Annotated in this window: 58 protein-coding genes and 1 pseudogene (2 of these 59 running past the window's edge); 25 read left to right on the top strand and 34 right to left on the bottom strand. The window is 44.3% G+C overall.

Features of this window, described 5'->3' with window-relative positions; translation table 11 throughout:
- On the bottom strand, positions 1-393 hold the start of the coding sequence (locus tag KXZ66_RS05290; RefSeq protein WP_046160226.1) for a DUF445 domain-containing protein. 741 nt of this gene lie to the left of the window's left edge; only the first 393 of its 1134 coding nucleotides appear in the window; it begins with the start codon at positions 391-393; the stop codon falls past the left edge of the window.
- A gap of 266 nt (positions 394-659) precedes the next feature.
- On the opposite strand from KXZ66_RS05290, the gene spaC reads away from it, so the two are divergent.
- From spaC to KXZ66_RS05260, 6 genes are all read left to right on the top strand, one after another.
- On the top strand, positions 660-1751 hold the full coding sequence (spaC, locus tag KXZ66_RS05285; RefSeq protein WP_070548756.1) for a spore coat associated protein SpaC: 1092 nt from the start codon (positions 660-662) through the stop codon (positions 1749-1751).
- The gene (gene yheD / locus KXZ66_RS05280; protein ID WP_077670572.1) at positions 1741-3102 is read left to right on the top strand and encodes a spore coat associated protein YheD; all 1362 of its coding nucleotides are present in this window, start codon (positions 1741-1743) and stop codon (positions 3100-3102) included. The genes spaC and yheD overlap by 11 nt, the downstream gene beginning before the upstream one ends.
- A 149-nt stretch (positions 3103-3251) precedes the next feature.
- Positions 3252-3470 (top strand): YheE family protein, encoded by a 219-nt coding sequence (locus tag KXZ66_RS05275; RefSeq protein ID WP_010886462.1) that lies wholly within the window; start codon positions 3252-3254, stop codon positions 3468-3470.
- A gap of 209 nt (positions 3471-3679) precedes the next feature.
- The gene (gene sspB, locus KXZ66_RS05270; protein ID WP_003233287.1) at positions 3680-3883 is read left to right on the top strand and encodes a beta type acid-soluble spore protein SspB; all 204 of its coding nucleotides are present in this window, start codon (positions 3680-3682) and stop codon (positions 3881-3883) included.
- Between the two features lie 104 nt (positions 3884-3987).
- Positions 3988-4113 (top strand): hypothetical protein, encoded by a 126-nt coding sequence (locus KXZ66_RS05265; RefSeq protein WP_003245136.1) that lies wholly within the window; start codon positions 3988-3990, stop codon positions 4111-4113.
- Positions 4114-4151: 38 nt separating this feature from the next.
- Positions 4152-4772, top strand: a complete 621-nt coding sequence (locus KXZ66_RS05260) for an SDR family oxidoreductase (RefSeq protein WP_046380894.1) — start codon at positions 4152-4154, stop codon at positions 4770-4772.
- Positions 4773-4820: 48 nt separating this feature from the next.
- On the opposite strand, the gene bmrD is transcribed toward KXZ66_RS05260, so the two are convergent.
- From bmrD to KXZ66_RS05245, 3 genes are all read right to left on the bottom strand, one after another.
- The gene (gene bmrD / locus KXZ66_RS05255) at positions 4821-6842 is read right to left on the bottom strand and encodes a multidrug resistance ABC transporter ATP-binding protein/permease BmrD (protein ID WP_151870311.1); all 2022 of its coding nucleotides are present in this window, start codon (positions 6840-6842) and stop codon (positions 4821-4823) included.
- Positions 6839-8596 (bottom strand): multidrug ABC transporter ATP-binding protein BmrC, encoded by a 1758-nt coding sequence (bmrC, locus tag KXZ66_RS05250; RefSeq protein ID WP_131227266.1) that lies wholly within the window; start codon positions 8594-8596, stop codon positions 6839-6841. Before bmrC ends, bmrD begins: the two co-directional genes overlap by 4 nt.
- A gap of 119 nt (positions 8597-8715) precedes the next feature.
- Positions 8716-8877 (bottom strand): hypothetical protein, encoded by a 162-nt coding sequence (locus KXZ66_RS05245; RefSeq protein ID WP_010886461.1) that lies wholly within the window; start codon positions 8875-8877, stop codon positions 8716-8718.
- A 163-nt stretch (positions 8878-9040) separates the two neighbouring features.
- On the opposite strand from KXZ66_RS05245, the gene KXZ66_RS05240 reads away from it, so the two are divergent.
- Both KXZ66_RS05240 and nhaC read left to right on the top strand, forming a co-directional pair.
- Positions 9041-9541, top strand: a complete 501-nt coding sequence (locus KXZ66_RS05240; RefSeq protein ID WP_015252456.1) for a universal stress protein — start codon at positions 9041-9043, stop codon at positions 9539-9541.
- Between the two features lie 126 nt (positions 9542-9667).
- Positions 9668-11029, top strand: coding sequence for a Na+/H+ antiporter NhaC (gene nhaC / locus KXZ66_RS05235; RefSeq protein ID WP_049140665.1), 1362 nt, complete (start codon positions 9668-9670; stop codon positions 11027-11029).
- Positions 11030-11071: 42 nt separating this feature from the next.
- Here nhaC and dat read toward each other — a convergent pair whose 3' ends face one another.
- On the bottom strand, positions 11072-11920 hold the full coding sequence (gene dat / locus KXZ66_RS05230) for a D-amino-acid transaminase (RefSeq protein WP_017695386.1): 849 nt from the start codon (positions 11918-11920) through the stop codon (positions 11072-11074).
- Between the two features lie 284 nt (positions 11921-12204).
- Between dat and KXZ66_RS05225 the strand changes: the two genes are divergently transcribed.
- A complete protein-coding gene (locus KXZ66_RS05225) occupies positions 12205-13053 on the top strand; it encodes a polysaccharide deacetylase family protein (RefSeq protein ID WP_041851028.1) in 849 nt (282 codons plus the stop codon).
- Between the two features lie 23 nt (positions 13054-13076).
- Here the strand turns inward: KXZ66_RS05225 and srtN are convergent, their stop codons facing one another.
- The 3 genes from srtN to KXZ66_RS05210 all read right to left on the bottom strand — a co-directional run bounded on the left by srtN (position 13077) and on the right by KXZ66_RS05210 (position 15261).
- Entirely contained in the window at positions 13077-13820 is a 744-nt protein-coding gene (srtN, locus tag KXZ66_RS05220) for a sirtuin NAD-dependent deacetylase (RefSeq protein ID WP_014476294.1), read from the bottom strand.
- A 69-nt stretch (positions 13821-13889) separates the two neighbouring features.
- The gene (mscY, locus tag KXZ66_RS05215) at positions 13890-15005 is read right to left on the bottom strand and encodes a small-conductance mechanosensitive channel protein MscY (protein WP_151870312.1); all 1116 of its coding nucleotides are present in this window, start codon (positions 15003-15005) and stop codon (positions 13890-13892) included.
- Positions 15006-15153: 148 nt separating this feature from the next.
- Positions 15154-15261 carry a YhdX family protein gene (locus tag KXZ66_RS05210; protein ID WP_009966908.1) on the bottom strand — a complete coding sequence of 36 codons (108 nt, stop codon included), beginning with the start codon at positions 15259-15261 and terminating at the stop codon, positions 15154-15156.
- A 233-nt stretch (positions 15262-15494) separates the two neighbouring features.
- On the opposite strand from KXZ66_RS05210, the gene KXZ66_RS05205 reads away from it, so the two are divergent.
- Genes KXZ66_RS05205 through crcB form a run of 3 tightly spaced genes read left to right on the top strand, consistent with a single transcriptional unit; the run spans position 15495 to position 16961 of the window.
- Complete coding sequence (locus tag KXZ66_RS05205) at positions 15495-16226, top strand: glycerophosphodiester phosphodiesterase (RefSeq protein ID WP_014479309.1); 732 nt, start codon at positions 15495-15497, stop codon at positions 16224-16226.
- A complete protein-coding gene (locus tag KXZ66_RS05200; protein WP_015715584.1) occupies positions 16213-16608 on the top strand; it encodes a fluoride efflux transporter FluC in 396 nt (131 codons plus the stop codon). Before KXZ66_RS05205 ends, KXZ66_RS05200 begins: the two co-directional genes overlap by 14 nt.
- A complete protein-coding gene (gene crcB / locus KXZ66_RS05195) occupies positions 16605-16961 on the top strand; it encodes a fluoride efflux transporter CrcB (RefSeq protein ID WP_151870313.1) in 357 nt (118 codons plus the stop codon). Before KXZ66_RS05200 ends, crcB begins: the two co-directional genes overlap by 4 nt.
- A gap of 13 nt (positions 16962-16974) precedes the next feature.
- Here crcB and KXZ66_RS05190 read toward each other — a convergent pair whose 3' ends face one another.
- Positions 16975-18360 (bottom strand): hemolysin family protein, encoded by a 1386-nt coding sequence (locus KXZ66_RS05190; RefSeq protein WP_003233322.1) that lies wholly within the window; start codon positions 18358-18360, stop codon positions 16975-16977.
- 326 nt (positions 18361-18686) lie between these two features.
- Positions 18687-19868, bottom strand: coding sequence for a pyridoxal phosphate-dependent aminotransferase (locus KXZ66_RS05185; RefSeq protein ID WP_015383213.1), 1182 nt, complete (start codon positions 19866-19868; stop codon positions 18687-18689).
- A gap of 156 nt (positions 19869-20024) precedes the next feature.
- Between KXZ66_RS05185 and cueR the strand changes: the two genes are divergently transcribed.
- Both cueR and KXZ66_RS05175 read left to right on the top strand, forming a co-directional pair.
- Positions 20025-20456 carry a Cu(I)-responsive transcriptional regulator gene (gene cueR / locus KXZ66_RS05180; RefSeq protein WP_010886460.1) on the top strand — a complete coding sequence of 144 codons (432 nt, stop codon included), beginning with the start codon at positions 20025-20027 and terminating at the stop codon, positions 20454-20456.
- 60 nt (positions 20457-20516) lie between these two features.
- The gene (locus KXZ66_RS05175; protein WP_009966903.1) at positions 20517-21851 is read left to right on the top strand and encodes a hemolysin family protein; all 1335 of its coding nucleotides are present in this window, start codon (positions 20517-20519) and stop codon (positions 21849-21851) included.
- Between the two features lie 67 nt (positions 21852-21918).
- Here KXZ66_RS05175 and KXZ66_RS05170 read toward each other — a convergent pair whose 3' ends face one another.
- Entirely contained in the window at positions 21919-22518 is a 600-nt protein-coding gene (locus KXZ66_RS05170) for a 1-acylglycerol-3-phosphate O-acyltransferase (RefSeq protein WP_003233335.1), read from the bottom strand.
- 134 nt (positions 22519-22652) lie between these two features.
- Complete coding sequence (akrN, locus tag KXZ66_RS05165; RefSeq protein ID WP_151870314.1) at positions 22653-23648, bottom strand: aldo/keto reductase AkrN; 996 nt, start codon at positions 23646-23648, stop codon at positions 22653-22655.
- A 196-nt stretch (positions 23649-23844) separates the two neighbouring features.
- Between akrN and sigM the strand changes: the two genes are divergently transcribed.
- Genes sigM through KXZ66_RS05150 form a run of 3 tightly spaced genes read left to right on the top strand, consistent with a single transcriptional unit; the run spans position 23845 to position 25680 of the window.
- Positions 23845-24336, top strand: a complete 492-nt coding sequence (gene sigM, locus KXZ66_RS05160; RefSeq protein ID WP_003224177.1) for an RNA polymerase sigma factor SigM — start codon at positions 23845-23847, stop codon at positions 24334-24336.
- Positions 24326-25402: an anti-sigma factor gene (locus tag KXZ66_RS05155; protein WP_010886459.1), complete on the top strand. Its 1077-nt coding sequence runs from the start codon at positions 24326-24328 to the stop codon at positions 25400-25402. Before sigM ends, KXZ66_RS05155 begins: the two co-directional genes overlap by 11 nt.
- On the top strand, positions 25390-25680 hold the full coding sequence (locus KXZ66_RS05150; protein WP_003233341.1) for an anti-sigma-M factor: 291 nt from the start codon (positions 25390-25392) through the stop codon (positions 25678-25680). The genes KXZ66_RS05155 and KXZ66_RS05150 overlap by 13 nt, the downstream gene beginning before the upstream one ends.
- A gap of 31 nt (positions 25681-25711) precedes the next feature.
- Here KXZ66_RS05150 and KXZ66_RS05145 read toward each other — a convergent pair whose 3' ends face one another.
- Entirely contained in the window at positions 25712-26140 is a 429-nt protein-coding gene (locus KXZ66_RS05145; protein WP_009966899.1) for a GNAT family N-acetyltransferase, read from the bottom strand.
- Between the two features lie 109 nt (positions 26141-26249).
- Between KXZ66_RS05145 and KXZ66_RS05140 the strand changes: the two genes are divergently transcribed.
- Positions 26250-27659, top strand: coding sequence for a MocR-like pyridoxine biosynthesis transcription factor PdxR (locus KXZ66_RS05140; RefSeq protein WP_151870315.1), 1410 nt, complete (start codon positions 26250-26252; stop codon positions 27657-27659).
- A 34-nt stretch (positions 27660-27693) separates the two neighbouring features.
- On the opposite strand, the gene KXZ66_RS05135 is transcribed toward KXZ66_RS05140, so the two are convergent.
- From KXZ66_RS05135 to citA, 4 genes are all read right to left on the bottom strand, one after another.
- Positions 27694-29049 (bottom strand): sodium-dependent transporter, encoded by a 1356-nt coding sequence (locus tag KXZ66_RS05135; RefSeq protein ID WP_151870316.1) that lies wholly within the window; start codon positions 29047-29049, stop codon positions 27694-27696.
- Positions 29050-29167: 118 nt separating this feature from the next.
- Positions 29168-30565 carry a branched-chain amino acid transporter BcaP gene (bcaP, locus tag KXZ66_RS05130; RefSeq protein WP_003245791.1) on the bottom strand — a complete coding sequence of 466 codons (1398 nt, stop codon included), beginning with the start codon at positions 30563-30565 and terminating at the stop codon, positions 29168-29170.
- A gap of 249 nt (positions 30566-30814) precedes the next feature.
- The gene (locus KXZ66_RS05125) at positions 30815-31684 is read right to left on the bottom strand and encodes an SDR family oxidoreductase (protein ID WP_003244867.1); all 870 of its coding nucleotides are present in this window, start codon (positions 31682-31684) and stop codon (positions 30815-30817) included.
- A gap of 73 nt (positions 31685-31757) precedes the next feature.
- On the bottom strand, positions 31758-32858 hold the full coding sequence (gene citA / locus KXZ66_RS05120; protein WP_015715577.1) for a citrate synthase CitA: 1101 nt from the start codon (positions 32856-32858) through the stop codon (positions 31758-31760).
- 108 nt (positions 32859-32966) lie between these two features.
- On the opposite strand from citA, the gene citR reads away from it, so the two are divergent.
- Positions 32967-33842, top strand: a complete 876-nt coding sequence (gene citR / locus KXZ66_RS05115; RefSeq protein WP_003233357.1) for a transcriptional regulator CitR — start codon at positions 32967-32969, stop codon at positions 33840-33842.
- Positions 33843-33911: 69 nt separating this feature from the next.
- Here the strand turns inward: citR and lytE are convergent, their stop codons facing one another.
- Entirely contained in the window at positions 33912-34916 is a 1005-nt protein-coding gene (gene lytE / locus KXZ66_RS05110) for a peptidoglycan endopeptidase LytE (protein WP_003244816.1), read from the bottom strand.
- 537 nt (positions 34917-35453) lie between these two features.
- On the opposite strand from lytE, the gene phoA reads away from it, so the two are divergent.
- Positions 35454-36830 carry an alkaline phosphatase PhoA gene (gene phoA / locus KXZ66_RS05105; protein WP_167568692.1) on the top strand — a complete coding sequence of 459 codons (1377 nt, stop codon included), beginning with the start codon at positions 35454-35456 and terminating at the stop codon, positions 36828-36830.
- Positions 36831-36859: 29 nt separating this feature from the next.
- On the opposite strand, the gene spoVR is transcribed toward phoA, so the two are convergent.
- Positions 36860-38266: a stage V sporulation protein SpoVR gene (gene spoVR, locus KXZ66_RS05100; protein WP_014479295.1), complete on the bottom strand. Its 1407-nt coding sequence runs from the start codon at positions 38264-38266 to the stop codon at positions 36860-36862.
- Positions 38267-38296: 30 nt separating this feature from the next.
- Here spoVR and KXZ66_RS05095 point away from each other — a divergent pair, with 30 nt between their 5' ends.
- The 3 genes from KXZ66_RS05095 (at position 38297) to lytF (ending at position 42122) form a co-directional block, all read left to right on the top strand.
- Positions 38297-39955, top strand: a complete 1659-nt coding sequence (locus KXZ66_RS05095; protein WP_080332598.1) for a mechanosensitive ion channel — start codon at positions 38297-38299, stop codon at positions 39953-39955.
- A 106-nt stretch (positions 39956-40061) separates the two neighbouring features.
- On the top strand, positions 40062-40502 hold the full coding sequence (nsrR, locus tag KXZ66_RS05090; RefSeq protein ID WP_101501936.1) for a nitric oxide-sensing transcriptional repressor NsrR: 441 nt from the start codon (positions 40062-40064) through the stop codon (positions 40500-40502).
- A 153-nt stretch (positions 40503-40655) separates the two neighbouring features.
- Entirely contained in the window at positions 40656-42122 is a 1467-nt protein-coding gene (gene lytF, locus KXZ66_RS05085) for a peptidoglycan endopeptidase LytF (protein ID WP_219144836.1), read from the top strand.
- Between the two features lie 41 nt (positions 42123-42163).
- Here the strand turns inward: lytF and KXZ66_RS05080 are convergent, their stop codons facing one another.
- A complete protein-coding gene (locus tag KXZ66_RS05080; protein WP_003233371.1) occupies positions 42164-42487 on the bottom strand; it encodes a YqzG/YhdC family protein in 324 nt (107 codons plus the stop codon).
- Between the two features lie 200 nt (positions 42488-42687).
- Between KXZ66_RS05080 and KXZ66_RS05075 the strand changes: the two genes are divergently transcribed.
- Positions 42688-42930: a YhdB family protein gene (locus KXZ66_RS05075; RefSeq protein WP_003233373.1), complete on the top strand. Its 243-nt coding sequence runs from the start codon at positions 42688-42690 to the stop codon at positions 42928-42930.
- A gap of 14 nt (positions 42931-42944) precedes the next feature.
- Here the strand turns inward: KXZ66_RS05075 and yhdA are convergent, their stop codons facing one another.
- The 14 genes and pseudogenes from yhdA to KXZ66_RS05010 form a co-directional block, all read right to left on the bottom strand.
- On the bottom strand, positions 42945-43469 hold the full coding sequence (gene yhdA / locus KXZ66_RS05070; protein ID WP_032677419.1) for an FMN-dependent NADPH-azoreductase: 525 nt from the start codon (positions 43467-43469) through the stop codon (positions 42945-42947).
- Complete coding sequence (gene yhcZ, locus KXZ66_RS05065; RefSeq protein ID WP_038428674.1) at positions 43466-44113, bottom strand: two-component system response regulator YhcZ; 648 nt, start codon at positions 44111-44113, stop codon at positions 43466-43468. The genes yhdA and yhcZ overlap by 4 nt, the downstream gene beginning before the upstream one ends.
- The gene (gene yhcY / locus KXZ66_RS05060; RefSeq protein WP_069322475.1) at positions 44110-45249 is read right to left on the bottom strand and encodes a two-component system sensor histidine kinase YhcY; all 1140 of its coding nucleotides are present in this window, start codon (positions 45247-45249) and stop codon (positions 44110-44112) included. The genes yhcZ and yhcY overlap by 4 nt, the downstream gene beginning before the upstream one ends.
- 148 nt (positions 45250-45397) lie before the next feature.
- Positions 45398-47143 (bottom strand): phospho-sugar mutase, encoded by a 1746-nt coding sequence (gene pgcA, locus KXZ66_RS05055; protein ID WP_219144835.1) that lies wholly within the window; start codon positions 47141-47143, stop codon positions 45398-45400.
- A 131-nt stretch (positions 47144-47274) separates the two neighbouring features.
- Positions 47275-48942, bottom strand: a complete 1668-nt coding sequence (gene glpD, locus KXZ66_RS05050) for a glycerol-3-phosphate dehydrogenase (RefSeq protein ID WP_015715569.1) — start codon at positions 48940-48942, stop codon at positions 47275-47277.
- A gap of 140 nt (positions 48943-49082) precedes the next feature.
- Complete coding sequence (glpK, locus tag KXZ66_RS05045) at positions 49083-50573, bottom strand: glycerol kinase GlpK (protein WP_003233384.1); 1491 nt, start codon at positions 50571-50573, stop codon at positions 49083-49085.
- Between the two features lie 18 nt (positions 50574-50591).
- Positions 50592-51416 carry a glycerol uptake facilitator protein GlpF gene (gene glpF, locus KXZ66_RS05040; protein ID WP_003233386.1) on the bottom strand — a complete coding sequence of 275 codons (825 nt, stop codon included), beginning with the start codon at positions 51414-51416 and terminating at the stop codon, positions 50592-50594.
- Positions 51417-51594: 178 nt separating this feature from the next.
- Positions 51595-52173 (bottom strand): glycerol uptake operon antiterminator GlpP, encoded by a 579-nt coding sequence (gene glpP / locus KXZ66_RS05035; RefSeq protein WP_003233388.1) that lies wholly within the window; start codon positions 52171-52173, stop codon positions 51595-51597.
- Positions 52174-52200: 27 nt separating this feature from the next.
- Entirely contained in the window at positions 52201-53553 is a 1353-nt protein-coding gene (locus tag KXZ66_RS05030; protein WP_003233390.1) for an aspartate aminotransferase family protein, read from the bottom strand.
- A gap of 145 nt (positions 53554-53698) precedes the next feature.
- Positions 53699-53800: pseudogene (locus KXZ66_RS22805) on the bottom strand (AEC family transporter); the annotation flags it as partial.
- A 170-nt stretch (positions 53801-53970) separates the two neighbouring features.
- On the bottom strand, positions 53971-55512 hold the full coding sequence (locus tag KXZ66_RS05025; RefSeq protein ID WP_032725279.1) for a bifunctional GNAT family N-acetyltransferase/carbon-nitrogen hydrolase family protein: 1542 nt from the start codon (positions 55510-55512) through the stop codon (positions 53971-53973).
- Positions 55513-55527: 15 nt separating this feature from the next.
- Entirely contained in the window at positions 55528-56190 is a 663-nt protein-coding gene (locus KXZ66_RS05020; RefSeq protein ID WP_003233396.1) for an HAD family hydrolase, read from the bottom strand.
- Between the two features lie 127 nt (positions 56191-56317).
- On the bottom strand, positions 56318-56740 hold the full coding sequence (locus tag KXZ66_RS05015; RefSeq protein WP_003245462.1) for a CBS domain-containing protein: 423 nt from the start codon (positions 56738-56740) through the stop codon (positions 56318-56320).
- 136 nt (positions 56741-56876) lie between these two features.
- The gene (locus tag KXZ66_RS05010; protein WP_003233401.1) at positions 56877-57272 is read right to left on the bottom strand and encodes a YhcU family protein; all 396 of its coding nucleotides are present in this window, start codon (positions 57270-57272) and stop codon (positions 56877-56879) included.
- A gap of 110 nt (positions 57273-57382) precedes the next feature.
- Between KXZ66_RS05010 and KXZ66_RS05005 the strand changes: the two genes are divergently transcribed.
- Positions 57383-57462, top strand: the 5' end (the start) of a protein-coding gene (locus KXZ66_RS05005) for an RluA family pseudouridine synthase (RefSeq protein WP_124048251.1). 829 nt of this gene lie beyond the right edge of the window; only the first 80 of its 909 coding nucleotides appear in the window; it begins with the start codon at positions 57383-57385; the stop codon falls past the right edge of the window.

The raw sequence follows: 57462 nt of genomic DNA, 5'->3' as shown, positions 1-57462 counted from the left end.
ATCGGTCCAGCTGCTGATCCATGCATCAGCAGCTTTTTCGGGGCGCTTCATCCCGGCTTTTTCAAGCGCTTCTTTTACTGTCACTTCAGAAAGTGACAGCTTTTGAATCAGCTGTTCCCCCACTCGAAGAGCCTGCGTTTTGGCTGCATCAGAGACGAGCCGCTTTTTAATGCCTTCAGGGGTTAAGAGATGATTGACTACCATCAGTCCCATTTGTTTTGCAAGTTCATCTCGCCGTCTTGGAATCAGCCCGGGCGTAAAAGGAACTCGCTTCCCAAACAAATAGTACGCTTTATACGGCCTAAACAGCATTTGAATTGCTAAATGATTGGTCACCGCTCCAATGGCAGCGCCGATCACGATCATAAAAATAAAGGTTCCTGCAATACCCATTCCTATTCATCTTCCTCCATCTGTGCTTCAGCTTTTTTCATATAGATTATGTACCTATACGTATTATAGAGGCTCATGCAATCACTTAGCAAACGAGGAGACAAATTCCTGTTCTTAGAAAATCAGCTTGTTCTTTTGGAATAGGGCAAGGTGAAGAATCGTATTCTGTAAAGTAGAATACCGTCAGCTGCGTTCGTCTTACATGTATTTAGTGTAAAGCTGCGGACACCCGCCGGCAGCTTTTGAATAAAAGGGGGAGTCTCACCATGATAACACTCGGTTTTATGTCCTTATCCCGCCAGCATGAAGCGGATTATTCCGCAGAACTGGCCAAAAGAGCACCCGAATTCGGCATACGTTTCATCCGGTTTACACCATTTGATATTTTACCTGACACTTTGCGTGTCAAAGCATCGGTCTATCATTCGGCCAGCAGCACATGGAACGAAACTGAAATGGCGATTCCAGATTATATTTATGATCGCTGTTTTTACGGCAAGGATTCACATTCCCAAAAAGCAAAACCAATCGTTGAGTGGCTCAAAAAATATCCGAAAACGGAATTTATCGGGCGGGGTCTTCCTGATAAGTGGACCGTCCTTCACGATTTGCAGCAGCACTCTGTAATCAATCCCTATATTCCCGAAACGATAAAGGTGAACCGCTACGAACAAATTCAATCCTTTTTATCCAAAGAAAAAGCCTGCATCCTTAAACCGGCATTCGGCGCGGGAGGCAGAGGCGTGATTCTTTTGAAGCTGGGCAAGAAAAACATCACTGCTACTTATCACATCGGAAAGGATAAGCAGACAAAAACGTTTTCCAACCAGACTTCTTTTAAAACATGGTGCAAAAAAGTGCTTCAGCATCAATATTTGCTTCAGCCTTACTTAAACATTCAAGATAAGGAACAATACCCTTGTGATATTCGTCTGTTTATGGAAAAAAACGAAGCAGGTGAATGGAATACAGTCGGAAAGGCAGTAAGACGCGGATACAAACACGGGCTGCTGGCCAATTTGTCAGGCGGATCTGATGCGCTGACATTTGACTCCTGGTTTGAAGATATACCGAAAAAACAGCAAGTGGTTTTACTAGATGATGTGTTTTCGATTACCCAATCGGTTCCGTATTATCTTGACGAGCGCTACGGGCCGTTGTTTGAACTCGGTCTTGATATATGTCTTGCTAAGGACGGGAGAATTTGGATTTTAGATATCAATTCCAAACCAGGCAGGAAGTCAATCCTGCGTGTCTCTCCCGAGCAAAAAGAACATCTGTACACTTGTCCCCTAAAGCGCTGCCAATATCTGTTTTCTGAGCAAAGCCAGAAAGGAGTTCTTCCGCGTGAATCCTAAACGGTTTTTGATCGGCATAGACAAAACCAGTGAAAACACCCTGTTTCTGCCCTCTTCGCTGAAGCGAGACGGACTTTTGCATGCCGCATTCGGAACGAAGGTTGTCAGATGCCACGTTGCTTACAGACGGCATCTGGAACAAACCGTGCTGCTCTCTGAAAATCTGTTTCATGAGCTTTTGCTCCCCCACCGAAGCAGGGCTGATATACTGATTCATGATCATACAGTGCATATCGGGCCGTTAGTCGGCATCTTTACGGCAGGGTTTACTGTATCTCTTGAACGTCCATTTAAGGATCGTTCCCTCTTTTTTTCAAAGCTAGTCACGTTACACGAGCAAGCCGGAGGCTACTGCTTCGTTTTTGGCGCGCACCAAATCAATTGGGAGGAAGGAACGATTGAAGGGCTCCTTTACAGGGAAAACGGCTGGGAGAAAAAAATCGTTCCATTGCCGAACGTCGTTTATGACCGTTTGCCGAACCGAAAAATTGAAGATTCACTCCTCTTGCAACATACAAAAAAGAGGCTGATCGATGAATATCAGATCCCATGGTTTAATAAAACGTTTTTCAATAAATGGAACGTTCATCAATTGCTCGAAAAAGATCCAAGAACGGCACCCTTTTTGCCTAGATCCGAGCTGACACCGTCTGTGGAGCTGATTGATGAGCTCTGTGGCGCATACAAAAAAATCTATATCAAACCAGCAAATGGAGCACTCGGCACCGGCATTTATCAGCTGACAAGAACAGATGATGGCCTGACGGTAAAGCATACGAATGACGCCAAAACATTTACTTCGATTGATTATTCCGATGCCGCCTCATTCCTTGCAGAATTTCAAAAACAGCACAACCCGTCCGACTTTCTCATTCAGCAAGGTGTTGATCTAATCGAATTTCAAGGCAAACCAGCGGATTTCCGTGTCCATACCAATAAAAATAGAAAAGGAAAATGGACAGTGACAGCAATCGCCGTAAAAATTTCCGGAAAGAACAGCATTACAACACATCTTTCTAACGGCGGCACTGTAAAGACACTTGCGGAAGTATACGATGATCCCGCTGAAAGAGTTGAGGTCATAAAAAAGCTTTCTGCAGCGGCACTGACGGCAAGCCATGTCCTTCATGATCATATCGAGGGGTTTATCGGGGAGATTGGTTTCGATTTTGGCATTGATCAGAACGGTAAAGTATGGATGTTTGAAGCGAATTCGCGCCCAGGCCGAAGCATTTTTTCTCATCCAAATTTGCATCATGTTGATTCTCTTACAAAACGAAGAAGCTTTGAATACGCGTCATATTTATCTGAGAAGGCAATCACATCTCCTGAAGCATTGTGGCCTTCGTAACCTGTCCGCTTTTTTAATAAAGCGGGCTTATCTTTATCCAAAGCTGGGACAATCTGCATATTAAGGCCTCTTCAATGATGTTCTGAAACAATGATACAATGAACATAAGCCGTTTTTATTTAGGTCAATTGATACCAAATGTAAGGAGCGTGGCCGTAATGATTTCTCATTTCAGCTGGAAACCTTTGTTCCCAAAAGAAAAGCTGCCCGGATGGAAAATTTCATTTTATTATAAAGGGACCCATTATGAAGGCATCTATCATAAGAGCGGTGAGATTGAATGGGGAGACTTGTTTCCCGCCCGCGCTGACGAGCCTGCTCTTACAAACGAGATACATGAACTGATGCTTTTTCATATTTATGACTAGCTTAGCCTAAACGGCTAAGCTTTTTTTGCTTTCTCAAGATTTACCACACAATTCTCCGCATGAGTTTCCGGCCATTTTAACATAATACGTAGTAACAAGCCGGCAAAGCATTGGGTTACGCCGAGGCGGCAGTGACACCCGAGAAGGGTTCACAGATTGGTGCAACTCCAGTTAACCCAACCATACTAAATAAAAAGGAGATTTTACACATGGCTAACCAAAACTCTTCAAATGACTTACTAGTTCCTGGCGCAGCTCAGGCTATCGATCAAATGAAACTTGAAATCGCTTCTGAATTCGGCGTTAACCTTGGAGCGGACACAACTTCTCGCGCTAACGGTTCTGTTGGAGGAGAAATCACAAAACGTTTAGTATCTTTCGCTCAGCAGCAAATGGGCGGCAGAGTTCAATAACAATTCAATATATGGCTATAGAGGGCGCGGTTTCCGCGCTCTCTTTATTTTGTCACCCTTTTTTCCTGCTCCACATATCCTAGAAAAAAAGGGAGGGAATCGGGGTGTCATTCATCACCATTGTGAATTGGGAGCTGGTTCAATTCGTAAGTGTATCCATGATTCATGAATATGTTTCCCATCGTTCTGTTTATTTGTACAGGTATTCTTTCCCGCGCTGTTCAAACTGAGAACATCCTTTTATAATGAAAGGCGAGGAGGTTTTTTGATGAAAATCGCTTTATTAGGAGCCAGCGGCCGCGTCGGACAAGCCTTTTTAACACAAGCTGCAGCAGATGAAAGATTTGATATTTTCGCTCTGATCAGATCTCAACATGCTGATCTTCCCCTTTCAAAAGACAGAACCGTCATGGGGAACGCCCGCCGCTTAGAAGATGTGAAAAAAATAATGGAGAATGCTGAAATCGTGATCAGCTGTCTAGGCACAGATGGTGATGATACCTTGTCAACTGCTATGGCACACATTCTCTCCGCTATGGAGGAACAGCATATCAAACGGCTTATTACGATCGGCACCGCAGGGATCCTAGATTCCCGATATGAACCGGGAAAATACCGGTTTGAAACAAATGAATCGAAACGAAAGCAGACCCGCGCAGCCAAGGAGCATGCAAAAGTATACGAAATGCTTAAACAATCATCATTAGACTGGACAATCATCTGCCCCACTTACCTCCCGGACGGAACAGCAACCGGCGTTTATCGTACGGAGCGTAACGTTTTGCCTGAGGGCGGCACAAGCATTTCGGTCGGCGATACTGCGGACTTTTTATATCGTGAGCTTGTTACAGGTAAGTATGTCGGATACCGTGTCGGACTGGCTTATTGACTACATAAACCAAAAACCCAAAACACGATTGTTTTGGGTTTTTGAGCGTTATGCAATGGAATGTTTCTGTCCCTTTTGCAGTTCATACATTTGATAATATTGGCCTTCTAATGCCATCAGTTCCTCGTGGTTCCCTCTCTCAACAATTTCTCCTTTATCAAGAACCAAAATCTGATCAGCATTTCTGATTGTTGAAAGCCGGTGAGCGATGACGAAGGTGGTGCGTCCTTGTTTGACGACATCAAGCGCCTTCTGGATCACGGCCTCTGTCTCTGTATCAATATGCGCCGTTGCCTCATCTAAAATCAAGATCGCGGGATCAAACGCCAAAGCTCTTGCGAAAGAAATTAACTGCCGCTCTCCAGAGGATAGCGTGCTGCCTTTTTCAATCACGGGCTCATTAATGCCTTTAGGAAGCTTCTTAAGAAGAGGCTCAGCACCGACTTGCCGCAGTGCATTTTTTATTTCTTCTTCAGTCATTCTTTCGTCATCCAGGCTTACGTTAGATCCGATTGTACCCGAGAATAAGTACGGGTCCTGAAGCACAATGCCCATATGGGATCTGAGTTCCTGTCTTGACATGTTGTAAATGCTTTTTCCATCAATTAAGACATCACCTTTTTGCGCATCATAAAAACGAAACAGAAGATTCAAAATCGAGCTTTTTCCTGATCCGGTATGGCCGACGAGCGCTACGGTTTCGCCTTTTTGCGCAGTAAAGGAAATATGCTTTAATACCTCTTCACCTTCTTGATACGCAAATGACACATCACGAAATTCAACCCGCCCCAGCGCGCGCTCCTTCACCGGTTCACCCGCTTCTTCCGTATTCTTTTCTTCAAGCAGTTCAAAAACACGCCCGGCGGAGACCCTTGCAAGCTCCAGCTTTGAAAACTGATTGACGATGCCTGTGATCGGCTGAAATAACCGGTTCAAATAATCGACAAACGCGTACAGCACACCGATAGAAACAATCCCGGCCGCATTCAGGCTCGCACCGCCAAAATGCCAGATCAGACAGACGAACGCAAGATTGCGGATGACATTGACCAAATTATGGGACATTAAGGAGTTTAAATTCAGCATCCTGTTTTGGAAATAAAAATGTGATTCATTTAATTCCTCAAATTCTCTCATTGTTTCCTTTTGATGGCGGAAAGCCTGAATAATGGTCATGCCTTGAATTGACTCATTCATTTTTGCGTTAATGTCACTGTTGATCGAGCGGATTTTTTGGTTGTAATATGACGCATATCTCCGGTATATGACAGACCACAGCCAGATAATCGGCACAATTGCCAGACATACAAACGCAAGCTTCACATCAAGCAGAAACAAAGCCGTGAATATCCCGAACATATAGATTCCGCTTGTCACAAATGTTGAAAGCACTGTGACATATAAATCCCTGATAGCCTCCGTATCATTGGTAATCCGCGCAACGACTTTTCCGGCCGGAAGGTTGTCAAAATAGCGAATCGGCATACTCTGTATGTGCGAAAACACGTCCTGCCTCATCTTTTGAATAATCCGATTGGCGCTCATCTGCAGCAGATAATGCTGTCCGTATTGAAAGAATACCGAAAACACAAGCAAGCCCCCATACAGGCAGATCAGTAACACCATTCCCTTTATTTCCGGCTGATAGAACTGGAAAAGTTCCTGCTTAGTCAGCTTTTCGGCAGCATATGCCCGGCTCTTGTCTCCGTTTGTGATCGTCAGCTTCCCGTCAGAAACCGTTCTATTCCCGTCGAAGCTGACAGCCTGATCAACAAAATAGAACGCCATTCCCACTTGATAAATATGCGCTTCTTTTGCTTTTGAAACAGGCTCCTGCAATCGGTCCTCTCTGATATATGAGACGCCGTGAAACTGAACGGCATTTTTATCTTTTTCCGCAGCTTCATACCATGTTTTCTCAATGCCGAGGATATGGTCGTCTATCATTTTTTTGCCAATAAAGGGCCCAGTCAGTTCTGCACCGACGGCAACAGCTAGCAAAAGGACGGCTGTGATCAGCAATTTTCGATAAAGAAGTGCGTATCTCCATAACGTTTTTCCTATTTTCATGCCCCTGCTCCCCCTTCTTCCGCAGTGAACAGCTGCTGTCTTTCATATTGTTCCCGGTACCACCCATTATTGGCCAGCAGTTCTTGATGCGTGCCTCTCTCAGCAATGACGCCGCCGTCCATCACAAGGATCAGGTCAGCGTGCTCTACCGCGGATAATCGGTGTGTCAAAATAAATGTCGTTTTTCCTTTGCGGTTTTCTCTGATGTTCTTGATAATTGCAGCCTCTGTTTTGGCATCTACAGCGGAAAGTGAATCATCCAGAATCAAGATTTCCGGATTCGCCATGAGTGCTCTCGCGATCGAAATTCTTTGTTTCTGCCCGCCTGACAGTGCCACGCCTTTTTCACCGACCATTGTCTCCAGACCGGACGGAAGCATGTGCAAATCTTTTTCAAAATGTGCTTCGGCAATGGCTTGCTGAACCTCTTTATCAGTTGCATCCTGTTTTCCGTATAAAATATTTTCTTTTACAGTCCGTGAAAACAGTAAATGATCCTGAGGCACATATCCGATCCATCCGCGGAGACGGTCAAGAGGGATTTGCTGAATCGGTACACCTGAAAATGTAATGCTCCCTTCACCTGGAGGATACTGGCGCAAAAGCTGCTTAATAATTGTCGTTTTTCCGCTCCCGGTTTTACCTGCAACCCCGACAGTCTGCCCTTTTCGCACCGTAAATGAAATATCCTGAAGATTGTCACTTGTTGAGCTTGGATATGTAAAGCTGACATGACTGAAAACGATATCTCCAGGCTCTTTAAGATCAGCGGGCTGTTTTGGATCTGTCACATCCGTTTCATAAGAAAGAGTTTCATTTACCCGGTCTAATGACGCATTGCCGCGCTGCATCACGTTAATGAGTTCACCGATTGCAAACATCGGCCAAATCATCATGCCGAGATAAACGTTAAAGGACACTAACTCTCCAAGCGTCAGCTCGTTCCGGAATACAAGAAACGCTCCGTAGCCGAGCCCAATCAGATAGCTTGCGCCGACAAGCAGTTTCACCGTCGGCTCAAACAGTGAATCAATAAAAGCCACTTTCATATTTTTCTGATAAACATCAGCGGTCATTTCATTAAACCGGCGAACATCGTTTGTTTCCTGAACATACGCGCGAATCACCCGCACGCCTGAAACAGATTCCAGCACTCTGTCATTCAGCGCCCCGAACGCGTTTTGGGCCTCAGTAAACCGCTCATGAATTTTACTTCCATATAGACTGATTGCAATCGCCATGACTGGAAGCGGGATAATGGCGGCAAAGGTCAGCTTCCAGCTGATCAAAAACCCCATTGTCAAAAAGATCGTCATCATAAACATCGTAGAATCAACTAACGTCAAGATGCCAAACCCTGTGGTTAAACTGACGGCCTGAAGATCATTTGTCCCTCGTGCCATTAAATCGCCTGTTCGGTTTTTTTCATAAAACGGCGGCGACATAGTCAGCAAATGCCCCATCAGCTTCGTACGAAGAATTTTCTCCATCAGATTCGCTCCGCCAAACAGCTGATGCATCCAAAAATAAGACATGATATACACGGCCGCCGTCAGCACAAAAAAGATACCGATATAAAACAGCAGCCCTTCCGCAGTAAATGCCCCTGCTTTCATATCATCTATGGCGTTCCCCAAGAGCTTAGGCGGAAACATTTCAATGACATTGACTGCTAATAAAAGGACAATCGCAATCGTATAGCGCAGCCAGTACGCCTTAAAAAACCAGCCAAGCTTTTTCAAAACTGAAAACATCTATCCCCATCTCCTCATCAGCCGCCTTCTATTTTTTCCTTGCAGCTTTTTTCATCCAATTTGGCACGAACAGCCCTCGCCTCTGTATTGGTCTTCACATCCCATACACCTGTCTTTCCTTAGATTTTGTATATAAAAAAGGCATGAAGCGTCAGCTCCATGCCTTTTTTAACCGATATGTTACGCACAGCGCTTTTCAGCGCGCGGTCCGACCTAAAAAACCGTTCACGAAAACAGAACAAAAGGTTTGCCGCGCCAATATGAAACTGTTTGATAAACACGCAAATTCCTTGGCATAGCAAACCCTCCTTCCATTCTGATTTCATCTTTTTATCATCATATAAACAAAACCTTTTATTGTCAATAATTACTTGAATAGGAAAAGGTTAATGGTGCTCAAATTCGGGTAGTAGTGTTGTAAGACGCTTTGAAAGGGTGAGAAGGATGTTCCATGCTGACCGTATCATTGTTGCGTTTGACGGAAGTGAAAATAGTAAGAAAGCGCTTCAGACAGCCATTGATCTTGCTAAAACCGTAAATGCCGCTATTACCGTCGCCCATTCACATGATATGAAAGACAATCAGACCGTCATCGACCCGCCCAGACCCGCAGCTGAGGCAAGCTATATCAGCGGAGGCATGACAAGTGTTCCTGATCCGCTGATATCGGATGTAACATCACCTGAGCCAATGATCTATGAAGACCGTACGGAAGAAGTCATCGCCGAAGCAAGAATGATGCTGAATGAACAGCAGGCAGATGGAGATATCGATATATTAGAAGGCGATCCGGCTGAATCAATTATCGAGCATGCAAACCGCATTTCTGCCGATATGATCGTAACCGGAAGCAGAGACCAAAACAGGCTGAAAAAGCTAATATTCGGAAGTGTAAGTGAAAAGCTTTCAGCGAAATCGGATATACCCGTCCTGATTGTAAAGTGAGCACGCCCTGTGCTCACTTCTTTTATATTCATAATTGTGAAAAAACATAGATTTTCGTTTTTTTCTGTTATAATGCTTTCGTGCCCAAAAGCACAAAAGCATTAAAGATAAATATGGGGTGTTATTTTGGATTCTCAAAAAAAGCTGACGTTTCCGTTAGCCGTCGGTTTATTTATATTGATGTTATGCATTATTATTTCTTGCTTATTCTTGCTTCATGTAGAACCTCATATCCCGCTGTTTTTAAGTGTTGTCATGCTTTCAGCAGCAGCTTTATGGTTTGGATTTTCCTGGAAGAGTATTGAAAAAGGGATTGTAGACGGGATCAAAAACGGCGTACAGCCGATTATTGTTCTAGCGCTGATCGGCATCTTAATCGGCGCCTGGATGTACAGCGGCGCAATACCGACTGTGACAGTTTATGCCCTATCCTTTATTGAACCAAGCCACCTTCTGTTGACTGCTTTGTTTTCATGTATGATCATCAGCACACTTGTTGGCTCAAGCCTGACAACTGTAAGCACAATCGGAGTAGCGCTGATCGGCGTGGCGAGCGCGGCTAGCGTTCCGCTTGAATGGACAGCAGGCGCAGTCATATGCGGCGCTTGTTTTGGGGATAAAATGTCGCCGATGTCGGACACAACCAACTTTGCAGCCGGAATAGGCGAAATACCGATCTTTGAACACATTCGCCATATGATGGGCACAACCATTCCAGCTTTGCTCATCACTGTCGTTCTGTTTTACTTTCTCGGTTCATCAGTGTCAGCGGACGCTGCTTCAACCGAGAATATTCAGCAGGTCATAACCGGAATAAAAGATGCCGCAAACGTGACACCGTGGGCCCTTCTTTCTCCGCTCTTAGTCGTTTTGCTGGCAATAAAACGGGTATCAGTAATCCCCGTTCTGACTGCCGGAATTATTTCCTCGGGAATTTTGACTGCTATTTTTGTACCCGACAGCAGCCTGCAGGCGTTTATGACAGCTTTGCAAAATGGCACAACTTTCGAAACTGACAATGAGGCAGCCGCTAAAATTATTAACAGAGGCGGACTGCAATCCATGATGGGCTCTGTCTCTCTCATTATGATTGCTTTTGCACTCGGCGGATTGATGGAGAAAATCGGATTGATTTCTGCACTATTGGAAGGCGTCATGAAAGGCATCCGCTCAAAAGGCCGTCTTGTTGCAGCAACTGTCTGCTCAAGCATCGGCGTCAACTTGGCAACGGGCGAACAGTATTTATCGATATTAATACCGGGACAATCATTTAAATCTTTATATGACAAACGAAACATCCAGCGAAAATTTCTGACAAGATCATTAGAGGACGGCGGAACATTAATTAACCCATTGATTCCTTGGGGCGTCAGCGGCGCATTTATGGCGAGCGCACTTGGTGTTCCAGTCATAGACTACATCCCGTTTACGTTCTTCCTCTATATATCGCCAATGATCTCCATTTTGATTGGATTTGTTAAAAAATAAAAAGAGCCCCGCTGTAAAAAGCGGGCTCTTTTCTTCGTTCATTTATGAAATGCTAGCAGCCTGTTGAATGCTTTCTTGAAAAGCAGCCTGAAGCTGTTTGGTCACCGGTCCGGGTTTCCCGCTTCCGACCGATTGTCCATCGAGCGTCACGACCGGAATAATTTCTGCCGTCGTTGACGAAATAAAGATCTCTTCCGCCTGTTTCAACTCTTCTTCACTGACAGGAGTCTCATCCAGTTTGATCCCATTCTTCTCAATCAGTCCTAAAATATTCATCCGTGTAATTCCATTGAGAATGAGCCGATTAGCCGGATGTGTTCGCACTGTGCCGTTGATAACGGCATAAACGTTAGAGGATGTACCCTCCGTAACAACGCCGTCCCTAAGTAAAATGGCTTCAAATGCTCCGGCTTCATAGGCCCTTTGCTTCGTCATGACATTATACAGTAAATTCAGACTTTTGATATCACATCTTAACCAGCGAAGATCCTCATCTGTAATGGCCGCCACTCCGTATGCCTGCTCTTGCTCCGGTTTTTTCACCGTAAACGTATAAGCAGTAGTCTGCGGCTCGAGGCCGGCTTCATACTGGTGTTTTCGCGGGGCCACACCTCTTGTTGTCTGAATGTATACCGCTCCCTCACTGACCGCATTTTCCTGTACAAGCTTTTGCAGGTCCCACTCGAGATCTTCTATACTGAATGGCAGTGAAATTCCGATTTCAGCAGCACTTCTGAAAAAACGCTCTGCATGCTCACGTAAGCCGAACAATACTCCTTTGTACACCCTGATCACTTCATAGATGCCGTCACCAAACTGATAACCGCGATCTTCCAAATCGATTGATGCTTCACTGCGCCCAATCAGCCGGCCATTGACTAAAACCTTCATAAAAGCCCTCCCTTTTCGAGATGTCCCTGATGTCATTCAAGCTGTCATTATCACTAATTCTACCATATTGGACAAGCTGAAAAACAGAAAGATCAAGAGATCTATAGCGGAAAGGAGTTTATTTTTTCCTTAAAATCTGACATTTCGACAAATTTTCTATGTGCTTTCCAGTTTTATTCCTGTATACTTGACTGGTAATACATAGGTTGTAAACATAAGGCATCTTCATAAGCTGCCTGCTGTACAGCATTATGTAGAGATTTTATGCCAATGGAGAGATTGTTATGCGACAAACGAGAGGAGAGGCTTCTCCTTCTGCAGTTTCGCTTGCTTTTAAATTTGCAAGTTTAGCAGTTTTATGTGTGCTGCTTTTGCTTATGGTGATTTTGGGTTATTCTAACAGTTCAACGAAAGCAAAGGAAGTCACTGTCACAACTAACGGACAGCTTCGAGATGAGAAGGAAAGCCTTAAGCTGAAAAACGATTCCCCCGATCTGCTGATAAAACATCTGCAGACAAAGCAGGACATGGGAGATAAAACGGTTTACTTAACCTTCGATGACGGCCCGTCAGCCTTTACAAACCGCTTGCTCGATGTGCTGAAAAGCGCTGATGTAAAAGCGACGTTTTTTATGCTGTCACCGCGGATGAACGAATTCAAACAAGCTGTGAAAAGAGCAGAAAAGGAAGGCCACGCACTCGGTTTACATGGCGTTACCCACAATAACAGATTGTTCTATCAAACACCGACATCTCCGCTAAAAGAAATGCAGCAGGCGCGTGACACGCTGCAGGACATTACAGGATATAAAACCGCTCTTGTCAGAACGCCCTACGGAAGCAAACCGTCACTAACCCCCTCACAAATCCGCAATCTTGAGAAAGACGGTTTTGTATACTGGGATTGGACGATTGACAGCATGGACTGGAAATACCGAAATTCAAAGTATGTGACGGCCGTGTTAGAGCAGCTTGAAAATATGGAACACAGCTCTTCAGGCCTCCCGAATGTGATTCTCATGCATGATCTTCCCGCTACCGTAAACGCGCTGCCGGTACTAATCAATAAATTAAAAGAAAAAGGCTATTCCTTCGGAGTGTTAGAGGACACAATGGTTCCTGTTCATGAATAAAAAAGTGAGGCGCATAAGGCGGCTCACTTTTTTATGCCCAAACTTCGGGCAAACTCGCCGATTTTTTGATGGATGACCATGTCAAACAAGCTGTCACAATACGTTGGTTCAAGGTTTATGATGACTTTCTTCATGCCGGGAATCAGACTTGCATCCTCAGGCACAAATCTAGCCGGAGCCACTTCGAGAGACGTGCCGATAACCAATAAAAGATCTGCTTGATCCAGCTTTTCATAAAGGGTGTCAAAGTGCATGACGGCGTCGCCAAAGAGAACAACATCGGTTTTTAATACCGTTCCGCAAATGTCCCCATTGTTTCCGGCCGCCGTGCACTCCGGCACCTCCCGCTCCAGCAAATGGGGAAGATCATATCGGGCGCCGCATGCCGGACAAGCTGCTGTCTGGATAGAACCATGCAGTTCGTATACATGCCTGCTCCCCGCTTTTTTATGAAGACCGTCAATGTTTTGCGTGAAAATATCGACCTGCTTCCCTTGCTTCTCCAGCTCAGCTAAAAGCAAGTGTCCTTCATTCGGTTCAAAGCTGCCGCTCATTTTCATCTGGAACAATTCTTTGAATTTGGGCCAAAACAGACGCGGATGACTTAAAAAATAATCAAGGCTCATCGCTTCCATTCTTGAGGCATCTTCCGTCCAAATGCCCCCTGCTGAACGAAAGTCGGGAATCCCTGATTCTGTGCTCATTCCCGCTCCGGTCAGCACAACAATTCGCTGTGCTTCATGTAGAATACTTTTGAATGCTTCCAACTCAACACCGCCTTTTTCTCTTATTTTACCATGAAAAAGACTCCGCCTCTGTCAGACGAAGTCTCTCTTTTAAGCCCGTTCCTTTTCCTCTTTATTTAGATTCACCTGGAATGGGTCGCTTTCGTGCTTTTGCTTGACAACAACCATTTGGCCGGGATATGCAAACTGGACACCTTCTGCACCTAAAATCTCAATAATTTTATAGTTGATATCCTCTCTAATATTAAGGTTTTCAGCCCAAACTGTCGTTTTTGTATAGAAGTTAAAAAATAAATTGTAGTAGCTGTCGGCAAACGTATCGAAGTTGACCATGATTGTTTCATTATCAACGCCCTCATGCTCTAAGAGCATTGTTCTGAGAGAATGAATGGAGCGTTCAAGATTCTCAATCGGCGTAGCGTAGGACACATGGATGGAAAACGTAATCTGGCGTTTGGTCATTCTTGTCCAGTTCGTGATCGCTTCCATCGACAGCGTAGAGTTCGGCACCGTTACAAGCGCCCCCTGTGCTGTTCTGAATCTCGTGCTCCTAAAGGTAATATCCTCGACTGATCCTGTTACTGTCGACGTCTCCACCCAGTCACCAATTGTAAACGGCTTTTCAGTAATAATAATAATACCGCCGAAGAAGTTGCTGATGGTATCCTTCGCGGCAAGCGCAAAAGCCAGTCCGCCAAGACCAAGGCCCGCTACAAATCCGTTGACATCATAATTGAATTCCTGAGCGATCACACTGACACTGAGCGCAATGATCACAAAACGGAGCAATTTGGATAAAAACGGGGCCAGAATGTCATCCATGTCAAGCTCAAAGCGCTGATTCACCTTATGGAAGATAAACGACGATGTTGCGGTCAAATTACAAAGACCCCAGCACAAGAGCGCCACAATCAGTGAGCGGTATATTTTGCTGATGACCGGCATTTGCGCATCTAAAAACGGTGAATACCGGATCGCTAAAAACAGCCCAAGGGCAACAAAAAAACATCTGGCCGGTTTATCAAACGCCAGAACCACCTGTTTAAAAATTTCTGTTTTCGGCCGGTTTGTCAAATTAAAAAGCAGGTTAAAGAAATATCTTGTGAATAATTTTCTAAGTATAAGAAACACCAGCAAAATCGCCAAGCTGATGCCGATTTGAATGATGATATCAAGCGTAAAATACTGCTGCAGATAATCCGGCATGACTGTCTCCCCTCTATCCCAATCAATTGTTTATTATACTAAAATATTCGTAAGGATGTTCATTTAAATGTCTTTTGCAGCACAAAACCCCGGCGAAACGCCGGGGTCATTTCTCAATTCATCTATCAGCCAGATTCAATAGGGACAGTCACTTACCTTTTTTCGTTTGTGTCTGATCAAGGAGAGTTGCTTTTTGCATTTCAGCATCCGTTTCGGCTTTAATTCTTTCCTCCACTCTGATTCTCCCTTTTCCCATGATCTCGCCTCCTTTTTTGCTATTATAAAGGATCATATTTTGTTGTGAACATGTCGAAAGACCTAATTTTCTGACGAAATGTGTTCTGATACGCTGAGTGTCTTTTTTTAGTTATACGCATTCCTCAGCCCGGACCATTCCGATATGGCAGAAAAAATTCACCAGTTTGTATCGCGGTGCATATATGGATTTGATACAATAACAGAAATGCCCATACGAGGAGCTGACTTAGCTTGTACATCATTGCCCATCGCGGAGCATCCGGCTACGCTCCGGAAAATACGATTGCCGCATTTGACCTTGCGGTGAAAATGAATGCAGATATGATCGAACTGGATGTCCAGCTTACAAAAGACAGGCAGATTGTTGTGATACACGATGACAGGGTTGACCGAACAACAAACGGATCGGGCTTTGTTAAGGATTTTACCTTGGAGGAATTGCAAAAACTCGATGCAGGAAGCTGGTACGGTCCCGCTTTTCAAGGAGAGCGTATTCCGACCCTGGAAGCGGTGCTCAAGCGCTACCACAAAAAAATCGGCCTTTTAATTGAACTAAAAGGCCATCCGTCTCAAGTCGGAATTGAAGAAGAGGTGGGACAGCTATTAGGGCAATTTTCTTTTTCTATCAATAATATTGTTCAATCCTTTCAGTTCCGCTCCGTCCAAAGGTTCCGCGAGCTTTATCCTTCGATTCCGACAGCGGTCATTACAAGGCCCAACTTTGGCATGCTGTCCAGAAATCAGATGAAGGCCTTCCGCTCTTTTGCAAACTATGTCAATATAAAATACACACGGCTCAACCGTCTGATGATCGGCTCCGTCCATAAAAATGGCTTAAACATATTTGCATGGACTGTCAACAATCAAAAGACAGCGGCAAAATTACAAGCCATGGGCGTGGACGGCATCGTTACAGATTACCCGGATTTCATCATAAAGGATGGCAAACATGAAAATATATAGCACGGTTTTTATCGGAGGCGCGCTTGGCGCCTGCCTCCGATACGGATTAAACTTATGGATACACACCGGTCAGTTCCCGGCGGCAACCTGGCTGGAAAATGCGGCAGGCAGCCTTCTATTAGGCATTTTGACCGGATTTTTTATGATCGGGGCAAAACGGCCTCTGCTGTCGGCTTTTTTAGGCACCGGCTTTTGCGGAGGCTTCACAACAATGTCCACGTTTTCTAAGGAAACGGTGATGCTTTTGCAAGGACAACCCTCATTGGCTCTTTTATATGTGGCAGCCTCATTGATATCAGGGATCATATTTGCACTGATTGGTGTTTTTGCGGGACGGCGCATAGCAGGCATTCAGCAAAGAAAGGGGCTGCAGGAAAGATGACACTAGCGGGTATTTTCATAGGGGGCGGACTTGGCGCAATGCTTCGGTTCTGGCTTGGCAATGTCATAACCGCCAAAACCAAAGGTCTGAGCCTGCCCATTGGCATACTGACAGTCAATATTCTCGGAGCTCTCGGGCTCGGAATATTTACAGGACTTCACGTTGCAAATACTTCGGTCTCGCTTATCATCGGCACGGGGTTTTTTGGCGCCTTTACGACCTTTTCCACCTTCAGCGTTGAAAGTATTCAACTCCTTATGGCCAAACGTGTAATAGAAAGCATCTTGTACATCGCCCTGACACTTTGCGGATCGCTTTTGACATTTTGGTGCGGCTGGACAATCACAATGTAAAAAAACCTTGAGCTTATTTCTCGCTCAAGGTTGCACTGTTCAGCATCACAGGCTCAGGCAGCGGCAGCTTGTGGTGCGCCGTAATCCCGGTTGTGTTGCCGGCTTCTTCTTTTATATCGATTTGCTTGATTAATCGGCCGTCCATCTTCAGCACCTTTATCGTATATGAACCGATGCGAATGGATTCACCAGCCTCAATATCGATGTTTTCTTTTAATATCAGCCCGCCGATCGTATCGACGTCTTCTTGAATCGATGCGCCAAGAAGGCTGTTCACCTGATCGATCCGAACCTTTCCATCCATCACATAATGGCCGTCGCCAAGCTTTTGGATCAGCGGCTGTTCATCTTCATCAAATTCATCTCTGATCTCTCCGACAATTTCCTCAAGAATATCCTCTGTCGTCACAAGTCCCGAGGTTCCTCCGTATTCATCCGACAATATAGCCATATGAATGCGCTCGCGCTGCATTTTAATCAGCAAGTCATGAACCGGGATCGTTTCAATCACTTCGATGACCGGCCTCACATACGGATGGATCGTCATCTTCATTCGTTCTTCTTCTGTCATAAACAGCAAATCAGAAAACAAATGCTTCGTATTGACCAAACCGATCACACTGTCTTTGTCTCCATCTGTGACTGGCCAGCGCGTGTATTTTTCCTTCAGCATGACTTCAAGCATCTCGGCCATCGTCATCTCAGTTGACACAGCAGCCATTTCCTTCCGCGGTATCATAATTTCTTTGGCGATCCGATTATCAAATTCAAAAATCTTATTCACATATTTATATTCAGACGGATTAATCTCTCCGTTTTTTAAACTCTCAGATAACAGCATCCTGAGTTCTTCCTCAGAATGGGAACCATCATGTTCTGACGCAGGCTTCAAACCGAACATCCCGCATAAAAGCCGCGCCGATCCATTGAGGATCCAAATAAACGGAAACAGGAGCAAATAGAATAAACGCAAAGGGCCCGCTATCAGTAAAGTCAGCTGTTCTGCCTTTTGAATCGCGACCGTTTTCGGGGCCAGTTCACCTACAACAACGTGCAGGAACGTGATCAAGCCGTACGCGACTGCAAAAGAGGCTGCATGTGAAACCGAGTCCGGCAAGCCGAGCGGTTCAAACAGTGGATGCAGCAGCCGTTCAAAGGCCGGCTCACCCAGTACGCCAAGCCCGATTGATGTCAATGTAATGCCCAGCTGGGATGCGGATAAATATTCATCCAAATCTGTAATGACACGCCTTGCGAGTATCGCCCGTTTGTTTCCTTCTGTGATAAGCTGATCTATTCTGGATCTCCTCACTCTAACAATCGCAAACTCGCTTGCAACGAAAAACGCGGTTAAAGCAATGAGCACGCCAATTAAAATCAGACTGTCAATATCGTCCATTTAACCCTATCCTCTCAACAAAGGATAAGGAGTCACCTCCTGATATAATCATTTTTCCTTAACATTGAGGTACGCGGTGTATTGTTGCCTAAGCAGAGGGCCCCATCATACCACCTCCAAAAGTCAAAGTTTGATTATAAATTGTATATTTTATTGTAACACAACTCATTCCAAAAATGATTTTTAATTTTTAGACTTTTATCATGAAGAAAGCCTTAACTGCATGCCTGCTTGTTAATTCTGCGCCTGTCTGGATTGGAAGAGGAAGGATTTTGCGGATATAAAAAGAAAACAGCCTTGAAAACTGTTTTCTTTTCTTTGCCTTCTTAAGCAAAATCTTTATATAAAGAAATGAAAATGTCCCGTGAGTTTTTAATCTGCTCGATCGGCACACTGAAGGATAATCGGAAATGCCCGCTCATTCCAAAACCGCTGCTCGGCACAATTAATAATTTGTATTTTTGGGCGGCATGCACGCAAAATGCAACTTCATCTTCAATCGGCGATTTCGGAAAAACAAAGAAACCTCCCTTTGGCATTTCAAATTCAAAACCGGCTTCTTTTAAAATGTCTACCATTAAATCCCGGCGCTCTTTATAAGCGCTCGCGTCTACTCTTAAATCATCCATTCGTGCCACAGCCCGCTGCATCATGACAGGGGCATTCACAAATCCAAGCGTTCGATTACAATACACAAAAGCGTTGATCAAAAGGTCCGCATCCGGCATTCGGCTGTCCAATCCGATATACCCGAGCCGCTCTCCGGCTATGCCGAGATCTTTACTGAATGAGCTGGCCAATATCACACGATGGTACGATTGAAACGGATTTGCTAGCTCTTCATCATAGATTAATTGACTGTACGGTTCATCAAACAGCACATAAATCGTCTGGCCGCTCTTCTCTTCTATTTCTTTTAATAAAGCGCCTAAATCGTCTATATTTTTCTGGCTGAGAACAGTGCCTGTGGGGTTATGCGGTGTATTGAGAATCAGCCCTTTCGTCTGTGGAGTGATCGATTGCCTTACCGCTTCAATGTCGATCTCAAACCGGCTTGTCAACGGGCAGCTGACGGCCTTTCCCCCGTAGTTCTCAATATACAACTTATATTCGGCAAAATAAGGTGCGAGAATAATGACCTCTTCCCCAGGGTTTACGATGCTTTTTAACGCAACATTCAAAGCGCCTCCCGCACCCACCGTCATGACGATACGCTCCGCTGAGAAATCAGCTTCAAAACGTGACCCCAGAAATTGCGCGACTTTTTCTCTCGCTGCAGGAAGCCCTTGATTTTGTATGTATCCGTGGCTGCCTTTTTCAGCTTCCTCTATTAACGCTCTCTTAAAAGCTTCAGGCGGTTCAACAATCGGGTTGCCGAGTGAAAAATCAAATACCTGGTCTTCCCCGAACTCCTTCTTCAGCCTTGCACCTTCATCAAACAGCTTGCGAATCCATGATCCTTTATTTAAATTTTCTTCAACTTCCCGGGATAACCCAGCCAATTTCATCTGTCCCTTCCGCATATAAAAATTTGAAAATTCTATCTTCCTATGTTACTTCAATCAGATGATGAATTCCACAACTTCCAATTCCGGTCTAAAAAAAACAATAAACTTGTGCAAGACACCGTTCATATATTAAACTATTCTCATAACTATAACGTGATGGTTGGGAGGGATATAGATGGGGCTGAGACTTATCGCATCAGTGAACTAGCGGCACTCGCCGGAGTAACGAAACGGACAGTTGATTATTATACGAATCTCGGTCTGCTTACGCCGGCCAGATCCTGTTCAAATTACCGTTACTACGACGAAAATGCACTCAAACGACTTATATTTATTGTAGATTGCAAGAAGCAGCGATTGGCCCTGTCCGATATTAAAGATCGACTGGAGAACCAGTTTCCCTCTTCAGCTAAACTTGATGATGAAATTGGAAATCTGGCATTAGAAATTGATCATATGAATCAAAACATCTCCGGAATCTTGCATCGGTTTGAACGGCTGAAGCCCGAGGATCGTGACAAGCTGAAAAGCAAACTCCCGCCTGAAAAGCTCGCCGTGTTCCAATCATTTATGCTGCTGTTAAGTTAAAACCATTTTATCTAACAGGAGGTGTTACCTTCATTCTCATTGCTAGAGTGAAGGTTCTAATTGGACATAGTGAATTTGATTTTAGTTGCTGTTTTAATCGCCCTGACGGCATTTTTCGTGGCATCTGAGTTTGCCATTATCAGAATCAGAGGCTCACGGATCGATCAGCTGATCGCGGAAGGAAATAAAGCAGCAATAGCCGTAAAAAAAGTGACCACGCATCTTGATGAATATTTATCTGCGTGTCAGCTCGGAATTACATTGACTTCCATCGGATTAGGGGTTTTAGGTGAATCAACGATTGAAAGGCTGCTTCACCCGCTTTTCGTCCAAATGAACGTTCCAGGTTCCCTTTCACATGTCATATCGTTTATTTTTGCGTATGCCATTATCACGTTCTTACACGTTGTTGTCGGAGAACTTGCACCTAAAACAGTCGCTATCCAAAAGGCGGAAGCAGTGTCTATGCTGTTTGCGAAACCGCTGATTTGGTTTTACCGCATCGCGTTCCCATTCATTTGGCTTTTGAACAATTCCGCACGGTTATTGACCAAAGCATTTGGCCTGGAGACCGTTTCAGAAAACGAACTGGCTCACTCAGAAGAAGAGCTGCGAATCATTTTGTCTGAAAGCTATAAAAGCGGTGAAATCAACCAATCAGAGTTTAAATATGTGAATAAAATCTTTGAATTTGACGACAGGCTCGCGAAAGAAATTATGATTCCGCGGACCGAAATTGTCAGCCTTCCGCATGATATCAAGATTTCTGAAATGATGGACATCATTCAGATTGAAAAATATACCCGCTACCCTGTGGAAGAGGGCGATAAAGATAACATTATCGGGGTTATTAACATTAAAGAAGTGCTGACCGCCTGCATCAGCGGTGAGGTATCTGTTGATTCCACCATTTCTCAATTCGTCAACCCTATCATTCATGTCATTGAATCTGCGCCGATCCAAGACCTGCTTGTCAAAATGCAAAAAGAGAGGGTCCACATGGCCATTTTGTCTGATGAATACGGCGGTACTGCCGGGCTTGTGACGGTTGAGGACATCATTGAGGAAATTGTCGGTGAAATCCGCGACGAATTTGATATTGATGAAATTAGCGAAATCCGCAAAATCGGCGAAGGCCATTATATTCTTGACGGAAAAGTCTTAATTGACCAAGTAAACGACCTGCTGGGCATTCATTTAGAGAACGAAGAAGTCGACACAATCGGCGGCTGGTTCCTTACTCAAAAATACGATGTTGAAAAAGATGATTCCATCATCGAAGAGGGCTGCGAATTCATCATTAATGAAATTGACGGCCACCACGTCGCATATATTGAAGTGAAAAAGCTTCAAGAAGAAGAACTTCTGGAGACAGCTAACCAGCAGGAAGCATAATAAGAAAAGCACCTTGTATAAGGTGCTTTTCTTATTTTCACAGTTCAGGGCAATCTCTCAGAACGCCTTATAGCTGATCAAGTTTATTCTCTAGTTCTTTAATCCGCTGATTCAAAGCCTCTGTCATTGCTGCAAGTCTTTCCTTTGAAGGCAGGTGGGCAAAATCAGCCTGGTGAAGAGGCTCACCGATAATCAGCTTCATTTTTCCTTTTTTGAATAATTCTTTTCCGCTTGAAGGGCCCTGATATGCAGCGGGGACAAGCGGTGCTTTCCCCATTTGCGCAATCGTCACCGCACCTCTTTTCAAAGGCACATCCTCAGAGGTTCTTGTTCCGCTTGGGAAGATACCGACGATCTCTCCTTCTTTCAGCAGCTTAATCGGCGTTTTAATACTGCTTGGCCCGGGATTTTCCCGATCTACCGGAAAGGCATGAATTTTCTTCAGAAACGAACCGATCCATTTATTTTGAAAAAGCTCTTTTTTCGCCATGTAGTGTATTTGATAAGGAAGAATCCCGACTCCGAGTGTAATCACATCAACCCAGCCGGAATGTGTACACGCGATGACAAAACCTGAATCGGCCGGAAGGTTTTCTTTGTTATACACCTTCACTCCTCCGCGAAGAGAAAGAATAACTTTTAAAGCATTTGCACAAAACTTATACATATCGCACTTCCTTTGTCGTAATCAATGATTCTTTCTGTCATCTATTATAACAACATTTTTTATTACCTGGTACTAATTTTTAAGATTTCTCCCGTTAAAACGCCAAAAAGCTGAGGATTCGCCCTCAGCTTTTGTTATATTTCCTCTCTGGTCGGCGGGGCCATAAACTCCGGTCCGACAGGGTCTGATATCGTATTTTCCAATATAGTATTGATATCTTTCTGATCTTCACTGTTCAGCGTCCAGCCTGTAATCTCAGATAGGGCCTCAAGCTGCCCAGGCTTTCTTGCTCCCCAAAGAGCGATATCCGCTCCCGGCTGATCTAAGATCCATCTGACAGCCAAGTGAATCACTGATTTTCCATAACGTGTCTTCGCCAGCTTATCCAATTGATTCACAGCAGAAAGATACTCTTTAAAGCGGGGCTTCTGGAATTTTGGATCGTGATTACACAGATCATCGCCCTCAAATGTATATTCTTCAGTCATTTTGCCTGTTAACAGCCCTCTGCATAAACTGCCGTATAATAATGTTGTTATCTTGTTATCTTTCGCATAAGGAAGGACACTCTCTTCCATCTCTCTTTCAAACAGATTATATGGAGGCTGAATCGTATGGAGAGGTGCGACGGCGCGAAATGTATCCATTTGCTCAATTGAAAAATTGCTGACGCCAATCGCCCGGATTTTTCCCGCATCATATAATTCCTTCATGACTTCAGCCGTTTCTTCAATTGGCACAAGCGGATCGGGCCAATGCACCTGATAAAGATCAATATAGTCTGTTTGAAGCCGCTTCAAAGAATTCTCAACTTCCTCTACAATTCTCGCTCTGTTCGCATGGCGGAACAGCTGGTTGTTCTTCCAGTCCAGAGCCGTTTTCGTTGCGAGAATCACCTGGTCTCTTTTGCCGTACTCTTTGATTGCCTTTCCGACGATTTCCTCGGACTGCCCGAAGCCGTAAGCCGGCGCGGTGTCAATCAGTGTAATCCCCTGATCAAGAGCGGCGCGGATTGTTTCAATCGATGTTTTTTCGTCAGTGCCTCCCCACATCGTTCCGCCAATGGCCCATGTGCCGAGGCCGATTCTGGAGGCTTCTATTCCTGTATCTGCTATACTGGTATATTCCATTGTGCCACTCCTTCACTTTTTCACTATCTTTTCCCCTCTGGAAAAAATGTTAAACATTTCTCCGCACTATCTTTTGCGGCCATTTTTGGGTACTATATAGTAATGGTGTTTGATTAGGTATAAAAAAGCCGTTTGCATGTAATGTGCAACTTTAAACCTTTCTTATGCGTGTATAACATAGAGGGGAGAAAAGGCAGTGACGATCGATGAAATTTACCAAATGTACATGAATGATGTTTACAGGTTCCTGCTCTCCATGACAAAAGACAAGCATCTTGCTGAAGACTTGCTGCAGGAAACCTTTATGCGGGCATACATACACATTCACTCCTATGATCACAGCAAAGTAAAGCCCTGGCTTTTTCAAGTGGCGCGAAACGCCTTCATTGATTACGTCAGAAAGCATAAGAAAGAAGTAACCATTTCTGATGACTTAATCGGAAGCCTCTTTCAAAATGCTGTTCAAAGTCCTGCCCATCAGGTAGAGATAAAGGAAGTGCTGACTGGTTATATGTCCGAGCTCCCCGATAATTATCGGGAGGCCTTAACGCTATATTATTTAAAAGAGTTAAACTACAAAGAAGCATCCCATATTATGAATATTTCAGAGGCGAATTTTAAAAGTGTTTTATTTCGTGCCAGACAGCGGCTGAAAGCACTTTATAATAGAGGTGTTAATGATGAATGAAGAATTTAAAAAGCGTTTTGATCAATATAAAAATGGGGAAATGAGCGACCAGGAAATGACTGCATTTGAGGAAGAACTTGAGAAGCTCGAAGTATATCAGGAACTGATTGACAGCGAACTAGAGGACGATAACGATTGGGATCTCAGCATCAGTCCTGAAAAACAAAAAGCGATTTTAGCCTACGGCAAACGCAAGTCTTATTTGCGAATTTCTGTGCTTGCCGTCATTTCGACATTGATGATTTTGCCGCTTTGTACGCTGGGAAGCTACCTCTATTACGGAATGGGTGGGAAACACAGCACCGGCAATGAGTTTATGGAAACTGCCGCAGTCACTGTAGCCCTGACCATGCCGAATGTTCTTGTTGATACTTCCGGACTGAAAAGCCAAGTGAAGCTATTTGGAATGAATACGGAATTCCCGCTGCAAAAGCAGATTGGCACGAAGACGGCTGCCGTAGGGAATGAACGGGTTGAAATGTTTTATAACAAAGTAAAAGCGCCGGCAGTAAACTACTATGACTTAGAAGTGAATAAAACCGGACATTACTTTACACATCCTTCAAACAAGTCTGAACAAACGACCGCAAAAGCAGAAAAAACGTTAAGCACATTGCCTGAAGGAACGGTATCAGAGGTCTACCTTTCATATGACCGTGCATATCCGACAAAAGACGTGTATAACAAATTCAAAGGCTATGATGTGAGCTTTTTGTGGAACGCAATCGAAACAGAGAAAAACACAAATAAGACAGCTTCCACAGAACCTCTTGGCTATCCTGGAAAGGATTCAAAGTTCTTGGCCGCCCTTAATACAAAAGGCAAGTCGAATGGCGATCAGTTTATCAACGCCCTAAAATTCATGTCCAAACACGAAAAATGGGCTCAGGTCATTTCAAAACGGAAAGACCTGAATGTAGATAACCGATTAGATTATGTAGAGAAAAACGGTGTCAATGTATACGGTTCGGTCGTTACAGGGCCAACCAAGGAAATCCAGCGCATGCTGAAAAATAAATCTGTAAAATCAGCGAATGTCGGCGAGGTGGAATTATGGAACTGGTAAGAATTTTTAAAGAACACAATGTATTCGGCTGGATCTCTGTCGGGACAGCGGTTCTGTCCCTGCTGTTGCTGAATTTGGCCATTATCAGCAACGTCACGTTTTATTCCTATCAAATGCTTCCGTTCGCCATGGCTGCCGTTCCGTTCGGCGTTGTTGAACTCTTCATCAAGAGAGGGCGCACAGGTCCAGGCCTGCTCGGCGTCATCCTTAATCTCTTTGTGATTATTTGTGTGTATACCATTGTATCTGTAGATACGAATTTACAGTTTGGCTTTTAAAAAAGACGCCTTTTCAGGCGTCTTTTTTTCGTTATACCGGTTTTCGGAACAAATAACTTTCTATAGTAAAACCCATTTTATCTGTATAAAATCGATGTGCGTCTTTACGCTGAAGGCCAGATGAAAGACTGACAAAACCAAGTCCGGCTTTTCTCGCCCAGTCTGAGGCATAATCCAAAAGCATTTTGCCGTATCCCTTTGATCGGCAAGGTGCCGTTGTAACAAGATCCGCAATCCACAAGTGCTCTCCTTTATGAATGGAAACTCTCGGCAGAGCCCCGCACAGCGCTCTGATTGCTGTATTTTCATATAAGGCAAACAGCATATACGATTCTTTCTGCACACAGGCTTCAAGCCTTTGTAAATACGTCTCTATATCCAGTTCTGTTCTCAATTCACTCATAATCGGATACGACTCAGCCCATTCTTCTTTCGAGGTTAATTGTTTCATATGGATCATCTTCTCAATCCCCTTTCCTTTCGTTACAATGATCATAGCTAATAAATGGCATTTGCCAAATAGCCAATCTCAGAAAAAATGACCATGCCAGATAAAAAGGAGACACGAGATGGATATCACGCCGTTTCTTGATAAAAAGAGCAAAACACCGCTGTATGAGCAGCTTTATACCTTTTTTAAACAAGAAATTTCACATGCGCGAATCACAAAGGGAACAAGACTTCCGTCAAAACGCAGGCTCTCCGGCTTGCTCGATGTCAGCACGGCAACTATAGAACGAGCTTACGAGCAATTAACTGCTGAGGGCTATGTCAAAAGCAAGCCAAAAATCGGCTGGTTCGCGGCGGAAGTAGAACCAGGCTTCCCGACAGCCCCTGACCATTTTCATCAGTCTGCACAGCCGGGATTACTTGAAAAGAACGCACCTGCTATTGACTTCCATCAGGGCAGCGTTGATCCGACCCTCTTTCCCTTTAACGCATGGAGAAAAAGCATAGTAAAAAGTCTTGAGCGCTATTCCGGATTGTTTCACACCTCTGGCGACCCTCAAGGAGAATACGAACTCAGACACATGATTGCCCGATTCGTCAGGCTGTCTCGGGGAGTAAATTGCGAGCCCGGCCAGATTATCATCGGCGCAGGAACCACCGTGCTTCTGCAAATTCTTTGCCTTTCGCTAAAGCCAGGTACAAAAATCGGTTTTGAAGAACCAGGCTTTCACCGTTCAAGAAGGATGTTTGAAGCAAATCACATGGATGTCACTCCGATTTGTTCTGATGCAGAAGGCGTCCTGCCGGATGAGCTCTACCGTCAGAATCCTTATCTCATGTATACGACTCCTTCGCATCAGTTTCCGATTGGGACCATTATGACGATTACCCGCAGACAGGAGCTGCTGGCATGGGCGGCAGAAACAAATTCATTCATTATAGAAGATGATTACGATGGAGAATTTCGCTACAGCGGCCATCCCATTCCGTCTTTACAGGGTCTTGATCCGAATGGCAGAGTCATATATCTGGGCACTTTTTCAAAGTCACTTCTGCCTTCCTTGCGGCTCAGCTTCATGATTGTGCCCCCTGAACTCATGGAACCGATCAAAAGCAATGCTCAGTTAATGAAGCAGACCGTTTCTGCCCACTCGCAATTGGCACTGGCAGACTTCATCGAAACCGGAGAGTGGCAGAAACACATAAATAGAATGAGAAGCTTATACCGAAAAAAACACGCTATCCTGTTAGAAGCCATCCGCTCTGAACTGGGTAACACCGTTGAGATTCTCGGTAAGAACTCGGGGCTTCACATCCTGCTGCGCCTTTTGTTTCCAGCAAGTGAGGAAGAAGCAATACAAGCAGCCGCAGACCACGGTGTAACCCTCTATCCCGTGTCTCCCTCATATATAGAACAGACGCCTTTTACTTCTGTCTTAATCGGTTATGGCGGTTTGTCAGAAGAGGATATCAGGCTCGGCATCCAAAAACTGAAAACGGCATGGGCACCGTTGATATCATCTTATTAAATAAAAAACAGGCCCCGGAAACGGAGCCTGTTTTTTAAAATGATAAAATTCCGATTAAATTTAAGAACACGATAATAATGGCAAGCGGCACGATAAAACGAAGCAAATAAAACCATGAGTAAAAGAATGCTTTACCTGCATTTGATCCATTTCGCATTTCAGCCAAGAGTTCGCTTTTCGAAATTTTCAGCGGGATAAATAGAGAAATTAACAGAGCGCCTGAAGGCATCAAAACATTGCTGACGGTAAAATCGGCAATATCAAAAAACGTTTTGCCAAATAGGTGCACATCACTCAAAACGCCATAAGACAAGCAGCATGGGATTCCGACCAAAAAGATCAAAAGCCCGCTCGTCCATGACAGTTTTTTTCTCTTCTTTTCGTCCCCTTTTCCGATTGTGGCAACGATAATTTCAACCATCGAAAATGCTGAGGTTAAGGCTGCAAATAAAAATGCAACGAGAAAGCCGATAAAAAACAACGTGCCGAACGGAAGCTGTTCAAAAACGGCCGGAAGCACTGTAAACAGCAATGTCGGTCCTTCATTTGGCTGAAAACCGAATGAGAAAACCGCCGGAAAAATAGCCAAACCTGCCAAGAGTGTCACAATGATATTCATCAAGACAATGGAGGCTGCCGAACGAGGGATATTTTGTGTTTTCGGCAAATAGGAGCTGTAGGTCACCATCACCGAAACCCCCAGTGTTAACGTAAAGAAGGCCTGTCCCAGCGCGAATAGTATGGATTCCGGAGTCAAATCGCCGAAATGAGGCACAAGCAGAAACTTTACGCCTTCCATTGCACCATTAAGCGTAAGAGACCGAAGAACGAGCAGAATAAACAATAAAAACAAAATCGGCATCATCACCGCGCTTACCCGTTCAATCCCTTTTTGAACCCCTCTTGCGACAACGAGTACAGTAAGTGCCATAAAGACAAGCTGAGCCGCGAGCGTCTGCACCGGATTTTGGATAATAGAAGCAAAAAGAGCGCCATACTGTGCTTGAGAAAGCCCGGACAGTGATCCTGACGCTGTTTTCACGATATACAGCAAAATCCATCCCCCGATTACACTGTAAAACGACAGCACTAAGAAACACGCGGCTACGCCGATCCACCCCGTAAGAAACCAAGCTGATCGCGGCGCTTCTTTTTTATATGCATCAATGGCATTCGTCTGGTTCCGTCTTCCAAAAATAAATTCCCCCACCAAAAGCGGATAGCCTAAGAGGATGGTAAATAACACGAAGATAAGAAAAAAGGCTCCTCCCCCATTGGTCCCCGCTACGTAAGGGAACTTCCAAATCGCGCCCAAGCCGATAGCCGAGCCGGCGGCTGCCATGACGAAACCGATTTTCGAAGCCCATTGGACTGGTTTTTGCTCAGACAATAAACGTCACTTCCTTTCCAGCCTATATTATCTCTTATTTTTGTCTTCATTTCTATAGATTCATTTGCCAAGAACAGAAAAGAGAGCGGCCTGTATGGCCGCTCTCTTTATCAAAAGGTTATTGATTTAATTTTGAATGCTTTCTTGAATACAGAAAATAGATTACCAAGCCGATTAACAGCCACACTAGGAAGCGGACAATCGTCACCCATCCCAGATTTAAAATCAAGAACAGGCAGAACAGAATCGCCAGGCCTGGGATCACGGGAACTCCCGGGCATTTAAAAGCTCTCGGAAGATCAGGCTGTTTCTTTCTCAAAACGATAACTGCCACAGAAATCAGGACAAATGCCGACAACGTCCCGATGTTTACCAGCTTTGCAAGTTCATCCAGCGGAACAAGTGAGCCGAGAAGCGCCGACATCGTTCCGAAAAACCAAGTGGCTACATAAGGTGTTTTGTGCTTTGGATGCACTTTAGAAAGTGAGCCCGGCACAAGTCCGTCACGCGACATGGCAAACATGACGCGTGTCTGCCCGTAAAGCATCACGAGCATAACTGTTGTCATTCCCAACACGGCGCCAATATCAATGATGCCAGCCACCCAGTTTTGTCCTGCGCTTTGAAGAACTAGAGAAACCGGATGATCCACACCCGCAAATTGAGCAAACGGGATAACCCCAGTCATGATCGCTGATACGGTGACATATAAAATCGTGCAGACCAGTAAAGAGAAAATAATGCCTTTAGGCAGATCTTTCGCAGGATTTTTCGTCTCTTCCGCAGCAGAGGATACAGCGTCAAATCCGATAAAAGCAAAGAATACGAGCGCCGCTGCACTGAATACGCCGCCAAAGCCCATTGGCATAAACGGCTGCCAGTTGTGCGGCTTCACGTAAACGGCTGCCACCGCGATAAACAGCAGAACAACCAGTATCTTCAAGATAACCATGATATTGTTGACTCTTTTTGATTCTTTGATGCCTAAATAAAGCAAATATGTGATCGCCATTACAATGACGAATGCAGGAAGATTAAACAGGGTAAAGGTGCCTTTCACTGCGCCCGGTGCCGCTGTTAAAGCAACCGGAAGATGAATGCCAAGCCCTGATAAAAACGATTGGAAATAACCAGACCAGCCGACCGACACTGCACTTACCGCCAGCATGTATTCTAAAATTAAATCCCACCCGATAATAAAGGCCATAAGCTCTCCCAATGTCGCATAAGTGAATGTATACACCGAACCTGAAACAGGCACACTTGACGCAAATTCCGCGTAAGACAGGGCGGCGAATAAACAAGCCAACGCCGCCACAACAAATGAAATCGTCAGCCCGGGACCGGCCGTGACTGCGCCTGTTCCCGTCAGAACAAAAATCCCTGTGCCAATAATGGCGCCGATTCCAAGCAACGTTAAATCAAATGCCCCTAATTCTCTTTTTAAAGACTTTTCCCCGCTCGTCGCAGCGATTAAATCCTGAATGCTTTTCTTCCTAAAAACGCTCCCTTTCATTCCCCTTCAACTCCCGATCATCTATTTTTATATATTTTATTTGAATTTTCTGAATTCATGAGTAACAATGGTCATTTTTCTTTTTTTCTACTATATTTGTACTGGTCGCGAATCATTCCTTTCTCCTACTCAATATTATATATAAAATTGCAAAAATGAAAACAAAATTGTTAGAAAAATCGACAAATTTTTTATTTTGAAATTTTTCACCACACAAAAAAACCAGCTCTGGAGCTGGTTTTTCGTTGATCACGTTGAAATAAAACGGCCGCCATTCACATGAATGGTCTGCCCTGTCATATAGGAAGATTCGTCAGACGCCAGCAGAACATAGGCGCCTGCATGCTCAACCGGCTGTCCCGGTCTTCCCATTGGGGTATCCAAGCCGTGCTGTTTCACTTTTTCCTCAGGGAATGTCGCCGGAATAAGCGGTGTCCAAATCGGACCGGGCGCCACCGCATTCACTCTGATGCCTTTATCTGCAAGCGACTTCGCCATGGAACGCGTAAAGGAAACAATCGCACCCTTTGTGCTGGAATAATCAATTAACGCCGTATCCCCTTCATAAGCGGTAATCGATGTCGTATTAATAATGGCACACCCCTCTTGCAGGTGAGGCAAAGCTTTCTTCGTCATATGAAACATGGAAAAAATATTTGTGCGAAAGGTTTTTTCCAGCTGTTCTGTTGAAATATTGAGAATGCTGTCCTGGGGATGCTGTTCAGCGGCGTTGTTCACTAAGATATCGAGTTTACCAAAATGGTCGACTGTTTGCTGCACAGCTTGTTCACAATGGTTCTCGTCCCCGACATCTCCCGGGATAAGCAGGCAGCGGACATTCTCCTTTTCGATCCGTTTACGTGTTTCCTCTGCGTCCGAATGCTCGTCTAAGTATAGAATGGAGATATCAGCCCCCTCTTTAGCAAAGGCAATAGCTGCTGCTCTCCCTATTCCGCTGTCGCCTCCAGTAATGATCGCAACTTTTCCTTTCAGTTTTCCGCTTCCTCTATAATCCTCGTCCTCTGACAGCGGCAGCGGATTCATTTTTGACTCAATGCCCGGCTGTCTGTCCTGATGCTGCGGTTCTTGTCCTTCTGTTTGTCTATCCATTGGGTTCACATTCATCACTCCTAGACATGTGGTTGATACTGAACGTTACCACATGAAAGAAATGAATAAACGCCAAAATATGTTATGAAAGAACTTCCTCGGGAATGGCACCGGTATATTTCGCTGACGGGCGGAAAATCATGTTGTTTTCTGCCTGTTCCAGCACATGGGCGCACCACCCTACCATTCGGCTTGCTGAAAAGGTCGGAGTAAACAATTCATCGTCAAAATCGATGGCCTTCATCACTGCAGCCGCGTAAAATTCAACATTTGTGTACAGCTTTCGTCCCGGTTTGTAGATTTCTAGCAAACGAATCGCTTCTGCTTCTACATGCAGCGCAAGATCAAGATCACGGTCATTGCCGGCCACCTCTTCTGCTTTCTGTCTCAAAGCTTCTGCCCGCGGGTCTTTTGTTTTGTACACCCTGTGGCCGAATCCCATCAAGCGCTCTCCTTTTTCGAGTTTTTCTTTCAGATATGCTTCAGCATGTTCCTTTTCTCCAATGTCTTCAAGCATTTTTGTCACCGCAGAAGGAGCACCTCCGTGCAGCGGACCTTTCATCGTACCGAGAGCAGCCGTGACGGCTGACACTAAATCACTCTCTGTAGATAACGTGACTCGTGCCGAAAAAGTCGATGCGTTCATGCCGTGCTCCATGGCCAGAATCATATAGGTTTCAAGCGCTTTCTTTTTTGCCTCTGAAGGCTGTTCACCTGTGAGCATATAATAGTAGTTTTCGACATGTCCGTACTGGGAAGAAGGTGCAATTGCTTGTTCACCGCGCGTCCATCTTTTTCTGTATGCAATGATGGAAGGCGTGATTGCAATCAGCCGGATTGCTTCCTCTGTTTTCGGATGGAATGTGTACGTATTCTCCCCCAATGCTGAAACAACCGTTCTCAGCACCGACATATCGTCCATGTTGTTTGGCAGTGATTGAATCAAGCGCTCAATATGTTCCGGAAGATTCCGTTCCGCAGCCAGCTTATCTTTAAATACCTGCAATTCTTCAGTTGAAGGCAGTTTTCCAAATAAAATCAAATAAGCCGCTTCTTCAAAGCTGTGATTCAGTGCGATGTCTTTTGCATGATGTCCTCTGTAAATCAGACGCCCTTTTTCACCATCAATATGGCTGATGGATGTTTCCACACATGTAATTCCCTTTAATCCGTAATGTACCATTTGTATTCCCCCTATCCTTTTCTGTTATTATAGTAAATATAATATTTAAAAAATAATGAATATTTTAAAGGGAATTAATTAAAAATATTAATCAGAGGGAGAATAGAAATGGATTTCAAATGGCTTCACACCTTTGTGACCGCTGCAAAATATGAGAACTTCCGAAAAACAGCGGAAACGCTTTTCTTATCTCAGCCCACTGTGACCGTACATATCAAGCAATTAGAAAAAGAAATCAGCTGCAAGCTGTTCGAGCGTAAAGGCAGGCAAATCCAGCTGACTGATGAAGGCAGGGCGTATTTGCCGTATGCGCTCAGGCTTCTTGATGATTATGAAAACAGCATGGCAGAGCTTCACAGAGTGAGACAAGGCTACTCTCAAACCTTACAGCTCGCGGTTTCTCCGCTTATTGCAGATACTGTGCTTCCTTCTGTCATGAAACGGTACACAGCAATGAATACGGAAACAGAAATGGCGGTTACGATTTTCGAATCAGCGGAAATCGCGTCACTGATTAAAGCCGGGGAAGCAGATATCGGACTAAGCTGTTTAAAGGTACAGTCTTCTTCTTTAAGCTGCCACTGCTTATACAAAGACCCTGTCGTCCTTGTTGCCCCGCCCGATAAGCGTTTCATAGAAGACAACGAAATTGATGCCAAAGAGGTGCTCGAACAATACCTGCTTTTGACCCATAATCATCCTGATTACTGGGACGACTTGCTCCGTCAAGTCAGAATGACATTTCCATTTGTGAGAACAATGAAGGTCACTCAAACACATATAACGAAACGGTTTATCAAGGAAGGACTCGGAGTTTCATTTCTGCCTTTATCTACAGTAAAGCGTGAGTTAGCAGAGAAACAGATGATCAGAATTCCTTATCAGTCTGTACAGCTGCCCTATGCCGGCGCTTACGCGATTGCCCTTTATGAAAATAAGAAAGAAAAAAAATTCTTGGATTTTTTATCACATTTTCATTTTTAGAAGCAACCAAAACGCCTATGCTCCGTCTAATAAAAAAAACCCGTTCCAATGAACGAGTTTTCTCTAAAATTAGAATCTTTTCGCACCTAGGTAACGAGGCTTCCAGTAGCTGTTGTTCAGGCTGCTGATTTGTACGCCGTCAGATCCTGCATGAATGAAACTGTTGTTTCCAATGTAAATCCCCATATGAGAAGGGCCGGATTTATATGTTGTGAAGAAGACGAAATCACCAACAGACGGGCTGGCAATGCTCTTCATAGAACTCCAGTATCCTGCAGTGCTTGTTCTGCCCACACTTGTTTGTTTATTCAGTACGTACCAAATGAATCCGCTGCAGTCAAAGCCGGAAGTTGTCGTTCCGCCCCATTTGTATGGCGTTCCGACTAACGCTTTTGCATCAGAAACCAGCTTGCTCACATTAAGTGATGTAGATGACGTTTTGCTGCTTGAAGATGATGAAGATGAAGCAGGTTTTGAGCTGCTTGTGCTTGTTCCTTTCACCTTCAATACTTGGTTGACATAGATTACATCTGATTTTAAGCCGTTTAAGCTTTTTAATTTGCTAACCGTAGTGCCATATTTGCTCGCAATTTTAGAAAGGCTGTCTCCGCTCTTCACTTTATAAGTAGAAGTTGAAGACGATGACACTTTTGATGAGCTGGAGCTGCTTGAACTAGTTGAACCTTTCAGTTTCAGGACTTGTCCAACACGAAGCAAATCTGATTTTAAGCCATTCAGCTTCTTCAGTTCATTGATTGTCATGCCGTATTTTTTTGAAATTTTCCAAAGGCTGTCCCCGCTCTTTACTTTGTATGTAGAAGAAGAGGAAGAAGAACTGCTGCTTTTTGAACTTGTAGATTTGCCGTTAATCGATAAAGTTTGTCCCACATAAATAATGTCTGAGCGAAGGTGGTTCTCTGATTTAATTTTACTGATCGTTGTGTCGTATTTTCTTGAAAGATCCCATAACGTGTCGCCTTTTTTCACCTTAATGCTTTGTGCAGATGCCGCTCCTGCAAATAACGTCGATCCTAAAACAACTGCTGTCGTAGCTGTAATGATTTGCTTTTTCATATTTTCCTCCCCAAATGTTAACTCTCTATATATGTATCTCTTTTTTTAAATTAATCTTATTGATTTCTATTATAAGGATAGATTCCCATCAGAAATAGTCTTGACTTCATGTGACAAATTTCTTAATTATTCGTTCTAAAAAAAAGTTTTTAAGGGTATTAAATATTTCATTTTCGTTGCAAAAGTGACAAAAAACGAGTGCTTTTGTCATGTTTTATGGGATGTTTTTCAACATAAAGGAAATAAATGAAAAACTTTCGGGGTCGGCTCACATACCGGAAAAATGAGTGATAAAGAATATTCGAGGAGAGCTGCGGTTATCCGCAGTTTTTTTATTTAAACAAACATATCATGCAAAGACAGAGAGGTAAAGATTTTTCTGAAAAATGAATGCTTTACATCAAATAAGGCAAGATAACGAAAAGCGTTTTTTCATTTCCTTACAAGGCTTTACTTATTGTTTACATGATCAACAGCCGCATTTAACAAAATTTCCCTAACATGATAAACGGAATACATTAAAGGAGGCATGAGAAAATGAATTTATTTCAAAATATGAAATCAAAATTTCTGCCAATCGCCGCTGTTTCTGTCCTTACAGCTGGAATCTTTGCCGGAGTTGAGCTGCAGCAAACAGAAAAGGCCAGCGCCAAAAAACAAGACAAAGCTGAGATCAGAAATGTCATTGTGATGATAGGCGACGGCATGGGGACGCCTTACATAAGAGCCTACCGTTCCATGAAAAATAACGGTGACACACCGAATAACCCGAAGTTAACAGAATTTGACCGGAACCTGACAGGCATGATGATGACGCATCCGGATGACCCTGACTATAATATTACAGATTCAGCAGCAGCCGGAACAGCATTAGCGACAGGCGTTAAGACATATAACAATGCAATTGGTGTCGATAAAAACGGGAAAAAAGTGAAATCAGTACTTGAAGAGGCCAAACAGCAAGGCAAGTCAACAGGGCTTGTCGCCACGTCTGAAATTAACCACGCCACTCCAGCCGCATATGGTGCCCACAATGAATCACGGAAAAACATGGACCAAATCGCCAACAGCTATATGGATGACAAAATAAAAGGCAAACATAAAATAGACGTGCTGCTCGGCGGCGGAAAATCTTATTTTAACCGCAAGGACAGAAACTTGACAAAGGAATTCAAACAAGCCGGCTACAGCTATGTAACAACTAAACAAGCATTGAAGAAAAATAAAGATCAGCAGGTGCTCGGGCTTTTCGCAGATGGAGGGCTTGCTAAGGCGCTCGACCGTGATAGCAAAACACCGTCTCTCAAAGAAATGACGGTTTCAGCAATTGATCGCCTGAACCAAAATAAAAAAGGATTTTTCTTGATGGTCGAAGGGAGCCAGATTGACTGGGCGGCCCATGACAATGATACAGTAGGAGCCATGAGCGAGGTTAAAGATTTTGAACAGGCCTATAAAGCCGCGATTGAATTTGCGAAAAAAGACAAACATACACTTGTGATTGCAACTGCTGACCATACAACCGGCGGCTTTACCATTGGCGCAAACGGGGAAAAGAATTGGCACGCAGAACCGATTCTCTCCGCTAAGAAAACACCTGAATTCATGGCCAAAAAAATCAGTGAAGGCAAGCCGGTTAAAGATGTGCTCGCCCGCTATGCCAATCTGAAATTCACATCTGAAGAAATCAAAAGCGTTGAAGCAGCTGCACAGGCTGACAAAAGCAAAGGGGCCTACAAAGCCATCATCAAGATTTTTAATACTCGCTCCAACAGCGGATGGACGAGTACCGATCATACCGGCGAAGAAGTACCGGTATACGCGTACGGCCCCGGAAAAGAAAAATTCCGCGGATTGATTAACAATACGGACCAGGCAAACATCATATTTAAGATTTTAAAAACTGGAAAATAAAAAGGATGCAGAACGCTGCATCCTCTTTTTTATAAATATCTGCGGTGAACACCTTTTCCGTCGTACGAAAACATGACTTCCTTATCCTCAAGCACAGACTCAATGTGCACGCTTCTTCCCCAAAGCTGGAATAAATAAGGAAGCACCTTCTCCAAATATTTCAAATCTAACTCTATTCCTTCATACCAATGCTTAATATAGAGCTCGTTATTTTTCATATAATCGCCGTCGTTTACTGTCAAATATGGAAAACCGCCATTTACCCGCATGCTTACGAGCTGGTCGCGCACCGACTTCCACTGTTTATCGATGATTTTATAATCTCGGCCCTGTTTTTGAAATAAATAAAGATCCTCGCGCATGACTAATTCTTTGGTTAAATAATTGCGGATGAAAGAGATATCGGATTCAATCTCCCTGACCTCAAACATTTTCTCCCGGCCGGAGTCAGGCTGCACGCCCATTTTCTTCATTTCCTCCGTCGGGTTGTTGTACCTCTCCTCAATGTCTTCAAATATTTTCAGCCCTAAATAATAAGGATTAATGCCTGTTTTGGACGGCTGAACGACACCTGCATTCAGCTTGGCGAACTCGATCGCTTCATCAGAGGTTAAATCAAGCTCACGTATAATTCGCTGGTGCCAATAGGAAGCCCAGCCCTCATTCATAATCTTGGTTTCCAGCTGAGGCCAGAAATAAAGCATTTCCTCTCTCATCATCGTTAATATATCACGCTGCCATGGCTCCAGCTCCCGGGAATGCTCCTCGATAAAAAGCAGGATATCTTTTTCAGGCCGCGGCGGGAACGGTTTTTTCGATTTTTTCACTTGTTTTTTCGGTTTCTTTTCATCCAAAGACCATAGATCATCGTAAGGCGTGGCTGCCTCTTCAATCTCCTCTTCCTCATCATCCACACTCCATTGGAGCTTTGGTCGGACCAACGACGGATCGATATGCTCCTGAATCGAAAGGATCGCATCTAAAAAAGATTCCACTTCTTTTATCCCGTGAACCTGTTCATAGTGTTTTATCCGTTCAGCTGTTGCCGCCATGCTTTCCACCATATCGCGCTTCGTGTTTTGGAAACGGCAGTTGTTTTTGAAGAAATCGCAATGGGCAAGAACGTGTGCGACAATCAATTTATTTTGGATCAGTGAGTTGCTGTCCAGCAAAAAAGCGTAGCATGGATCTGAGTTAATGACCAGCTCATAGATCTTACTTAACCCTAGATCATAGTGCAGCTTCATCTTATGAAACTGCTTGCCGAAGCTCCAGTGGCTGAATCTTGTCGGCATCCCGTACGCGCCAAATGTATAAATAATTTCAGCCGGGCAGATTTCATATCTCATCGGGTAGAAATCAAGGCCGAATCCTTTTGCAATTTCGGTAATTTCCTCAATTGCCCGCTGTAATCCCTTCTTCTCCTCCGCGTTCAACCGAATCCCCCCTACTTGGACTTATCTATAATGTATGAGCCCGCCATACAAAAGATGATAGTCTCACTCGGGCAAGAAAAAATTCCCCCGGCACATTCATCTGTTTGCTTATTGGATCAGTGGGTAAACACACACCATACTACGAAAAAGGAGCGATACCAATTGAATGTAGCAGACGTGCTTTCTTCTTATCTCAGTAAGCTGCCAAACGTAATCATTGCTTTACTCGTCTTATTAATCGGCTGGGCTATTGCTAAAATCATTGAAAAAGCGGTATACAAAGGACTCAGCAAAACAAAAATCGACGACAAGCTCTTTGCTGGGAAAAAGCCTTCACGCTATTCCTCGGAAAAAGTCATAAGCAAGGTCGTTTATTTTATCGCACTGATCATCGTCTTTATTTTATTCTTTAACATTTTGCACCTGACAACAGTGGCATCGCCGTTTGTCAGTATGCTTTCGGCGATTGCAGCTGCGATCCCAAGCGTGCTGAAAGCCGGACTCATTCTGCTGTTAGGATGGGCTGCAGCCTCTGTTTTGAGCTTCCTTGTCAAAAAAATCGGGATGAAGCTGAACACGAGTGACAAACTGCGCAAGTGGAATTTGGTGTCTGAAGGAAAAGATATTCACCAGGCTGTCAATACCGCTTCACAAATTGTCTTTTATCTCGTGCTGCTTGTTTTTCTGCCAGGGGTCTTATCTTCTTTGAAAATCAGCGGCATTTCAGGTCCTTTTACAAATATGATGGAAAGCGTGCTCGCTTTTCTGCCGAAATTATTTGCAGCGGCGCTTATCGTATTAATCGGCTGGCTTGTTGCCCGCCTTGTCCGTGATATCATTACGAATTTCCTTGCAAGCATCGGCACGGAAAGATTCGCGGCACGTATGGGTTTATCAATTTACTTAAAAGACACAAGCCTTTCAGCAGTCATCGGAACAATCGCTTATGTGCTCATTATGATTCCGGTGGTCATTTCAGCGCTTGATCAGCTGGATGTCGCCGGCATTTCAAAACCAGCTGTCTCTATGCTGAATACGATTTTAAACATGCTTCCGAACATCATAATTGCCATCGTGCTTGTTTTAGCGGGTATCTGGGCAGGAAAATGGGTGAAATCCATGGTGTCCGGACTGCTCCATCGCGCAGGCTTTGATTCTGTCTTAGGGAAAATGGGCATGGAAGCCGGAACGCCTGCAAAGCTGTCCTTGTCTCAAGTTGTCGGTATGATTGCGCAAATCATTGTCATTCTGCTCTTTACAGCTGAGGCGCTTCAAATTGTTCGGCTGCACTTCCTCGTAGAAATTGCCACCGGCATCATCGCATATCTGCCGAATGTCCTTGTCGCAGTATTCATTCTCGGACTCGGCCTTTACGCAGGAGAATTGGTGAGAAAAGTGCTCTCAAGCATGATAAAAGGCCAGGAATTCAAGTCTTTAGCGCCTATTGCTAAATATACGATTATCGCACTTGCTTTCTTTATGGCCCTGGATCAGCTTGGTGTCGCTGCGACAATCGTCAATTCCGCGTTCATCATCGTACTTAGCGGCTTCGCACTTGCTTTTGGTTTATCCTTCGGCCTTGGCGGTAAGGATTTTGCATCACGTTATCTGTCTACATTTGAACGCAAAATGCAAAACACAGAAATCGAAAAAAACCGTAAAAACCAAAATCCGCCGAATGACATGTAAGCAAAAAACATGCACCCTGCTGGGTGCATGTTTTTTAATTCCTTTTTTTTCATTTTTCAATCGATTATGATAAGATATAGAAAATGTCTTATTCTGAGGTCTTATTATGAAGTTAACCAATTATACAGATTATTCATTAAGAGTGTTGATTTTTCTGGCTGCAGAGCGTCCCGGAGAACTTTCAAATATAAAACAGATTGCCGAAACGTATTCTATTTCAAAAAATCATCTCATGAAAGTCATATACAGGCTCGGCCAGCTCGGCTACGTAGAAACGATACGCGGACGGGGCGGCGGCATACGATTAGGCATGGACCCTGAAGACATCAACATCGGTGAGGTTGTCAGAAAAACGGAGGACGATTTTAATATTGTTGAATGTTTTGATGCGAACAAGAATCTCTGCGTTATTTCCCCGGTGTGCGGCTTAAAACATGTGCTGAATGAAGCGCTTTTGGCCTACCTCGCAGTTTTAGACAGATACACACTGCGCGACCTCGTCAAAAACAAAGAAGATATCATGAAGCTTTTAAAATTGAAGGAATGAATCAAGATTCCTTCTTTTTTTTATGCCCTTTTTCCCCCTTATTGTTAAGATAATATGGCTAATTTTATAAAAAGGCAAAACGATGAGACAAATGTGCCGATATAAAAAAGAAACAGCAAATGCAAAATCATTGGGGGAAAAAGGAGAGCTAAGATGAAAAAGAAATTAGCAGCAGGGCTGACAGCATCTGCGATTGTCGGCACAACTTTAGTAGTGACACCAGCTGAAGCAGCAACGATTAAGGTCAAAAGCGGAGATTCTTTATGGAAACTGGCCCAAACCTATAACACAAGTGTGGCGGCCCTCACATCCGCCAATCATCTTTCGACTACTGTTCTGTCGATCGGCCAGACACTTACTATTCCAGGCAGCAAATCCAGCACTTCTTCATCTACTTCAAGCTCAACAACCAAGAAGAGCGGAAGTTCTGTTTACACAGTGAAAAGCGGAGATTCACTTTGGCTGATCGCAAATGAGTTTAAAATGACCGTGCAGGAACTGAAAAAATTAAACGGACTAAGCAGCGATTTAATTCGTGCTGGGCAGAAATTAAAGGTGTCCGGTACAGTTTCTTCAAGCTCTAGTTCCAGTAAAAAAAGCAACTCTAATAAGAGTTCAAGCTCCAGTTCAAAAAGCAGTTCTAATAAGAGTTCAAGTTCTTCATCTTCTACGGGAACATATAAGGTGCAGCTTGGAGATTCACTTTGGAAAATTGCAAACAAAGTCAATATGTCCATCGCTGAATTGAAGGTTTTGAACAACTTAAAATCAGACACCATTTACGTGAATCAGGTGTTGAAAACAAAATCAAGCGGCTCTGATACGTCTTCTAAAGACACTTCATCCAAATCGAACCAAACTTCAGCAACAACTAAATATACCGTTAAAAGCGGTGATTCACTTTGGAAAATCGCAAACAACTATAACCTGACTGTACAGCAAATCCGAAATATCAACAATCTGAAATCAGATGTGCTGTACGTTGGACAAGTATTGAAGCTGACAGGTAAAGCATCTTCAGGCTCTTCATCATCGTCGTCTTCTTCGTCAAATGCAAGCTCCGGCACGACGACTACATACACAGTGAAAAGCGGTGATTCCTTGTGGGTGATTGCTCAAAAATTTAAAGTAACAGCTCAGCAGATTCGTGAGAAAAACAATTTAAAAACGGATGTCTTGCAGGTTGGCCAAAAGCTGGTCATTTCCGGAAAAGCTTCATCATCGTCTTCATCCGGTTCTTCAAACAACACCAGCTCAACGAGTGCGAAGATTAACACAATGATTTCGGCCGCTAAAGCGCAGCTTGGGGTTCCGTATCGCTGGGGAGGCACGACACCGTCCGGGTTTGACTGCAGCGGATTCATTTACTATGTACTGAACAAAGTCACATCCGTATCTAGATTAACGGCAGCGGGATATTGGAACACAATGAAATCAGTTAGCCAGCCTGCTGTCGGAGATTTTGTTTTCTTTACAACATATAAAGCCGGCCCTTCCCACGTCGGAATTTACCTAGGCAACGGGGAATTCATAAATGCCAACGATTCCGGAGTTGTCATTTCCAATATGAACAACTCTTACTGGAAACAGCGCTATCTCGGTGCAAAACGATATTTCTAAAAACAGAAACTGTGCGGCCTTAACGGCTGTACAGTTTTTTATTAGAGCCTAAAGACGTTGATGCTGATCATATGATTTGTCACCGGATGAAAATAGACTTCGGCCCGAACAGAAAAAGTGTCATCTTTCTGTCTGACTGTCACCCGAAAGACATCTTTCGTCTGCTGATCATTCACCTCTGTACGCCCCATATAAGCATAATCAGAAAATGAAGCGCCCTTATATTCATCCTGAATTTTGCTCCAGGCAAGCTGTTCCCACTTTTGAACGGACTCGTCTGTGTCCGTTGAATGACCTTTTGCAGCCATTGACACGATAATCAATCCGCAAAAAAGAAGCGCGATGGTATACGGCAGGGATTTCATTTTTTCAGTCTCCTGTACCCAGAATATATTCCCTCATAGGTTTACCAAAAGCGATATCTTCATTCAGGCATTTTGATTTTATGTCTCCCTCATATTGCTACCCCTTTACTGACGCAGACGGCAAGTTTTGCCCCGTCAATAACAGAGGATGCGGCATAAACTAATCATGAACTTCTCACCCAAGAAAGGAGAAGCGATTCATGGATTATGCCGATTACGATAAAGCGCTTTATTACACCCATCGTTCTCAATGGGATAATTTATTAATTTTAATGGTGCGTACAGAGGACGATTTGTTATCAAAACGAATTGAGCATTTTCTGCATGCGTATCATTTTGAACAGGATTACGCCGTTTTAGAAAAGATGCTGTATTCCCTTCTCCGATATATTGATCATGCCACAGAGCTGACTTATGAAGATCAAATAGCCCTTCTCACATAAACAAATCCCGGCGTTTAGACGCCGGGATTTCCTGCTTTTGCGAACATGCTGAGTTCTTCGACAAGCTCTTTTATGCTTTCCTTAATGTTTTCAGCCACTGTAGCATTTTCAACATCAATATGCACCGGATCAAGCACCAGCTGCTTTGGGATGACATTGGCGTAGACACCCCGCATCACAGTTCTCATATTGTTCAGCGCATTGATGCCGCCTTTTCCGCCTCCCGCTACTGCCAATAATGCAACGGGCTTATATTTGAATTGTTCGCTGCTTAGAAAATCCAAGGCATTTTTTAAAGCGCCGCTCATGCCGCTGTGATATTCAGGCGATAATAATACAATCGCATCCGCTTTCGTAACGCGTTGCTTAAGCTCCTGTACCTTCAACAGTTCAGATTGATCCGCTTCACCGTTAAAAACCGGCAATACAAACTCGCTTAGATCAATCAAATCCGTGTGATACAGAGCTGCAATATAGGAAGCTGCAATTCTTGTTCTGCCATGTTTTCTAGGCGTGCCATTTATGACTAACATGTTCATTTTAAGATCTCTCCATTCAGGTTATATTTCACTGCGAAAAGCGCTGCTTGCGTGCGATCGGCCACTTCAAGTTTTGCTAAAAGATTCGATACATGGGTTTTTACTGTTTTTTCTGAAATAAACAAGGATGCTGCGATTTCTTTATTGCTTTTCCCGTTCGCTATTTCAGTCAGAACGTCTTTTTCCCTTCTTGTTAATTGATAGTATTTTTCTTTTTCCGGGTCGTGCTGATTTTTCATATGTGTCAGCACATGGGGCATAATAGCTGTAGAAAGCTTGTATTCGCCAGCATGCACTTGTCTTAGTGTTTTCACCAATTCCTCGGGCTCCGTATCCTTTAATTGATACGCCTTCGCGCCTGCCTGAAGCGCGGGGATGACGTGCTCCTGATCAGAGTAGCTCGTCAGCACAATGATATTCGTCTCCGGAAATTGCTGTATTGCTTTTTTAATGGCTTGAATGCCGTCCATCTCGGGCATAGACAGATCCATTAGCACAAGATCCGGCTTTGTCTCTTCGATGACACGGAGAGCTTCTATTCCAGTTGCAGCTTCTCCGACAACTTCAATATCATCCTGGGTGGCAAAGAAAAAACGCAGACCCTTTCTGACAACATGATGATCATCAGCAATGACAATTTTCATACCGCCCCTCCTTTTCGGCTTGTTAGCGGAAGCCTGATGGACAGCTTTGTTCCAGTTCCAAGCGCTGACTCAATCCAAAACTTAGCTCCGGCTTTTTCCGCTCGTTCTTTCATACCCTTGATGCCAAGTGAAGGCAGACCGGTATGCGCTTCATAGCGAAATCCTGCCCCATGATCGATGATATCCAGCTCCGCATGGCACAAAGAAGCAGTCAGACTAACATACGCCGTATCCGTTCCGGCATGCTTTTTGCAGTTATTTAAAGCTTCCTGTACGACACGCCATAACATATGCTCCTGCTCATCAGTCAGAACAGGACAGCCTTTTTGTGTAAAAATGATCTTCAATCCAATGAGCGCACCATAGCTTTTAATGGCTTCAGCCAGCCCTTTTTCCAATCCTCCGGGGCGAAGCTGCCAAATTAACGCTTTCATTTCTGCGAGCGCGTCCTGTGATAGGTTTTGGATGAAATCAATCATCTGCAGTAAATTCTCATCTTTTGTTAGTGTCTTCGCAGCTTTGGCAGTTAAACTGACGGAAAACAGCATTTGATTGACTGAATCGTGAAGCTCCTGAGCGAGGCGGTTACGCTCCATTAAAAGAGCATTTTTTTGTTGATATTCAGAAAGCCTCATACGCTGGATTGCCGTTCCGATCTGAAAGGCGACAGACTCGAGTAAATGCAGCTCTTCCTCATCAAACATGGTTTTTCCGGCCGCCGCTACATTTAACAATCCGAATCTTCTGTCCCCGTCTTCTAAGGGCACAGTTGCATGATGCGTAATCCCTTCTGTGTCAAAACAATGCAGGTTTTCTGCTGATTCGATGCGTTTGCAGTTCATGATATTTGCAGCCTTTCTAAGCCCTCCGTTATTGAATTTCGTCAGACAGTAACACTCCCCTTCGCACATCAGCACTTTTTCCTTGCGGCTTAAAGCCGGGGGCAGATAAGCGTCGGCCGCTAACGTATAAGACCCATCTTCTTCGATCAGAAAAATCCATCCGGATTGAAGGTTTGTCAGACTCAGCAACTCTTTTAAAACCTCATCCAGTGTTGCTTTGATATCGTGCCCTTGATTTAAGGTTTCCGCAATCGTTTTCAGCGTTTTTAATTTTTCCATCCTCGTTTTGCTCACGTTTCTCACTCCGGCATTGATCTTGTATTTAAGATTATACCAGTTTTTTGTATTTCATTGCTTCACTTGTAGGATGATTTTCTTTCAGACTTTTGGATGAGAAAAAGAAAAAGCCGGATCATTTACAATGACCCAGCTCATACTTGAATTATTTTGCTGTTGACTCAACAATTTCATCCACCGTCTTCATTACATCTTCAGAAAGGGAGGCAAGACGCTGTTCACTGTCTTCCAAAGATGACCCTTTTACGGCGAAATAAAATTTCACCTTCGGCTCAGTTCCTGAAGGACGAAGACAGAACCAAGACCCGTCTTCCAGGAAGTATTTCAATACATTTGATTTTGGCAAGTCGATGGCTTCTTCTTTGCTTTCAGTCAGAAGCGTCCGTTTGCTTACAGCGTAATCTTCTGCTGTGACAACCTGTTTGCCCGCCATTTTCTGCGGCGGATTTTGTCTGAAGGAAGCAAGAATCGCTTCAATTTGCTCTGCTCCTTGTTTGCCTTTCAGCGTCAAGGACTTCAGCCCTTCACGATAAAAACCATACTCGTTAAAGAGATTGATGAGCGCCTCATACAATGACATTCCCTGTTTTTTATAGAACGCGCAAACTTCAACTGCCAAAAGCGCAGCCTGAATGGCGTCCTTATCGCGGGCAAAATCCCCGATTAAATAACCGTAGCTCTCTTCATAACCGAATTGGAAGGTATACTGGCCTGATGCCTCGTATTCCTTAATCTTTTCACCGATAAACTTAAAGCCAGTCAGCGTATCAATCGTATCAAGGCCGAATGAAGAAGCTACAGCACGGCCGATTTCACTTGTGACGATCGTTTTGAGAACAACACCGTTATCAGGCAGGATACCTTGTTTTTTCTTTTCAGAAAGCAGGTAATGAAGCAGCAGCGCTCCGGTTTGGTTTCCTGTCAGCACTGTATATTTGCCTTGATCGTTTTTCACCGCGATGCCGAGGCGGTCAGCATCAGGATCTGTCGCGATGAGAATATCTGCATTCTGCTCCTCCCCAAGCTTAATGGCATATTCGAATGCCGCATGCTCTTCCGGGTTTGGCGATGTAACAGTGGAGAAGTTTGAATCCGGCAGTTCCTGTTCTTTGACAACCGTTACATTTTTGTAGCCGAGTGCTTCAAGACCGCGTCTGACCGGTTTATTTGCAGTTCCATGCAGCGGTGTGAAAACAACCTTTACATCTACTTCTTCCGATAATTCAGGATGTACAGAAATGGACGTCAGTTTTTCTGTATAAACTTTATCAATATCTTCACCGATGATTTTGATTAAGCCTTTTTCTTTTAACTTATTTTCTTCGTCCACTGTGATCGTCAGCTCATTTTCAATCGCGTTTACCTGCTCAATGACGATGTCCGCTTCCTTTGGAGGCAGCTGGCCGCCATCATCCCCGTATACTTTGTAGCCGTTATATTCAGGCGGGTTATGGCTTGCCGTTACCACAATTCCCCCATAAGCGTTCAGCTGTCTGACAGCGAATGACAGCTCTGGCGTCGGGCGAAGCTCATCAAACACGTATGTTTGGATGCCTTGTGTCGCAAGTGTTTTTGCCGCTTCCATCGCGAACTCCGGAGATTTATGACGGGAATCATAAGCAATGACAACGCCCCGTTTTTTCGCTTCCTCACCTTGCTTCGAGATGTATGCCGCAAACCCGGCCGATGCTTTGCGCACAGTGTAAATATTCATCCGATTTGTCCCGGCGCCGATTTCCCCGCGCATTCCGCCGGTACCGAATTCAAGGTCTTTATAGAAACAGTCCTCAAGGGCCTGTTCATTCCCCTCTAATTCAATAAGGCGCTCTTTTAATTCCGGGTCTAAATGTTCTGTCTGTTTCCAGCGTTCATAGCTCTTTCTCCAAGTCATATTCGTCCTCCTATGTATCAGCTTATGCCATTATTTTATATGAAGCGGGTGCCTCTGTCACTTGATAACCTGAGATCTGGCCCTTTCGGCACGTAAAAAGAAATAACGGGCTGCAGACAGCCCGTTATGATTTATTGTTCAAGCGGTACGACCGCATCGTGTAAAAGCTTGTTGAGGTTTTCTGTATGTTTGTTTTTTGCCTGCTCATCCCATTGGAATCGCTCGCTCATAAAATCAATAACGGCATCTTTATATGTTCTTACCCAATTGATATCAAAAAATAAACGTCCCGTTCTGCGGACAAAGAAGTCAGCAGGGGTTGCAGTCATCTCTTCTTCTATACTGTATTCTGCCTCAGCAAGAATATGAACCGGAATGTTGCGTTTCGCGGCCTCATCTTTCAGCGCTTCTACCCGGTCAAAGACACGATCTACGTTAGAGCCGTATCTGATCGCAAGCTGTTTTGCGTCTTTTTCTGATAATCCGGCTGCAATTCCTTCTTTTGTTTTTGCGGTAACGAAGGACATGAGATTTTTCGAACCGCCGACGTGCCCGCCAGAGATTGGCATGTTTTTCGTTTTACATGGTCCAAAATCCTTTTCGCCTTCTTCTTTTAAGCGATCACGGACAAGATCAACGATGTGCTCCGCCATTTTTCTGTATCCAGTCAATTTTCCGCCGGCAATGGTGATCAGGCCTGAGTCAGATGTCCAAATCTCGTCTTTCCGTGAAATTTCAGAAGGATCTTTGCCTTCTTCATGAATCAGCGGACGCAGCCCCGCCCAGCTGGATTCGATGTCATTCGCAGTGATATTCAGTTCCGGGAACATGTAATTGATTGAATTGATGACATAATCACGATCCTCCGTTGTCATCCGCGGATGCTCCAGCGCCTCTTTGTAAACAGTGTCTGTTGTTCCCACGTATGTTTTGCCTTCACGAGGAATCGCAAATACCATCCGGCCATCAGGTGTATCGAAATATACAGCCTGTTTCAGCGGAAAGACAGACTGGTCAAATACAAGGTGAATGCCTTTTGTATGCTGCAAATGCTTCCCGTTTTTCGAATGGTCTTTTTCTCTGAGCTGATCGACCCAAGGGCCTGTAGCATTGACAATTTTTTTCGCATACACTTTATATTCTTTCTTTGTCAGCACATCTTCAATTAATACGCCGACGGCTTTGCCTTTTTCGTAAAGAAGCTCCTTCACTTTGGAGTAATTCACAGGCTCTGCCCCGAATTTCACCGCTTCCTTCATGACTTCGATGGTCAGTCTCGCATCGTCAGTGCGGTATTCCACATAGTACCCGCCGCCTTTTAAGCCGTCTTTTTTCACCAAAGGCTCTTTTTGCAGCGTTTCTTTTGCTGAAAGCATGCTTCTTCGTTCTGACTTTTTCACACCTGCAAGGAAGTCATAAACTCTTAACCCGATAGATGTTGTAAATGAACCGAATGTGCCGCCTTTATGAAACGGAAGCAGCATCCATTCCGGTGTAGTGACATGCGGGCCGTTTTCATACACAATCGCCCGCTCTTTTCCTACCTCAGCGACCATTTTCACTTCAAATTGTTTTAAATAGCGCAAGCCGCCATGTACCAGCTTCGTTGATCGGCTTGATGTTCCCGCCGCAAAGTCCTGCATTTCGCTTAGTGCGACCTTCATTCCCCTTGATGCCGCGTCAAGAGCTGTTCCGGCTCCTGTAATTCCTCCTCCGATAATAAATAGGTCATATGTTTTTTTCGTCATGTCTGTCAACATGCGATCTCTTTCAAGACTTGAAAATTGATGTTTCATCATTACGTTTCCTCCTTGTTGTCACGGTAAATAGAAAAAGAGACCACAACAGCCAAAGTGCATGCTTACACTTTGGTGCTGTGGTCTCTCCTCATCTCAGGACCGTTCTTATTAACTTGTAACCATTATACCATAGTATTACTTTATTTGAAAGCCATAGCTGCTTTCACGGCTTTTTGCCAGCCTTTATACAGCTCATTTCGTTTTTCTTCTTCTAATTCAGGCTCAAACCGTTTATCCAGATTCCACTGGTTCGCGATTTCAGAACGGTCCTTCCAGAATCCCACAGCGATACCCGCCAAATAAGCCGCGCCAAGTGCAGTCGTTTCATTAATTTCCGGGCGCTCCACAGGAACATTCAACAGGTCTCCTTGGAACTGCATTAGGAAATTGTTTTTCACAGCTCCTCCGTCTACACGAAGCGTCTTTAATGAAATGTTTGAGTCTGCTTCCATTGCGTCAAGCACATCTTTTGTCTGATAAGCCAATGACTCCAGTGTCGCACGGATAAAGTGCTCTTTTGTTGTCCCTCTTGTCAGGCCGAAAACCGAACCGCGCACATCACTGTCCCAGTAAGGCGTGCCCAGTCCGACAAAGGCCGGAACAACATACACGCCGTCAGTTGAATCCACTTTCTCTGCATAAGATTCGCTAAGCGATGAATCCTGGAACATTCTCAATCCGTCTCTAAGCCACTGGATGGCAGAGCCAGCGACAAAAATGCTTCCTTCTAACGCATAGTTCACTTTTCCGTCAATGCCCCAAGCGATTGTTGTCAAAAGCCCATGTTCGGACTTAATTGCTTTTTCCCCGGTATTCATCAGCATGAAACATCCTGTGCCGTAAGTGTTTTTCCCCATGCCTTCTTCAAAGCATGCCTGGCCGAACAATGCGGACTGCTGGTCGCCTGCCGCTCCAGCAATCGGGATATTTTTTCCGAAGAAGTGATAATCAACAGTCTCCGCATACACATGAGAGGACGGCTTCACTTCAGGGAGCATGGATTTCGGTACGCCTAGAATGTCGAGCAGTTCATCGTCCCATTTTAAATCGTAAATATTAAACATCAGTGTTCTTGAGGCATTGGAGTAATCGGTCACATGCGCTTTTCCGCCTGACATTTTCCAAATGAGCCACGTATCAATCGTTCCAAACAGCAGCTCGCCTTTTTCCGCTTTTTCTCTCGCGCCTTCCACATTGTCTAAAATCCACTTCACCTTCGTGCCGGAGAAGTATGGATCGATTAAAAGCCCAGTTTTTTCTCTGAATTTATCATTATATCCTTTTTCACGAAGTTCCTCACAAATGCCGGACGTCTGTCTGGACTGCCAAACGATTGCATTATAGACAGGACTTCCTGTATCTTTATCCCACACAACCGTCGTCTCGCGCTGGTTCGTGATGCCGATGCCGGCAATTTGAGAAGCGCTGATTCCTGATTCAGAGATGACTGAGGCGATAACCGCGAGGACAGAGCCCCAAATTTCATTGGCATTATGCTCAACCCAGCCAGGATGCGGGAAGTATTGTGTAAATTCCTTTTGAGCAGAGTGGACAATTTTGCCTTCTTTATTAAACAGAATCGCTCTTGAACTTGTCGTCCCCTGATCTAAGGATAAAATGTACGTTTCCATAAGATGTCTCCCCTTTGTTTAAATATATTTAGAATTTGATAATGTTTTAGCAGAATGTGATTTCGTATAAACATAGAGTCCTAACAATACCACAACCAATATAACGCTTACAATCCAGAAGCTGCTTGTGATGTGCCCTTTAAATGCAGCGTTGTAAAATACGCCGCCGAATGATCCGCCTAAAATCGGGCCGACTACCGGAACCCATGCGTATTTCCAGTTTGATGAGCCCTTCCCCGGAATCGGAAGAAAAGCGTGGGCTATCCGCGGACCTAAGTCACGTGCAGGATTGATAGCATAGCCGGTGGTGCCTCCCAGAGAAATACCGATTGCTACAATGAGGAAACCGACGATTAAAGGATTAAGTCCTTCTGTAAATTGATTTGCCCCAATGGCCAAGATTCCAAGTACAAGGACAAATGTCCCAATCACTTCGCTTAAAACGTTTGCAAATGTATGCGGAATGCTGGGCCCTGTTGAGAAAACACCCAGCTTGGCAGCGGGATCATCCGTTGACTTCCAGTGCGGGAGGTAATGCAGGTAAATAATCACCGCACCGATGATCGCTCCGATCATTTGCGCCGCAATATAAACCGGAACCTCTTTCCAAGGAAAATCTCCTACAAATGCAAGCGCTATCGTTAGCGCCGGATTCAAATGGGCACCGCTGATGCCGCCAACCGCGTATGCCGCCATGGCAACACCCAATCCCCATCCAAATACAACAACAATCCAGCCAGACTGGAATGAAAGCGATTTCTTTAAATTGACACCTGCACAAACACCTGCACCAAAAATGATAAGCAGCATCGTACCGATGACTTCTCCCCAAAATGCTGTCATAGCACATTCCTCCTAAAGTCACGATTAAAAAGCATGATAGAGAAGAAGAGAATAAAAAAACCACAACAAACCGCTTTACGGGTGCATAAACATTTGCCGTAAAGAGCTGCTGTGGTCTCCGAGTTCTCCATCACAATGTATTAACCTAGTGCAATTGTATCAGTGCATGAAAGCGGTGTCAATCACTTTCCGTCAAAAAGTTTTCATATTTTTTCCACAATTTGGTATTAGACGTTGTGACAGCTACAGCCCCCGCTTTCAATGCCTGCTCTACATCCTCTTCCGTACGGATGAAACCCCCGGCAAAGATGGGAATCCCTGTTTTCTCTTTTATTTCCTGAATGAGTGACGGAACGATGCCGGGAAGCACTTCGATGAAGTCAGGCTTATGCTTGCCGATAAACTCCATGCTTTTCTCCATCGCGCTTGTATCAAGCAAAAACAGGCGCTGAATGGCATAAATTTTCTTCTGCTTCGCTTTGGCAATCACATTCGATCTTGTGGAAATAATCCCAGCGGGCTTGATATCCTGGCATATAAATTCCGCACCGTATTCGTCATGCTTAATCCCTTGAATGAGATCGACGTGCACCATCATGTTCTTTCCGTGCTTTTGCGCTTCTTTGATCACGCCCTTCAGCTGGCCGAGATGAATATCAAGAATAACACCGTAAGAGAACGAACTGTTCAAAAACTCATCAAATTGCTTCATATTGCGAATAGCCGGTAAGATCGGCTGGTTGTGAAAACTCATCATGTGCTCCTTTAATAATTCACTTTTATATTATATCGTTTGAAAGCTTTCTTTCACCGTTTTCACGATAAAGGAAAGGTCCTCTTCTGTCAGGCAAAATGGCGGCGCAAGCTGGATGACATTGTTGTAGCCGGCGACTGTATCGCCGTTTTTGCCGATGATCAGCCCTTTTTCTTTGCACGCCGCAACCACTTGGTTTACTTTGGCGGCATCAGCCGGCTCTTTAGTCAATTTGTCTTTGACGAGTTCGATTCCGATCAGCAGCCCTTTTCCTCTAACATCCCCGACTGCCGGGTGTTCTCTCAGAGCTTGAAGCTCACCTAAAAGCTTTGCTCCAAGATCGCGGGATCGCTGAATCAACTGTTCGTCCTCCATAATTTGCAGGTTTTTCAACGCCAAAGCACAGGCAGCCGGGCTTCCGCCGAACGTGTTTACGTGGCGGAAACGGTCATAAGGAGCTTCCCCCTGATACGCTTCGAAAATGTCCCGTTTCACAGCAGTCGCTGACAATGGCAGATACGCGCTTGTGATTCCCTTTGCCATCGTAATGATATCAGGCTTCACACCGTAGTGCATAAACCCGAACGGCTCGCCTGTCCGTCCAAACCCGCAGATCACTTCATCGCAAATCAAAAGGGCTCCGTGGCGCCGGCAAATGTCCTCCACCTTCTTCATATATCCGTCCGGCGGCATTAGGATGCCTCCGCCTGTAATGATGGGCTCCATAATGACCCCGGCAATCGTTTCGCTTAATTCCCATGTCATGATGCGGTCGATTTCATTTGCGCTTTCAAGCGTGTCTGCATCATCAGGATTCCGGTATATATCTGGCGGAGCTGCATGCAGGAACCCTTGGCTCAAAGGCTCGTATTTATATTTCCGCTGCGCCTGTCCGGTAGCTGAGAGCGCTCCCAATGTATTGCCGTGGTATGCCCGATATCTTGAGATGAATTTATAACGGCTGTGGTCGCCGTTTTGCAGATGGTACTGGCGGGCAATTTTAAAAGCAGTTTCGTTTGCTTCCGATCCGCTGTTGGAAAAAAAGATAACATAATCGCCGCCAAGCCATTCATTCAGCTTTTCCGCCAGTTGGATTGCGGGTGCGTGACTTTGCGTTAACGGGTAGTAAGGCAGCTCCTTTAGTTGCTCATAGGCAGCCTCCGCAAGCTCCTTTCTGCCGTAACCAATGTTGACGCACCACAAACCGGACATCGCATCCAAATAGCGGCGTCCGTCTATGTCGGTTACCCAGGCCCCCTCAGCCTTCTGGGCTATCAGGCTGTCCGCTTGATGCGCTCCCTTCATGGCATGCCACACAAATTGCTCATCTTTTTGCTTTAATCCCTGATTTTGCTGAATGTTTTCCATCCCCATCATCTCCATTTCATTAGCGTTCCCTATAATGCCAATTCAATTGAAACAGACCTTCTCTTTATGTGATGTCTTGGTGATGATTTCCCTGCCTTCAATATAAAGCCAGACCGGGTCAGAGTCAATAAACCGCGTAAATAATAAAACATCCCCTTTCTCAAGAAGAAAGAGGATGCAGCTTCCAAAGCAAAACAGGCAAAGTGACAATGCTCAGCATCGTACTGATAAAGGTCGCACTCGAAACAACTTGGACAGCCATTGCAATAGCAATGTGAAGCCTAGCCGTTTTCTGTATGATATAGGAAATGGCGAAAATACAGAAACTCCATAAGGCACCTCCACTATACCTACTTTTATTTTAAAGATAGCACCTAAACAATTACGCTTTTGTTTTAAAAAACCCGCCAATTCAGGCGGGTTTTTTGGGAATTATTTTTTATATTGAATATGATAAATATCACGCCGTCTGTCTTTTAGCTGGCGCACTGTACCGTTTTGGCGCTGTCTTCTGAGAATTTCCAGGTCAACATCGCCGATGACGACCATTTCAATATTCGGGTTTGTTTCGCCGACAATGCCGTCACGAGCGAATTCAAAATCAGACGGGGCAAAGATGCCTGACTGGGCGTATTGGATATCCATGTTTTCCGTTTGCGGAAGGTTTCCGACCGTTCCAGAGATAACCGTATAAATTTGATTTTCAACCGCTCTAGCCTGCGAACAGTATCTGACACGCAGATAGCCTTGACGGTCTTCTGTACAAAATGGCGTAAAGATGATTTTGGCTCCTTTATCAGCCGCAATCCGGGCAAGCTCAGGAAATTCAATGTCATAACAGATCTGGATCGCGATTTTCCCGCAGTCCGTATCAAACACGCGAACTTGGTCTCCTGCGCTGATCCCCCACCATTTGCGTTCATTCGGCGTAATATGGAGTTTGTATTGCTTCTCGATCGTTCCGTCCCGTCTGAACAGGTAAGCGATATTATAGATCTTGCCTTCCTCTTCGACGAAATGAGATCCGCCGATAATGTTGACGTTATACTTCACAGCCAAGTCAGTAAACAGGCTGATGTAATCTTCTGTATACTCGGTAATTCTCTGCACCGCCAAGCTCGGTGACCGTTCCTCAAGGAAGGACATCAGCTGGGTTGTAAAAATTTCCGGGAACACCGCAAAATCAGATCTTGCGTCGGAAGCAACATCGACATAGTATTCTACTTGATTCGCAAATTCCTCAAAGGAATAAATTTTCTTCATTTCGTATTGGATCACACAAATTCTAACAGGGAACGCCGATTTATAATAGCGTTTTGTCTGCTGCGGTAGATAATCCACATTATTCCATTCCATCAGCGTCGCATACTTGATCGAAGCTGTATCATCCGGGAGATAGTTCGGGTTAATTCGCATAAGGGTAAAGCCGTTCATCAGCTGAAAAGAAAGAACCGGATCGTAAATTTGGTGGCGTGTCACCTGTTCAACATACTCTCTCGCTGTCATTTCCTCTGCATATTTGTGATAGTTTGGAATCCGTCCGCCTATGATGATGCTTTTCAGGTTTAAGCGTCTGGCTAAGTCCTTTCTCGCCTCGTACAAACGGTGGCCAATCTTCATTCGTCTGTACTTCGGGTCCACCATGACTTCAATTCCATACATATTCAAGCCGTCAGGATTATGGTTGGTGATATAACCGTCATCTGTAATGTCCTGCCATGTATGACGGTCATCATATTCATCAAAGTTAATCAGGAGACTTGAGCACGAACCGATAATTTCACCTTCGAATTCTGCACAAAACTGCCCTTCTGGAAAATGCTCCAAATGGCTGATTAAATGCTCCCGCTTCCAAGGCTCCATTCCTGGAAAGCAGTCCTTTTGAAGATCGATAATCTTGTCGATGTCTTTCTCTTCGATATTGCGGATAACCATTTTCTTTTCAAACCGGGTCAAATCTAATTTCTCAGACAACCTACTCGCTCCTTTCTAGTTTTGTGAGTTCAGATGATCAAGCAATAGGGCGAGCTCCATCTCCGCCATTGATTCAAGCCTGTGATCATAGTCTTCAAACATCAAGGTACCCGTTACTTTATTCGGGACAATGACACACTTCATGCCTGCACGTTTCGCAGCAATCGAACCATTGACAGAATCCTCAAACGCGAGACATTCCGCTGGCGATACCCCGAGGTTCTTTGCCGCCAATAAATAGAGTTCAGGATTCGGCTTCACCTCTTCCACATCATCAGCCGTTTGAATAACTTCAAAATCATCAAACAGGCCGATTTGCTTCAAATGGCCGGAAACCCATTTATAATCAGAGCTGGAGGCAAGGCCTATTTTTAAGCCTAAATCCTTTGCCGCATTCAAATACGCTTCGACACCAGGTCTCGCTTTTTCTGTTTCCATGCGTTTGGCGAACCGCTCTCTTCTCAATTGTGTGAGCTCTTCATGGTTCAGCTTTTTCCCGATCTGCTCTTCTAAATAGTCAAATGGCCGGAAACCCGCAGCAGTTCCGATGACCTTCCCCCAGACAGATAGCGGCAGCACTGAGCCGTGCTCTTCAAATATTTCCTGAAGAACCTCATATTCGTGTGTTTCTGTATCTAGAATAAGCCCGTCAAAATCAAAAATTAACGCTTTAATCACTGGGTACAACTCCTTTAGTCCGAATTGAGACATATGTATACACTCAACTATACCCCGAAACAAGTCTGCTTTCAAAAAGTAAGGTTTTATGTGAAGAAAGAGCCTGCACACTGCAAGCTCTTTCTTATTAATGAATGTTTTGGTGAGAAATGTTTGTCAGCGCTGATCCCGCAGACTCGTTCGACATCTGATTGACTGCCAGGTCTCCAAGCGCAACGATCCCGACTAGATTGTTTTGATCTACAATAGGAAGGCGGCGGATTTGGTGCTGGGCCATCAGCTGCGACGCGTCTTCCAGACTCATATTAGGGTTTCCTGATACGAGTTCTGTTGACATCACTTCTGAAACGGGTGTCTGGCCATCACGGCCCTGAGCTGTAGTTCTTAATGCAATGTCACGGTCAGTCAGCATTCCTTTTAAAACACCTTGCTCTACAACGGGGATCGCCCCGACGTTATGCTGTTTCATTAGAGAAGCCGCTTCCTGAATCGTTTGATTCGGAGAAACGGTTGCCACCTGCGTTGTCATTGTATCTTTAACTGAACTCATTGTCAGCACCCCTTTCAATCATTAGTATGTTCAGACACGAGCCGTTTAAAAAGGGAGTTAGAGGAAAGGTTTTATGATATGATTTCTCTGATACAAAAAGAGCTTTTCTAAAAATAGAAAAGCTCTTGCCACATGATTATATCAGCCTTCTTTGACCGAAAAAGGCTTTGTTAGTCTTCTTTTGAAAGTCAGAAAAAGCAAACGGAAAATAAATCCCAAAATCATTCAGCATCTTGCTGTTTTTTTCAAAAATCGCCTGATCACTCAAATCAGAGTGCGGCGAAGGCTTGGTCAGGATAATATGTATCATTTGCAGACAAGCCATAATTTGAAATGCTTCTTTTAATGTTCCTTGGTAATAATGGTTATTTAAAGACAGAACGCCTTTCTTTTTAAAGCGCTGAATGTCCAGTTCGGAGAAATAAAGAGGAAATACATCATGGATCAGCTCCATAGACAGCTCCTTGATAAAGCTCTCCTGTTCTGCAGTTGCTGCGTTCACAATTCTCACGTCAATCACCTTTCTTGCCATCGAATATCCTAAGTCTTACTCAAGAATAGCACAGAAAAAAACGCGAAAGCTAAGGTAAGTGTTTCCTATGAGAAACAGCAGCCTTCCGCTTCGAAAAGGAGCCATTTAACATGAACCAAAAAGGCAGAGGGCTTGAGATCCTCATCAATGAAAAACAGGACGGTCAATGGCTGTTTTCCGTACTCAAAAC

The organism is Bacillus sp. LJBS17, assembly GCF_019334685.1.
Taxonomy (GTDB): domain Bacteria; phylum Bacillota; class Bacilli; order Bacillales; family Bacillaceae; genus Bacillus; species Bacillus subtilis.
This window is presented reverse-complemented; position numbering and strand designations above follow the sequence as displayed.

What these genes read in the sequence shown, in the direction of transcription:
- KXZ66_RS05145 (WP_009966899.1), bottom strand. Translation starts at nt 26,140, where the DNA reads ATGATCCATATGAAACAATTAACCTCGAAAGAAGAATGGGCTGAGTCG.
- dat (WP_017695386.1), bottom strand. Translation starts at nt 11,920, where the DNA reads ATGAAGGTTTTAGTCAATGGCCGGCTGATTGGGCGCAGTGAAGCATCA.
- KXZ66_RS05010 (WP_003233401.1), bottom strand. Translation starts at nt 57,272, where the DNA reads ATGGCAAGAAAGGTGATTGACGTGAGAATTGTGAACGCAGCAACTGCA.
- KXZ66_RS05080 (WP_003233371.1), bottom strand. Translation starts at nt 42,487, where the DNA reads ATGAAATCCCTGCCGTATACCATCGCGCTTCTTTTTTGCGGATTGATT.
- sspB (WP_003233287.1), top strand. Translation starts at nt 3,680, where the DNA reads ATGGCTAACCAAAACTCTTCAAATGACTTACTAGTTCCTGGCGCAGCT.
- KXZ66_RS05185 (WP_015383213.1), bottom strand. Translation starts at nt 19,868, where the DNA reads ATGAAATTGGCTGGGTTATCCCGGGAAGTTGAAGAAAATTTAAATAAA.
- akrN (WP_151870314.1), bottom strand. Translation starts at nt 23,648, where the DNA reads ATGGAATATACCAGTATAGCAGATACAGGAATAGAAGCCTCCAGAATC.
- KXZ66_RS05170 (WP_003233335.1), bottom strand. Translation starts at nt 22,518, where the DNA reads ATGTATAAGTTTTGTGCAAATGCTTTAAAAGTTATTCTTTCTCTTCGC.
- KXZ66_RS05210 (WP_009966908.1), bottom strand. Translation starts at nt 15,261, where the DNA reads ATGGGAAAAGGGAGAATCAGAGTGGAGGAAAGAATTAAAGCCGAAACG.
- KXZ66_RS05150 (WP_003233341.1), top strand. Translation starts at nt 25,390, where the DNA reads ATGGAACTGGTAAGAATTTTTAAAGAACACAATGTATTCGGCTGGATC.
- KXZ66_RS05260 (WP_046380894.1), top strand. Translation starts at nt 4,152, where the DNA reads ATGAAAATCGCTTTATTAGGAGCCAGCGGCCGCGTCGGACAAGCCTTT.
- glpD (WP_015715569.1), bottom strand. Translation starts at nt 48,942, where the DNA reads ATGATGAAACATCAATTTTCAAGTCTTGAAAGAGATCGCATGTTGACA.
- bmrD (WP_151870311.1), bottom strand. Translation starts at nt 6,842, where the DNA reads ATGAAAATAGGAAAAACGTTATGGAGATACGCACTTCTTTATCGAAAA.
- citR (WP_003233357.1), top strand. Translation starts at nt 32,967, where the DNA reads ATGGATTTCAAATGGCTTCACACCTTTGTGACCGCTGCAAAATATGAG.
- phoA (WP_167568692.1), top strand. Translation starts at nt 35,454, where the DNA reads ATGAATTTATTTCAAAATATGAAATCAAAATTTCTGCCAATCGCCGCT.
- KXZ66_RS05190 (WP_003233322.1), bottom strand. Translation starts at nt 18,360, where the DNA reads ATGGACGATATTGACAGTCTGATTTTAATTGGCGTGCTCATTGCTTTA.
- glpF (WP_003233386.1), bottom strand. Translation starts at nt 51,416, where the DNA reads ATGACAGCATTTTGGGGAGAAGTCATCGGTACGATGCTGCTTATCATT.
- bcaP (WP_003245791.1), bottom strand. Translation starts at nt 30,565, where the DNA reads ATGAAAGGGAGCGTTTTTAGGAAGAAAAGCATTCAGGATTTAATCGCT.
- mscY (WP_151870312.1), bottom strand. Translation starts at nt 15,005, where the DNA reads ATGCCGGATTATCTGCAGCAGTATTTTACGCTTGATATCATCATTCAA.
- KXZ66_RS05240 (WP_015252456.1), top strand. Translation starts at nt 9,041, where the DNA reads ATGTTCCATGCTGACCGTATCATTGTTGCGTTTGACGGAAGTGAAAAT.
- cueR (WP_010886460.1), top strand. Translation starts at nt 20,025, where the DNA reads ATGGTTGGGAGGGATATAGATGGGGCTGAGACTTATCGCATCAGTGAA.
- glpK (WP_003233384.1), bottom strand. Translation starts at nt 50,573, where the DNA reads ATGGAAACGTACATTTTATCCTTAGATCAGGGGACGACAAGTTCAAGA.
- KXZ66_RS05200 (WP_015715584.1), top strand. Translation starts at nt 16,213, where the DNA reads ATGAAAATATATAGCACGGTTTTTATCGGAGGCGCGCTTGGCGCCTGC.
- pgcA (WP_219144835.1), bottom strand. Translation starts at nt 47,143, where the DNA reads ATGACTTGGAGAAAGAGCTATGAACGCTGGAAACAGACAGAACATTTA.
- KXZ66_RS05015 (WP_003245462.1), bottom strand. Translation starts at nt 56,740, where the DNA reads ATGAGTTCAGTTAAAGATACAATGACAACGCAGGTGGCAACCGTTTCT.
- yhcZ (WP_038428674.1), bottom strand. Translation starts at nt 44,113, where the DNA reads ATGAAAATTGTCATTGCTGATGATCATCATGTTGTCAGAAAGGGTCTG.
- crcB (WP_151870313.1), top strand. Translation starts at nt 16,605, where the DNA reads ATGACACTAGCGGGTATTTTCATAGGGGGCGGACTTGGCGCAATGCTT.
- yhdA (WP_032677419.1), bottom strand. Translation starts at nt 43,469, where the DNA reads ATGAACATGTTAGTCATAAATGGCACGCCTAGAAAACATGGCAGAACA.
- bmrC (WP_131227266.1), bottom strand. Translation starts at nt 8,596, where the DNA reads ATGTTTTCAGTTTTGAAAAAGCTTGGCTGGTTTTTTAAGGCGTACTGG.
- KXZ66_RS05095 (WP_080332598.1), top strand. Translation starts at nt 38,297, where the DNA reads ATGTATGAGCCCGCCATACAAAAGATGATAGTCTCACTCGGGCAAGAA.
- KXZ66_RS05030 (WP_003233390.1), bottom strand. Translation starts at nt 53,553, where the DNA reads ATGGAGATGATGGGGATGGAAAACATTCAGCAAAATCAGGGATTAAAG.
- citA (WP_015715577.1), bottom strand. Translation starts at nt 32,858, where the DNA reads ATGGTACATTACGGATTAAAGGGAATTACATGTGTGGAAACATCCATC.
- spaC (WP_070548756.1), top strand. Translation starts at nt 660, where the DNA reads ATGATAACACTCGGTTTTATGTCCTTATCCCGCCAGCATGAAGCGGAT.
- nsrR (WP_101501936.1), top strand. Translation starts at nt 40,062, where the DNA reads ATGAAGTTAACCAATTATACAGATTATTCATTAAGAGTGTTGATTTTT.
- lytF (WP_219144836.1), top strand. Translation starts at nt 40,656, where the DNA reads ATGAAAAAGAAATTAGCAGCAGGGCTGACAGCATCTGCGATTGTCGGC.
- KXZ66_RS05155 (WP_010886459.1), top strand. Translation starts at nt 24,326, where the DNA reads ATGATGAATGAAGAATTTAAAAAGCGTTTTGATCAATATAAAAATGGG.
- lytE (WP_003244816.1), bottom strand. Translation starts at nt 34,916, where the DNA reads ATGAAAAAGCAAATCATTACAGCTACGACAGCAGTTGTTTTAGGATCG.
- KXZ66_RS05075 (WP_003233373.1), top strand. Translation starts at nt 42,688, where the DNA reads ATGGATTATGCCGATTACGATAAAGCGCTTTATTACACCCATCGTTCT.
- KXZ66_RS05140 (WP_151870315.1), top strand. Translation starts at nt 26,250, where the DNA reads ATGGATATCACGCCGTTTCTTGATAAAAAGAGCAAAACACCGCTGTAT.
- glpP (WP_003233388.1), bottom strand. Translation starts at nt 52,173, where the DNA reads ATGATGAGTTTTCACAACCAGCCGATCTTACCGGCTATTCGCAATATG.
- KXZ66_RS05225 (WP_041851028.1), top strand. Translation starts at nt 12,205, where the DNA reads ATGCGACAAACGAGAGGAGAGGCTTCTCCTTCTGCAGTTTCGCTTGCT.